We start from the raw sequence: 55,325 nt of genomic DNA on the forward strand, positions 1-55,325 counted from the left end.
GTTGGTTTTGCTTTCTGATCCAGTCCACGCAGGACAGAGGAAACCCCGTCCTTCGCGGCGGGGTTTTTCTTTGCGCAGGATTCGGAGCGCCGGTCCGCAATAAACAGCCTTCATGACACAAGACCAGAAAACCGTATCAAACCGCGCCTGGGCGGAGCTGGCCCTGCTTGCCCTGCTCTGGGGCGGGTCCTTTCTGTCGGTCCGCATTGCGCTGGATGAAATCGGGCCGCTGACATCCGTTCTGCATCGCTGTTTCTGGGCGATGCTGGCGCTTTGGGCTGTGGTGGCGTGGCGCCGCCTGCCCTTGCCCCGGAGCCTGCGCATCGGGGGCGCGTTTCTGGTCATGGGGGCGCTCAATAATGTGATCCCCTTTGGGCTGATGGCCTGGGGCCAGCTTTATATCGAAAGCGGGCTGACCTCGATCTTCAATGCCGCCACGGCGATCTGGGGGGCGCTCATTGCGGCGCTGGTCTTTGCCGATGAGCGGCTGACGCGGCGCAAATTGCTGGGCGTCGGTTTGGGCTTTGCCGGGGTGGTGATGGCCATCGGGGTCGAGAACCTAACCCGCATTGACCTGCGCAGCCTTGCGCAACTGGCGGTGATTGGCGGCACGCTGTCTTATGCGCTGGCCTCCTCATGGGCGCGGTTCAGCCTGTCGGGCCTGCCGCCGCAGGTGGCCGCCGCCGGGATGCTCACCGGATCGACCGTGATCATGGTCCCCCTGGCCCTCATGACTGAAGGCGTGCCCACGCTGGCCCTGCAACCGGCCACCGTCGCCGCCATCGCCTATTACGCGCTGGCCGCCACGGCGCTGGCCTACCTGCTCTATTACCGGGTGCTGGCCATGGTGGGCAGCGGCAACCTGATGCTGGTCACATTGCTGATCCCGCCGGTCGCCATCGCACTTGGCGCATGGGTGCGGGACGAAACGCTGTCACCCAATGCGCTCATGGGCTTCGGTTTGTTGGCGTTGGGCATGGTGGTGCTGGATGGGCGCATGCTGGCCCGGAGAAACCGCACGAGGGTTTGACGCGCGCTTGGCGCATGATAGGCAAGGCCAAACCGGTTTTCAGGACGACCCGCATGCTCTATCCCACTGCCCGCGACTGGCGCGACGCGCCGCGCAAACGCATCCTGTTCTTTGGCATGTCCGGACTGGGCAAGACCTATGTCTCCAACCTGTTGCGCGATGCGGGCGACTGGTTCCATTATTCCATCGACTACCGCATTGGCACGCGCTACATGGGCGAACATATCGCCGACAACGCCAAGGCCGAGGCGATGAAAGTGCCGTTCCTGCGCGATCTGCTCCTGTCGGATTCGATCTATATCGGTTCGAACATCACCTTTGAGAACCTCGCCCCCGTCGCTGCCTATCTGGGCAAGCCCGGCAATCCCGACAAGGGCGGGCTGAGCTACGGCGAATATACCCGCCGCCAGCGGCAATTCCGGCAGGCCGAGATCAATGCGCTCCTGGACACCGGCCATTTCATCCGCCGCGCCGAACGGCTCTATGGCTATCCGCATTTCATCTGTGACACGGGCGGGTCGATCTGTGAATGGGTGGACCCGAACGACCCCAATGACGAGGTGCTGTCGCATCTGGTGAGCCAAACGCTGATGATCTGGATCAAGGGGTCCGAGGATCATACGCAGAAACTGATCCAGCGCTTTCACCGTGCGCCCAAGCCGATGTCGTACCAGCCTGAGTTTCTTGACCGCTGCTGGAATGAGTATCTGGCCGACAAGGGGATCAGCGAAACAGAGGTCGACCCGGATGATTTCATCCGCGCCACCTATGCCGCCGCCCTGGCCCACCGCCAGCCGCTCTACGAGGCGATGGCCGAGAAGTGGGGCGTTACCGTCACGGCGGACGAAATCGGCAGCGTGAAGAGTGATGCGGATTTCACCGAGCTGGTGGCAGAGGCCATTGAACGCCGCAGCAAAGCCGCCTAACTATGGCCTTCCCTGACATCTGACGAGTGCTCCCATGCCGATCAAGATCCCCAATGACCTGCCTGCCTTTGACGTGCTCACGCGCGAGGGCGTCATGGTCATGCGCGAGGATCAGGCCGCGCATCAGGACATTCGCCCCCTGCGCATCGCGCTTTTGAACCTGATGCCCAAGAAGATCGCCACCGAAACGCAATTCGCACGTCTGATCGGTGCGACGCCGTTGCAGGTGGAGTTCGACCTGATCCGCATGTCGGAACATGAGACCAAGACCACCAGCGCCGAACATATGGAAAGCTTTTACCGCCCTTTTCAGGAGGTGAAGACCGAGAAATATGACGGGCTGATCATCACCGGCGCGCCCATTGAGCATCTGCCGTTCAATGAGGTCACCTATTGGGACGAGCTCTGCGAGATTTTCGACTGGACCCAGACCAACGTGCATTCCACCTTTGGCGTCTGCTGGGGCGGCATGGCGATGATCAACCATTTCCATGGCGTGAAAAAGCATATGCTGGATCACAAGGCGTTCGGCTGTTTCCGGCACAAGAACCTTGACCCGGCCTCGCCCTATCTGCGCGGTTTCTCGGATGATTTCGTCATTCCCGTCAGCCGCTGGACCGAGATGAAACAGGCCGAGATCGACGCCGCGCCGGGGCTGAAAACGCTTCTGGGCAGTGACGAGGTCGGCCCCTGTCTGGTCGAGGATCCGGCCCATCGCGCGCTCTATATCTTCAATCACTTTGAGTATGACGACAGCACGCTCAAGGAAGAATATGACCGCGATGTCGCCAATGGCACCGCGATCAACGTGCCGCGCAATTACTATCCTGACGATAATCCCAGCCGCCCGCCGCTGAACCGCTGGCGCAGCCACGCGCATCTTCTTTATGGAAATTGGGTGAGCGAGGTCTACCTGACGACCCCGTTCGACATGAACCTGATCGGCCAGACCAGCACGGACTGGCGCCGCTAGACCCGGAGCCCATATGCTCAAGACCGCCTCTGCCGCGCTTCTTTGCGTCGCTGCACTTGCTGGCTGCGGAGTGGTGGTGGACCGCCGCGCCGACCTGCGCGAGGCCGAGGCCGAGGCGCGCTATGGCCCGGTGGGGCAGATGCTGGAGGTCGACGGCACCACGGTGCATGCGCTGGTCACAGGGCAAGGCCCCGATCTCGTGCTCCTGCATGGCGCATCGGGCAATGTGCGGGACTTTACTTTTGATCTGGTGGACCGGCTCAAGGGCAATTATCGCGTCATTGCCTTTGACCGGCCCGGGATGGGTTGGACCGAACGTTTGCCGGGCTATGGCGGTGCCGGATCGACCAGGGGCGAAACCCCGCGCGAACAGGCAAGATTCCTGCAAAAGGTCGCCGACCGGCTGGGCGTCTCCAACCCGATGGTGCTGGGCCATTCCTATGGCGGCGCAGTGGCGCTGGCCTGGGCGTTGGAGCGTCCCGAGGATACGGCGGCGCTGGTGCTGCTGGCGGCGGTGTCAAACCCATGGCCCGGATCGCTTGATCCGCTTTATCGGATTAATTCCTCTGCGTTGGGCAGTGCCACGGTCGTCCCGATGATCACCGCCTTTGCCGGGGAAGAACGCGTGGACAATGCGCTCACCGCTATCTTTGCCCCGCAGCCGGTGCCAAAGGGCTATGACCGTCATGTGGGGGCGGGCCTGTCGCTGCGTCGTGAAAGCCTGCGGGCCAATGCCCAGCAGGTCAACGGCCTCCGCCCACAAGTGGTTGAAATGTCGCACCATTACGGTGAGCTGACCATGCCCGCCGAGATCCTCCATGGCACAGAGGATACGATCGTTGGCCTGTCAATCCACTCTGAGATTCTGGCCACGCAGATGCCCAACGGCACTCTGCTGCGGATGCAAGGCGTCGGTCACATGCCGCATCATGCGGACCCCGAGGCCGTGGTCGCCGCCGTGCGCCGCGCGGCCCGACGCGCCGGGCTACGTTAAACCCCTTCACATTGCAACACGCGCCCTAAAGGTCCATATTTCAATAAAAATATGCGAGGCCCCATGTTCGATCACCCCAAGCCCTTTGACGGCGCGATCAGCACGTTCTTTGAAACCGCAGCCCCAGACGCGGTGCGCAACGCGATCCGCCGCGCCGACAAGGATGACGTGCTGGCCGAAGGCTACCCCTATTCCGAGCGCATGCCGAACAAGCCCTACAAGAAATGCATGGACGCGTTGCAGATCGAACTGGTCAAGCTTCAGGCTTGGACCCGCGAAACCGGTGCGCGGGTGGCCGTGGTGTTCGAGGGCCGCGATGCGGCGGGTAAAGGCGGCACGATCAAGCGGTTCCGAGAGAACCTCAACCCGCGCGCGGCGCGTGTCGTGGCCCTGCCCAAACCGACCGAGGTCGAGGCCACGCAATGGTATTTCCAGCGCTATATCGACCACCTGCCCGCCGGGGGTGAAATCGTGTTCTATGATCGCTCCTGGTACAATCGCGGCGTGGTCGAACATGTGTTTGACTTCTGCACGCCGAACCAGCGCAAACATTTCTTTACCCAGGTGCCGGATTTCGAAAAAATGCTGGTGGATGAGGGAATTATCCTCATCAAACTCTGGTTGAACGTGGGCCGCGCCGAACAGTTGCGCCGGTTTCTCAGCCGCGAAAGCGACCCGCTCAAGCATTGGAAACTGAGCTGGATCGATGTTGAGGGGCTGAACCGCTGGGACGCCTACTCTGCGGCTATTGGCGAAACGCTGGAGCGCACCCATACCGACACCGCGCCCTGGACCATCGTCCGCTCCGATGACAAGCGCCGCGCCCGGATCAACGCCATCCGCAGCGTGCTCAGCCGGATCGACTATACCGGCAAAGACCCAAAGGCGCTGGGTCAGGTCGATCCGCTGATCGCGGGTGGGCCGGAACTTTGGACCGCACAGGGTCTTGAACGGGCACAGGATGTCTAAACGCGGATACCATCACGGCAATCTGCGCCAGGCCCTGATCGAGGGCGCGCTGCGTCTGATCGAGGAACGCGGGCCGACGGGCTTTACCCTGTCGGAGGCGGCGAAACAGGCCGGTGTGACCCCGGCGGCTGTCTATCGCCATTTTGAAGGGCGTGAGGACCTGATCGCCGAAGCCGCGCTACAGGGCTACGGCATCTTTGCCGATGTGATGGAATATGCCTATGACGATGGCAAACCCTCGGCGCTGGCCGCGTTCGAGGCGACGGGCCGCGCCTATCTGGCCTTTGCCCGCAAATATCCCGGCCACTATATCGCGATGTTCGAAAGCGGCATTTCGGTGAACCGGACGCCGGACCTGGCCGCTGCGTCCGCCCGCGCCAAGGGCGTGCTGGAAAAGGCGGCCGCCGGCCTGTCGCAGCATATCCCGGCGGATCAACGTCCGCCCGCGGCGATGTTCTCGGCCCATATCTGGGCCATGAGCCACGGCGTTGTGGAATTGTTTGTACGCGGCTCCCCGGGATCGCGCAGCCCCTATCCGCCCGAGGATCTTCTGGAAACCGGGATCGGGATTTACCTGCGGGGTCTTGGCCTCATCCCGCCGGACGCATAGACAGGTTGCATGAGCAAGGGCACCTTCATCCTTGGCCTTGGCGGCCAGAAATGCGGCTCCAGCTGGATTCAGGCCTATCTGAACCGGCAGGACGGGTCGGATTTCGGGCGGCTGGGCGAATACCAGATCTGGGAAAGCGACCTTGGTTCGGTGTTCGAACGCTACCGCGTGCCGGAACCTTCGACACTGGAAAAGCTGCGGGTGCAGGCAAAGCTGAAGCTGGGCGGCGCGGAACCCGTGGGGCATCTGCGCTGGCGCATGCAGACCAACCGCGACCGCTATTTCGAATATTTCGCGGACCTGCTGGACAAGCCCGGCATCCGCATGACAGGCGACATCACACCCAGCTATGCCGCCCTGCCCGCACCGCTTCTGCGCAAGATCAAGACCGGGATGCAAGACGCTGAAATCACAACGAAAGTGATCTTTTCCATGCGCGACCCGGTGGCCCGCATCCGCTCGCATTTGCGGATGGACATGGCCAAGGGACGGTTGGAGCAAACCGACGACATCGAGGCCGCCCTGCGCACGTTTTTTCCCACCGCCGAAGCCGCCGCGCGGTCGCGCTATGACCTGACGCTGGACGCGATGGAGGCGGTGTTTGAGCCCAATGATGTGCATATCTGTTTCTTCGAGGAGCTGTTCACCCCCGAGGGCATCGCCGCGCTGGCCCGTTTCGCCCGCGTCCCGGTCGAGGAAGAGGCCGGCAAATCCAAGGTCAATGCGCGCGACACGGGCAGCGCCCCGTCCAAGGGCCTCTCCGAGGCACTCACCGCCGACATTGCCCGCCATTACGCCCCGGTCTACCGCGCCGTGGCGGAACGCTTCCCGCGCGTGGCCACGCTTTGGCCCTCGGCGCGTTACGTCTTGGGATAAGCCATAAGCCCACAGTCGATGAGCTGCTGCGCATCCTCGTAACGCATTGAATTTTCATCCAGAAACGACCCGCCCTGCGCCTGCATCCGGTCCAGAAGCTCGGCGTAGTAGCGGTATTTCGCAGCGCCGTTGGTATGCGCGCCCCATGCGCGCGCTCGGGCAATCTTGTCAGCGAACTGCGCCGTAAAGACGAAATGCGCGATGGTCAGTAGCACCGTGTCACTGGGCGGCAGGTTGGCGTAATGCGACCCGGTCAGACGGCTTTGCGCATTGCGCAGGACAAGGGGTGTCTTGTGCCGGGGGGACTTCTGGAACTGCTGCGCCTTTTTGGCTTTGGACGACATGTAGATGCGCTGCAGCCCCTTACGCTCGACTTTCGGTTCGATGCTGAACGTCTTGAAAAGTCGCGCGGTTTTCGATTTCCCCAAAAGCTCCGGATGATCGCCGGGACGCAAGCGCACAAGCGGCTCCGCCTGAAAATACGGATAGGCCGCCAGCAACGCGTCAAGACTCTGCGGCAGCTCGCCGGACAAACCCGCCACATCATCAGGGAAAAACTCGACCACTGTGGAAATGGCCGATGGCGCGCCCTCTTGTGCGAGGCGCTCCACCACCTCGGCAATGCTGGAGACACCCGGCGGCAGGAACAGGAATTCATCCGCGTCCACATATCCTACATAGGCCCCGTCAAAGAACAAATGCGGCAGCGCGATCTTGAGATAGGTGCCAAAGCGTTCGTCATGCACCACCCGGTCCGGGTCGCGGTAGCGGATGGGATGGCCAAAACTCCAGTCGGCGCGCATCACCACCACATCGGGCTGCGCCTCCAGATAAGCGCCGGTGCCGTCATCCGAGCTATCGTCGAAGATCAGGAACTGCTCAAACCCGATGGAGCGATAATGCGCGAGGAACGCGGGCAGAAACCCCATCTCGTTGCGCATGATGGAAAACAGCGTGAGCCTGGCCGGGTCCACCGCCCCGCTTTCAATCCGTGTCAGATGACACGCGTCTTCCATCCGATACTCAACCATACACGCCCCATCGGCAATCCTGCGCCGTCCGTCAAGCCCCCAACGAAAAAGGCCGCCCACGATGGGGCGGCCTTTTCCAAATCTTTCCAGAAGCTTAACGCTTGGAGAACTGGAACGAACGGCGGGCTTTGCGCTTACCGTATTTCTTACGTTCCACCACGCGGCTGTCGCGGGTCAGGAAGCCAGCGGCTTTCAGTGCGCCACGCAGCGAGGGATCATAAAGCTGCAGCGCTTTGGAAATGCCGTGCTTGACCGCACCGGCCTGACCGGACAGGCCGCCGCCTTTGACGGTCGCCATCACGTCGAACTGGTCCTCGACACCAGCAACGGTAAAGGGCTGACGCAGGATCATTTGCAGCACGGGACGTGCGAAATACTTGTTGATCTCGCGGCCGTTCACGGTGACCTTGCCGGAACCCGGCTTGATCCAGACACGGGCAACCGCGTCTTTCCGCTTGCCGGTGGCATAGGAGCGGCCCAGCTCGTCACGAACGGGCTCACGCGGAGCTTCGACCTCGGCCACAGCCTCGACACCGCCGGTCACGGCGCTCAGGTCTTCCAGAGTGTTCACTTGATCAGCCATTATTTCGCCACCCGGGTGTTTTTCGAGTTCATGTTCTTGACGTCCAGCACTTCAGGGTTCTGGGCCTCATGCGGGTGATCGCCACCGGCGTAAACGCGCAGGTTGGTCATCTGCTTGCGCGACAGGCGGTTGCCCGGCAGCATGCGCTTGACGGCCAGCGTCACGACGCGCTCCGGGTATTTGCCTTCGAGGATCTGCGCCTTGGTGCGCTCCTTGATGCCGCCCGGGTGGCCGGTGTGCCAGTAATGCTTTTCGGCGCGCTTGTTGCCGGTCAGCTGGACTTTGTCGGCGTTCACGATGATGACATTGTCACCGCAATCCATGTGCGGGGTGAACGACGGTTTGTGCTTGCCGCGCAGGCGCGTGGCAACGATCGAGGCGAGACGGCCCAGAACAACGCCCTCGGCGTCGATCACGATCCATTTCTTCTCGATATCTGCAGGGGTCGCAGAAAAGGTTTTCATGGCAGGTTGCCCTTCGGTTCAGTTGCAGGATCCCGCGACACGCGCGGGCCCGATATTCGATGGGCGGGTTATAAAGGGTCGCGTTGCACAGTCAAGGCGCATAAATCCGATTTAAATTCGTTATTTCAACGACTTAAAAAATAGGTAACAATTTACCCCATCAAACTTCCACCGACTCCGGCGGCGCGTGCAGCAAAGCGGCCAGTTTGCGGATGGCCTCGTCGAACATCTCTTCGGGCACGGCGGCATTGAGCGAAATGCGCACCGCGTGTGGCACACGTGCTTCGCGCAGGGCAAAGTCTTCGGCTGATCGCACGCGCACCCCTTCGCCCTCGGCCGCGCGGCAGAAGGCGGCGGTGCGCCATCCCTCGGGCAGGCTCAGCCAGACAAAGGGCACGCCGGACCGCCATTTCAGGTCAAACCCGCCCAGATGGTTCATGGCGATGCGAAGCCGCGCGTCAAAACCATTTGCGACCGCTTCTGCAAACTGCTCGGCGCGGGGATCGGTCAGCAGGGCGGCAGTCAGGTCCGCCAATGGCGTGGCGAGACCAAAGAACCCGTGCTCCGCCGCACGGCGCAGCATGGTCCCCTGCCCCTCGGGCGCGATGGCAAAACCCACGCGCAGCGCCGGGGTCAGGGATTTGGAAATCGACGACACATACCACCCCCGCTCCGGGGCCAGCTGGCGATAGCTGGGAGCCTGCGCATCCTCGAGCCTGTAGCAATCATCCTCCAGAATCTGCAGATTGTGTCGCCTTGCGATCTCTACAATGTCACGCCGACGACTCTCGGGCGTATGGACACAGGTCGGATTGTGTACCTCTGGCGTGGTACAAAGAACCTGCGCATCGCCCCCCGCCACGACGTCCAGCGCTTCGGGACGAATACCATGTTCGTCCATCGCCACCGGCACGACCTCAGCGCGCAAAAGCTCGGCCGCGCGGCGGAACCCCGGATAGGCCAGCTCCTCGACCAGAACGACAGGGCGACGCCCGACAAGGATTGCCTGAAGGATCAAAAGGATCGCATTTTGCCCGCCATGGGACAGCACGATATCGCTTTCATCCAGCACGCCCAAATGGGTGTCGCGCAACCAGTGCTTGACCGCTTCGCGCGCCGGACGGAATGATTCCCGCGTCGGATAATGCATGATGCCAGAGGGCGGGTCAGCGGCAACTTTGGCCAGCAACTCCTTGACGAGAAAAGATTGTCCGGCATTCGGCATGCCCGGCGACATGAGCGAGACCGGATAGACCTGCCCGCCGGAGTCATGCGGGGCGGGATCGCGATTGACGAAGGGATCAGGCAGCAGCCCGGTTTCACGCTCTTCTCCCGCGACGAATGTCCCGCGCCCGACCTCGGCCTTGAGCAGCCGCTCATCGGTCAGGATCGTGTAGGCCCGCGCCGCCGTGCCGGGGGTAATCCCCAATGACCAGGCCAGATCCCGCACCGGCGGAAGCTTGTCCCCTGGCGACAGCGCTCCGGAGCCCACCGCCTCACGAATGGCACCGGCAAGGGCCCGGTATTTCGGCCCGCTGCTCTGCGCCACATAAAGATCCTTAATTGTATCCATCACAATATTTCCATGGACGCGCCAGACCGGGCTTTGTATCAATTAACTACGGCAATTCGCCATATTGTGTCAATACAATTTGAAAGGTTTTCCCATGGCACACATGATCTCTCCGCAAGCGCAGGCTTTGGCTTACCTCGCCAACCGTCCCCTGACCCCGTTTTCTTCGGCGGCGCTCAAGATCGTGGTGACCCTGGTCAAATGGGAACACATGCGCCGCACCCGAAATTCACTTCAACATCTCGATGATCATCTGCTCGATGACATCGGCGTGACGCGCGAGATGGCCGACCATGAGGCCGCTCGTCCGTTCTGGCAGGCGTAGGCGCTCCCGCGGGCGTCTCACCCATCCCTGAACCTGCCAGACCTCTTCCTGGGCCCGGGGCTTAGACCTCGGGCCTTTTTTATGCCCGCTTGGGCGGGATCGAATAGGTCAGGTTGGCCCGCGCCACGGGGGCATCCTCCCCTTCGGAATAAAGCAGGCAATCCACGACGCTCAGCGCGCGACCCAGCTTCAGCATCCGGAAATGCCCGATCACATCCGCGCCCGCGCGCGGCTTGCGCATGAAATCGATGGAGCAATTGGTGGTGACCGCCAGCGCCTCTTTGCCGATGCGCGCCATGGTCGCCACATAGGCCCCCACATCGGCCAGCGAAAACATCGCCGGGCCGGACACGGTGCCGCCGGGACGCAAATGCTGGTCAGAGGCATGCAGGCGCATGACCAGCACATCCTCATCCATGTGGTCGATCGTAAACATGCCCTCGACCTGAGGAAACACCTGCGCAAGAAATTCCGTCATTTCCCCGGCATCAACCACGATTGTCATTCTTTTCTCCCCTGCCTGTTCGCGATAAGCTGCCGCCAAGCCAATGGGAGAGCAAGATGGCACTTTTGGAACGTTGCGACACAAATGCTGTCGCTTATCTGCAAATGAACGCGCCGGAGCGGCTGAATGCGCTGTCCGACGAGATGCTGGCCGCTCTGCAGGAACAGATCGATTCGCTGCGCGAGGACCGATCGATCCGCGCCGTGGTCATTTCCGGCGCGGGCAAGGCGTTCTGCGCGGGCCATGACCTCAAGCAGATGACCGCAGGGCGGCAATCCGAGGATGGCGGCAAGGCCTATTTCGCGGACCTGTTCAACCGCTGTGCCAGCGTCATGAGCGGGTTGACCCGCCTGCCCCAGCCGGTGATCGCACAGGTGCACGGCATCGCCACAGCGGCGGGCTGCCAGATGGTGGCCTCCTGCGACATGGCCGTGGCGGCTGAGGGCACGCGCTTTGGCGTGAACGGGGTAAATATCGGGCTGTTCTGCTCGACGCCAATGGTGGCGCTGAGCCGCAATATCCCGCGCAAGAAAGCCTTTGAGATGCTCACCACCGGCCAATTCATCGAGGCCGATCAGGCCGAGACGCTGGGGCTGATCAACCGCGTCGTGCCGGGCGAAAGCCTTGCCGCCGAAACCATGGCACTGGCCGAACAGGTGGCGGGCAAGCTGGGCGCAGCAGTCAAGATCGGCAAGGAAGCGTTTTACCAACAGATCGAGATGGACCTTGATGCCGCCTATGCCCATACGGGTCAGGTCATGGTCGAGAACATGCTTTATCGCGATACCGAGGAAGGCATCAGCGCCTTTATCGAAAAGCGCCCGCCCAACTGGGAGCAATAGGCGCAATTTGACATGGGCGCAAAAGCACGTATGTGAGCGCCATGACACAAGAGCTTCATATCGTCGGCGGCGGCATGGCCGGGTCCGAAGCGGCCTGGCAGGCCGCGCGCATGGGCGTGAACGTGGTGATCCACGAAATGCGCCCCAAGGTGGAAACCTTTGCCCATCGCACCGGTCATCTGGCCGAGATGGTCTGTTCCAATTCCTTCCGCTCGGATGATGACGAACAGAATGCAGTGGGCCTTTTGCATTGGGAAATGCGCGCCGCCGATGGCCTGATCATGGGGATGGCGGACAAGCATCGCCTGCCTGCGGGCGGGGCCTTGGCGGTGGACCGTGATCCTTTTGCCGAGGATGTGACGGCGGCTTTGACGGCGCTCCCCAATGTGCGGGTGGAGTATGGCGAGATCACCGAATTGCCGCGCGACGGCCATTGGATCATCGCCACCGGCCCGCTGACCTCCGGCTCGCTGGGCGAAGCGATCCGGGCCGAGACCGGTGCCGATGCGCTGGCCTTTTTCGACGCGATCGCGCCCATCGTCTATGCCGAGTCCATCGACATGTCCAAAGCGTGGATGCAGTCGCGCTATGACAAGGGCGAGACGGAAGCCGAGCGCAAGGCCTATCTCAACTGCCCCATGGACCGCGACCAATACGAAGCCTTCATCGACGCGCTGCTGGCCGCCGACAAGACCGAGTTTCACGAGGGCGAAACGGCAGGCTATTTCGATGGCTGCCTGCCCATCGAGGTCATGGCCGAGCGGGGCCGCGAAACCCTGCGCCACGGGCCGATGAAACCGGTGGGTCTGACCAACCCGCATCAGCACGATGTCAAAGCCCATGCCGTGGTGCAATTGCGCCGCGACAACGCGCTTGGGACATTGTTCAACATCGTCGGTTTCCAAACCAAGATGAAATACGGCGCACAGACCGAAGTGCTGCGCATGATCCCCGGGCTGGAAAACGCCCGCTTTGCCCGTCTGGGCGGCATTCATCGCAACACCTTTATCAATTCGCCCACATTGCTTGACGCGCAGATGCGCCTGAAATCCCGCCCGAATATCCGTTTTGCTGGTCAGATCACCGGGGTCGAGGGATATGTGGAAAGCGCCGCCATGGGCCTCTTGGCCGGGCGTCTGGCGGCAGCAGAGATCCTTGGCCGCGACCTGCCGGAGGTGCCGCAGGACAGCGCCATGGGCGCGCTCATCCACCACATCACCGGCGGGGCCGAGGCCAAGACCTTCCAGCCGATGAACGTGAATTTCGGGCTGTTCCGCCCGGTGGACGGGCTCAAGGGCGGGCGGCGCGGCCGCAAGGACCGATACAAGGCCTATACCGACCGGGCCAAGGCCGCATGGACCGACTGGCTGGGCAATACGGCACTGGACGCAGCCTGAGACTTGCGCCTAAGCTTGCCCTATGACGGACAAGTTTCTCGACAAGGTCTATTGCGCCCGAACCCCGGATGAGACGCGTGACATCTATGACGCGTGGTCCAAAAGCTACGAGGCCGAGATCTCGGGAAACGGCTACGCCACGCCGGGCCGCGTGGCCGAAGCCTTGGCGGGCATCGTCAAGGACAAGACGACACCAATCCTGGATTTTGGTTGTGGAACAGGGCTTTCCGGGCTGGCATTGAAGCTGGCGGGCTTTGAGGTGATCGACGGCATGGACCTGTCGTCAGAGATGCTGGCCGAGGCGCGGACCAAAGGCATTTACCGCAACCTGACCCAGGTCGCCACAGATGCGCCACCCCCGATCACGCAAGGGGCCTATCCGATCATCACCGCCATTGGCGTGATTGGCCTGGGTGCCGCGCCGCACGCCTTGTTCGACACGCTGATGAAGGCGCTGGGGCGCGGCGGGCTGTTTGCCTTTTCCTTCAACGATCACACGCTTGAGGACCCGGCCTATGAAGGGCGGCTCAACGAATGGATCGACCCCGGGGCCGCGCGGCTACGCTTTCGCGAATACGGCGCGCACCTGCCCGGGAAAAACATGAAGTCTGTCGTGTATATTGTTGAAAAGAATTGATCTTCAGAACACGTTTCGCCCCCAGCCCAACGGGCCCCCTGCATCTGGGTCACGCCTATTCTGCGCTGCTTGCCCATGACATGGCCGAACGCGCGGGTGGCGTGTTTCACCTGCGCATCGACGATATCGATCAAAGCCGCGCACGGCCCCATTGGGAGGCGCAGATCTACGACGACCTGCATTGGCTGGGCATTGACTGGCCCGCCCCGGTCTGGCGTCAATCCGAACGCGCGGACCGCTATTGCGCGACGCTTCAACGGCTATGGGCGCGCGGCTTGCTCTATCCCTGTACCTGCACCCGCCGCGACATCGCCGCCGCTGCCAATGCTCCGCAGGAAGGCGCGCCGATCCACGGCCCCGATGGGCTGGTCTATCCCGGGACCTGTCGGGAAAAGCCGCTCCCGGCCGTGATGCCCACGGATTGCGCGCTCAGACTAAACATGCGAAACGCGCTGCAAGAGATTGATAAAGCTTCGTTTCAGGAAACCGGCACGCAGCCCGGAACGCACAAGATCCGGGCAGAACAGATGCTGGATCAGATCGGTGACGTTGTCCTTGCCCGGCGCGACATGGCCGCGTCCTATCATCTCTCAATCGTACTGGACGATGCCGATCAGGAGATCACCCATGTGGTACGCGGTGAGGACCTGTTCGAGGCGACCAAAATCCATGTCGTCCTGCAATCCTTGCTGAACCTGCCCACACCAATCTACCACCACCATCGACTGATCCGCGACGATGCGGGCAAACGGCTGGCCAAGCGCGATGACGCCCGCGCCATCGCCACCTATCGCGCCGAGGGCAAGACCCCGCAGGATATCCGCGCCATGGTGGGGCTGTGAGAACGCCCTGATCTTCTTCTGTTTCCAAATACCTCGGGGTGAGCGGGCAAAGCCCGCGAGGGGCAGCGCCCCTCAGCCCCCGTCCAGCGCGCGCCAGGGTTTCGGCATCAGCACCCAGCGATTGTTGACATGCACCAACCCGTCAAAGGCCAGACCGCTGGTTTCGCCCGGGCGCACGAACTTGAAATAGACAACCGGGAAATCCCCCATCATGGCACCGCGCACCTTTTTGTAGCCGCCCGGGAAATCGCGCAGCACCGCATCACCACGCCGCATCTGCGCAGTGGTCGCCCGCACCATCCACAGATCAGTATATTCCGGCTTTGGCTCAAGCTTTACGCCCGGCTGATACATCTGGTTGTAAAGCGCGATCAGCTTGCTGGCCAAAGGATCGGCATAGACGGTGCGGATCTCGGCTTCGGTCGGTTTGAGCGACCATGTCAGCGCCGCCAGATCCGCGCCGGGGACCAGAAACTTGCTCAGCAGGAGCCGGGCATCCGCCTCGCTTCCCGGCGTATCTGCGCCCGGTTTCTTATGGCCGTCCACAAGCTGGCGCATGGTCAGTTGCGGACGTGCCTTGCAGGCATTGATCACATTGCCCAGCACGGCATTGTTGTTGTCAACATCCACCGGTTTGAAATCACCGGTCTTACCCGCGACATAACCAAAGACCCACGCTGCCACCATCGTGGCAGTGTAGCTGTCTGTCTTGGACAGCACCGCGATACAATTGTCATCCGGGTGAAACCCGGCTTGCTGCGCTTGGGCTTCGGCCGCCGCGAGCGCAGGCAAAACAGCGAGCGGTAATGCAAAACGTTTCATGAAAAGGACCCTTTTACGAAATGAACAGGGCCAGATTAGCAAGAAATCGCGATTTCGTCAGGTTTCCGGGGCCATGAGCTCGGTTTCCTGCCCACCCTGAACGCTCGTGTAGAAACACGAGCGCCGGTTCGTGTGACAGGCCGGGCCGGTCTGGTTGACGAGCACCAACAGGCAATCACGGTCGCAATCATATCTGAAATCCACCAGTTCCTGCACATGGCCCGAGCTCTCGCCCTTGACCCAAAAGCTCTGGCGCGAGCGCGACCAATAGGTGACCTTGCCCGTGGCCAACGTGCGCTCAACCGCCTGAACATTCATCCACGCCATCATCAGCACCTCATGGCTGGTGGCATCCTGCGCAATGGCGGGGATCAGGCCCGCCTCGTTATAGACCAAGGTCGCAGGATCAAAGGACATGGCGAAAAACCTTTTGCATGATACGGTTGCGCGCCTATTTATGGGGTTCACACCAGAAGGGAAAGCCGCGATGGCCGAAACCGACCTGATCAAGCTCTATTCCTCGCGCATTCTGGCGCTGGCTGCTGATATCCCGCATGCGGAACGGCTGCCCACGCCCGAGGCCACGGTCAAGAAGCGCTCGCCGCTCTGCGGCTCGACCGTGACGGTGGATGTGGTGATGAAGGATGGCAAGGTGGCCGAGTTCGGACAGGATGTGAAAGCCTGCGCGCTGGGCCAATCCGCGGCGGCGGTGCTGGGCGGCGCGGTGATCGGGCGCACGCCAGACGAGCTCGACCAGTTGCGCGATCAGCTCAAGGCCATGCTGAAAGACGGCGGGCCCGTGCCGGACGCGCCCTTTGACGGGTTCGAGGTGCTGGAACCGGCGCGCGATTACAAGAATCGCCATGCCTCGATCCTGCTGGCCGTTGAGGCCGCAGCGGAAGCGGCGCATCAGGCCGTAGGTGTGACCGTCTGACACCCAACTGAAATCACGACAAAAAAAGACCGCCTTCCGAAGAAGGCGGTCAGGAAAAGCAGTCGCATCCGGCGCGTGGGACAGTTGAGGCAGATCCCGAAACCCCGGGGACAGGGGCAGGCAGGTCGCGCGGATTGGGACAGGCGCGCGGCACCGGAGCGAATGCAGGCAGGTAAATTCAGAACTTGGCAGGTCAGATAAGAGTTGGCAGGTGTAGCGCCCCCACAAGCATGACGACAAGCGACACAGCACCGGCAGCATCCTGCAACAGCGTCACATCGGCGGTGCGGCGGGCTTTGGTCAGTGCTCGGATCATTGCGGTGTCTCCCTGAACGTCTTGTTTCCCCTTTGTTCTCACAAGATTAACCCCGTGTAAAGAACTTTTTAAGAACATTTGAGAACAAAACTGGATGACAGGGACTAACCCACTGAAATCAAACGGATCGCCTCATCCTGCCGCATGAGCCAAAGGAGAACACGTGCCGCCTTGCCCCGCGCGCCTTCCAATTTCGGGTCACTTTGCAAAAGCGCGCGGGCATCGCTTTGCGCGATCGCCATCAAACCGGCCTGTGATTCCATATCCGCCACGCGGAACCTCGGCAGGCCCGATTGCGCGGTGCCAATCACATCCCCCGCGCCACGCATCTCCAGATCGGTTTCGGCAATGACGAAGCCGTCTTCGGTCTCGCGCAGCGTCTCAAGCCGTTTCGCCCCGCCCTCGCTCAGCGGCGGTTGATACATCAACAGGCATGTCGAGGCCTGATCGCCCCGCCCCACCCGGCCACGCAATTGGTGCAGCTGCGCCAGACCGAAAATCTCGGCCCGTTCGATCACCATGATCGTCGCATTGGGCACGTTTACTCCCACCTCGATCACCGTGGTCGCCACGAGGACAGAAGTCTCTCCCGCCTGAAACGCCGCCATGGCCGCGTCTTTTTCCGCCGGTGGCATCTGGCCATGGACCAGCCCCACGCGCCCCTCGCCCAGAGTGGCGCGCAACCGTTTGAATCGCTCCTCGGCGGCGATCAGATCGGAGACCACGCTTTCCTCGACCAGAGGGCAGACCCAGTAGACCTGCCGCCCGTCGTCAGCCGCGGCGCGCACCCGGGCGACCACCTCGTCGATGCGCTCGGTCGATACCATGGCCGTCTTGATCGGTTTGCGCCCGGGCGGCTTTTCATTGAGCACGGACACGTCCATGTCGCCATATTGCGCCAGCGCAAGGCTGCGCGGGATCGGCGTCGCCGTCATGACCAGCACGTCGGCGCGTATCCCCTTGGCCCCCAGCGCCAGCCGTTGCCGCACACCGAACCGGTGCTGTTCGTCGATAATGGCGATGCGCAGATCGGCGAATTCGACATCCTCCTGAAACACTGCGTGGGTGCCTACAAGAATCTGAATGTCGCCGCGTTTGAGCGCCACCAATTTCGCCTTGCGCTCCGCCCCCTTGTCGCGCCCCGTCAGGATCTCAAGCACCACGCCCGCGCTTTCGGCCAGCGGCTGCAGCCCTTCGAGATGCTGGCGCGCAAGAATTTCAGTGGGGGCCATCATCACCCCCTGCCCGCCTGCCTCGACGGCAGTCAACAGCGCCATGAAAGCGACCAGCGTCTTGCCCGCACCCACATCCCCCTGCAACAACCGGTTCATCCGCTTGTCGCTGGCCATGTCTTCGGTGATATCTGCAATGGCGCGGGTCTGCGCGCCGGTGGGCGCATAGGGCAGCGATTTCAGAACCTTATCCTGCAACACCCCTGTTGCCTTACTGGGACGCCCCGGCGATGCGCGGCGGTTTTGCCGGGCCAGCGCAAGTGTCATCTGATGGGCGAAGAACTCGTCATAGGCCAGCCGCCGCCGCGCCGGGTGGGCGGGCGAAATGCCTGCGTGATCCGTGGGCGCATGGGCCTCATGCAAGGCATCCAACCAATCGGGCCAGCCCTCACGGTCCATCTGGCCCGGGTCAATCCACTCTGCCAGATCGGGGGCACGCTCCAGCGCACCCTGGGCCGCGCGGGTCATCTGTTTCTGGGTGACCCCGGCGGTCAGCGGGTAGACCGGCTCGAAATCGGGGATGTCGCCGGCCTCGTTCACCGGAACGATGTGATCGGGATGCACCATCTGCGCGATGCCGTCAAACAGCTCCACCTTGCCCGACACCACGCGGTGTTCCCCGGCGGGCAGGATCTTTTGCAGATAATCGCCGCGCGCATGAAAGAACACCAGTTGAAACGTAGTGTCCGCGTCCTCCACATGCACGCGATACGCGCCCGAACGGTTGCGCGGCGGGTAATGGCGGCCAATCGCAACCTCAACCGTAACCACGCCGGGCAGATCGGCCCCCTGAACACTAGACCGTTTGCGCCGGTCGATGCCGGAATGGGGCAGTGTAAAGAGCAGATCGCGCGGCGCCTCGATCTCCAGCGCCGCCATCGCCTTGGCCGTTTTCGGCCCAACACCGGGCAGGGTGTCGAGCGCCGCAAAGAGCGGAAAGAGCGGCTCCGGTCGCGTGCTCATGACGCGCCGATAAGGTCGAGCCAGCCGTCCTCGTCGATGGTCTCGATACCCAGTTCGGTGGCTTTCTTCGCCTTGGACCCGGCCCCCGGCCCCGCGACGAGCAGATCGGTCTTGGACGATACCGAGCCGGACACCTTGGCCCCGAGCGCCTCGGCCCGTGCCTTGGCCTCGGCGCGGGTCATTTTTTCAAGCGTGCCGGTGAACACCACGGTTTTGCCGGCCACCGGGCTGCCCTCGATCTGCGGTTTCTCGGCGTCCTGAATGCTGAGCTTGGCGGCCAGCCGGTCAATGGCCGCGCTCTCGGCCTCCTGGCCAAAGGCCGCGATGAGCGAGGCCGCCATGACCTGCCCCACACCGTCCACACCCAACAGATCGTCCCAGGCCGGGCCATCCATGCCCTGCGCCTCTTGCATAGCCGTGATGAACGCGTCCCAGGACCCGTAATGCGTGGCCAGGAGGTTCGAGGCCTGTTCACCCACATGCCGAATGCCAAGACCGAAAATCACTCGGGCCAGCGGAATTTTTCGCCTCTCATTGATGGCGTCGAAGAGTTTCTGCGCCGATTTCTCGCCCCAGCCCTCGCGGTTCTTGAGCTGTTGCAGGCCCGAGCCGTAATTGGCCTCCAGCTCAAAAATGTCCGCCGGTTCCGCGATCCAGCAGTCGCGGGCGAATTGTTCCACCTGCTTCGCCCCCAGCCCTTCGATGTCAAAGGCCGCGCGGGAAACGAAATGCTTCAGTTTTTCAATCTGTTGCGCGGGGCAGATCAGCCCGCCGGTGCAGCGGCGCACCGCATCGCCCTCTTCGCGCACCGCATCCGATCCGCATTCCGGGCAGGTTGTTGGAAAGGCATAGGGTTCAGCGTCATCGGCGCGTTTGGACAGATCGACATCGGCCACTTTCGGGATCACATCGCCCGCGCGGTAGACCTGCACCCAATCGCCGATGCGGATATCCTTGCCGTCGCGGATCACCTCGCCCTTGCTGTCGCGCCCGGCGATGTAATCCTCGTTATGCAGCGTTGCATTTGACACCACCACGCCACCCACCGTCACGGGGGTCAGCCGCGCGACGGGGCTCAGCGCGCCGGTGCGGCCCACCTGAATGTCGATCGCCTCCAGCCGGGTCCAGGCCAGCTCGGCAGGAAATTTATGCGCGATCGCCCAGCGCGGCGTGGTCGAGCGGAAGCCCAGGCGCGCCTGCAGATCGAGCCGGTTCACCTTGTAGACCACGCCGTCAATGTCATAGCCCAGCGTGGCGCGCTGCGCCTCGATGGCGCGGTAATGGGCGATCATGTCTTGGGTCGTGTCGCAGAGCCGGGTCAGGTCGTTGGTCTGAAACCCCATATCGCGCAGACGATTGATCGCCTCCATCTGGGTGTCGGCCAGAGGTTCGGACAACTCACCCCAGCTATAGGCGAAAAACGCCAGCGGGCGGGCGCGGGTGATCTCGGGGTTAAGCTGACGCAGGGAGCCGGCGGCGGCGTTGCGCGGGTTGGCAAATGTCTTGCCGCCCTTGGCCTGCTGGCTTTCGTTCAGCGCCTCGAAATCATCGTGGCGCATATAGACCTCGCCGCGCACTTCGAGCACATCAGGCGCGCCGCTGATCTCGGTCGGGATCGTGTCGATGGTGCGGGCATTGGCGGTGACGTTTTCGCCCATCTCGCCATCGCCACGGGTGGCAGCCTGCACCAGCTTGCCATTTTCATAGCGCAGAGACAGCGACAACCCGTCGATCTTGGGTTCCGCGGTATAGGCCAGCGGTTCGTCCCCAGGCCAATTCAGGTAGCGGCGCAGCGAGGCGTCGAAATCTTCTACATCCGTCTCGTCGAACGCATTGCCAAGGCTCATCATGCGCACCGCATGGGTGACCTTGGAAAAGCCCTCAGCCGGAGCTGCACCGACTTGGTCGCTGGGGCTGTCGGGGCGTTTCAGGGACGGAAACCGCGCCTCAATCTCGGCGTTGCGCCGTTTCAGCGCATCATACTCTGCGTCCGATATCTCGGGCGCATCGTCGCGGTGATAGGCGTCATTTGCGGCGGCGAGCGTCTCAGCCAGCGCGGCAAGTTCGGCGCGCGCCTGGTCCTCGGTCAATTCGGAAACCGCGATATCCTGTGTCATTGTGCCCCCCGCTTCCTGAGCAGAAGTGATAGGGCGGGCAGCACACAGCGTCCAGTGGCATTCGGGTCAAAGGCGGCTCAGGCGCCAATAGCGAGCTTTCCGCCATCCATGGCATCCGGCGCGGGATCGCGCAGCACATAGCCCCGGCCCCAGACGGTTTCGATATGGTTGTCACCGCCCGTTGCCGTACTCAGTTTCTTGCGCAACTTGCAGATGAACACGTCAATGATCTTGAGTTCCGGTTCATCCATGCCGCCATAGAGGTGATTGAGAAACATTTCCTTGGTCAGCGTTGTCCCCTTGCGCAGGCTCAGAAGCTCCAGCATCTGGTATTCCTTGCCGGTCAGATGCACGGTCTTGCCGTCCACATCCACCGTCTTGGCATCAAGGTTGACCGAAATCTTGCCGGTCCGGATCACCGATTGGGAATGCCCTTTGGACCGGCGGATGATCGCATGAATGCGCGCCACCAATTCTTCGCGATGAAACGGCTTGGTCAGGTAGTCGTCGGCACCGAACCCGAAGCCCTTGAGCTTGTTTTCCGTGTCATCAGAGCCGGACAGGATCAGGATCGGCGTTTCGATCCGCGCCAGGCGCAGCTGGCGCAATACCTCATGCCCGTGCATATCCGGCAATCCGAGATCGAGCAGGATGAGATCATAGTCATAGAGCTTGGCCAGATCGACGCCCTCTTCCCCCAGATCGGTTGTGTAGACATTGAGATTGGCATGGGTCAGCATCATCTCGATGCTTTTTGCCGTTGTGGGATCATCCTCGACCAGCAACACACGCATTATTTTCTCCGCAGGATCATTCGAACTACACGTCAACCTGAAGAATAAAGGTTAACCAAGCATTACCGTATCAGGGGAAAAATGAGAACACAACTCAAAGTTGTCTATACTTCTGCAAAGCCGTGGCTTTCAAGGCCTCTTCTCCATGCAATGTCACCGCGCGCAGCCATTCCTGAAACTCATCCTCGGAAATCGCGTAACGGTCTTGCGCCTCGTCCTGCGTGATCAGCCCATAGATCACCCCGCGCACCACCAGCGCCTTGCGCGAAGCCACCCAGCGGCGCGTATCGGGCGGCGGCAGATCGGCCCGCGACATGACGCTGCCATCCGGGAGGGTCACCGCCCTTGGTCCATCAACCTTTTTCAGATACATGTCAGCCTCGTCTCAAAACCTCGGATCAAGCATTGCGAATGGTGCTTAACGGGCGGTGAAACCGGGACTTGAGAGTAGTTAGGATTTTCCTATATTCTCGCGGACTTCGATCAGGAGATTCCCATGGCGCTGGATAGTGCGGACAAACTGAATTCACTGGGCTTTGCCAAGCCGCCCTCGGAAACCCGGGTGGTGGTGGCCATGTCCGGTGGCGTGGACAGTTCCGTTGTGGCCGCCGAACTGGCGCGCGAAGGCTATGACGTGGTGGGGATCACGCTGCAGCTTTATGACCACGGCGCGGCGCTGGCCAAGAAAGGTGCGTGCTGCGCGGGCCGCGACATCCATGATGCGCGCCGCGTGGCCGAGGAGATGGGCTTTCCGCATTACGTTTTGGATTATGAAAACGTGTTCCGTGACGCGGTGATTGACGAGTTCGCCGAAAGCTATCTGGGCGGGGCGACGCCGGTCCCCTGCATCCGATGCAACGAGCGGGTAAAGTTCAAGGACCTGCTTGAAACCGCGCGCGATCTGGACGCCGATTGCATGGCCACGGGGCATTATATCCAGCGCAAAATGGGCGCGGACCGGGCCGAGCTACATTGCGCCGCTGATGCTTCGCGCGATCAGAGCTATTTCCTGTTTTCCACCACGCAGGAACAGCTCGACTATCTGCGCTTCCCGCTGGGGCACCTGCCGTCCAAGGATGACACCCGCGCGCTGGCGGCCAAACATGGCCTGCCGGTGGCGGACAAGCCCGACAGCCAGGACATCTGTTTCGTTCCGGACGGCAACTACGCGTCGGTGATCGAAAAGCTGCGTCCCGGTGCTGCCGAACCGGGCGAGATCGTGCATGCGGATGGCCGGGTTCTGGGGACGCATAAGGGCGTGATCCACTACACGATCGGCCAGCGCCGGGGTCTGGGCATCGGGGGCTTGAGCGAGCCGCTTTACGTGGTCAAGCTGGACGTGGAGGCCAAGCGCGTGATCGTCGGGCCGAAAGAGCTGCTCTCGACCCGCACCGTGCCGGTGCGCGAGGTGAACTGGCTGGGCGATGGTGGCTTCACTGACGTGGCGGAGCGCGAAATCTCGGTCAAGGTGCGCTCCACGCGCCCACCGCGCGAGGCGATCCTGCGGCCCTTGTCGGAGACCGAAGCGGAGGTGGAATTGCTGACACCCGAAGAAGGGGTGTCGCCCGGTCAGGCCTGTGTGTTCTACGAGACCGCAGGCACCAGGGTTCTGGGCGGCGGCTGGATCTGGCGCGGGCGCTAAGGAACCGAAATTTTTAAAAAATTTCGGACCGATTTCTTCCAAAGAAATCGGATCAGACGGCAACCACATAGGTGTGGATCGAAAACACCACGGCGTTGGACTGCGGCAGGCGCAGAATACATTGCCGCTCCGAGCGCATGAATTTTTCTTCACCGGTCTTCGGCTGGTCGCGCCGGTCATGGATCGACCGCGGTTGAAACAGCGCCGCATCTGCGTAACGCAAAGCGTTGAACCGCCAGAGCGGGCGGCCGGCCTGCACCCCGTCAAAGAGCCGCTGCACGCGCTTTTCAATGCCCGTGTCATATGCGTCGACCGTGTGGTGGATATGGCTCAATGGGCGCATGAATTTCTCGTCCAGCCGCCAGCTTGCCGGGAAACACAAAAGCGCGCCGGTCAGAATATGTTCATCCCCCTGTTTTTGCAGGATGCAGATATCCTCCTGGATCAGATGGGCCAGCATATGCAAAGGCCGCGCCGCATCTCGGGTCACGGTCCGGCCATCAGGGGTAGTCACACCGCCAGCCCCGACGCAGAAGCCGGCATGATGCGCCGCGAGGTTTTCACACACCATGTCCAGCACTTCGCGCGCAGGGGGCAGCGCCTCGGGCGCGCATTGCAGCACCTCGTCTTCACGCGTCTCCAGCAGGCGGATACGTTCGGCCATCTGGGCGGCATAGGCGTCATCCACATCCAGCCACGCCGCCGGATCAAAGGGTGAAATCCCCGGCAGGTCGCGGGGGCTGACGTCATAGGGGATGTGCGATTGCAGGATCATCGCACAGGCTTAGCGCGCGATCCGATGCCTTGAAAAGCGCCTCTACAAAAACGCTGCGTCAAAGCCCTGTGCCGGTCTCAGACCTCGACAAGGTCGTAATGGGCGATCCGGCGATGCGCCACCAACTCAGCCTCTTCCGGCGCGATATGCGCGTCGGTGTAATCCTCTCCGACAAAGGCCTTGAGCGCGTCAAGATCGCGCCAGAGCATCACCATGCTGAATTCGCGCGGGCTCTCTTCGCGGGCTTTGCCGGGAAAGATATCGACAATGCCGTCAGTGGATTTCATCAAGGGGATCGCAACCTCGTGGAAGAATTTGCTGAACTCGGCTTCCTTGCCGGGCTGGGTCTGAACCTGAAAGATACGCATGATCATGGGGCTGGCCTCCTCGTGCCATAGACCCGGTCCAGTATAGCACGGATCGCCAAAAAATGCGCCGGATGCCGAAAAACGACGCAAAAACCGGTCGCAACCCGGCATGACGGGGGCGGAAATGCCCGCCACGCTCAGGGGTAAGAGGAGACCCCGATGAACACCCACTACCGCGACACCCGCAAGATCGATCCCACCAAGGGCGCTGTTCTGGGCGACAACACCCCCAATGATGCGGACCGGATCGAGATCGGGCCAACGCAGCTGGCCTTTGACGAATGGGCGCACGCGGGGCTGGAGCTGCCCGATCTGCAGGCGATGCGGCGCTATCGCTGGGAGCGGCTTACACGCCATATCGTGGAGCGCGACTATGCCGGGCTGTTGATGTTCGACCCGCTGAATATTCGCTACGCCACCGACAGCACCAATATGCAGCTTTGGAACACCCATAACCCGTTCCGCGCGGTGCTGCTCTGTGCCGATGGCTATATGGTGATCTGGGATTACAAGAACTCGCCCTTCCTGTCGTCCTTCAACCCGCTGGTACGCGAAGCCCGTTCCGGCGCGGACCTGTTCTATTTTGATCGTGGCGACAAGGTCGACGTGGCCGCCGATGTGTTCTCGAACGAGGTGCGCGTGCTGTTGGAAGAACACGCGCCGGGCCACAAACGCCTTGCCGTGGACAAGGTCATGCTGCACGGGCTGCGCGCGCTTGAGGCGCAGGGGTTGGACATCATGGAAGGCGAGGAAGTCACCGAGAAATCCCGCAGCGTGAAAGGCCCCGACGAGATCAAAGCCATGCGCTGCGCCTCGCATTCCTGCGAAGTGGCCGTGCGTGCCATGGAGGATTTTGCGCGGGCCAATGTAGGTGACGGCAAAACCTGCGAAGACGATATCTGGGCGGTGCTGCATGCGGAGAATATCCGCCGTGGCGGCGAATGGATCGAAACGCGTCTCCTTGCTTCCGGCCCCCGCTCGAACCCGTGGTTTCAGGAATGCGGGCCACGTGTGTGCCAGACGAACGAGATCATCTCTTTCGACACCGACCTGATCGGTGCCTATGGCATCTGCATCGACATCTCGCGCAGCTGGTGGGTCGGCGACCGCGCCCCGCGCCCGGACATGATCTATGCCATGCGACACGGGGTCGAACATATCAAGACCAATATGGAGATGCTGCGCCCCGGCGTGAACATTCAGGATCTCAGCCGCAACACCCATGTGCTGGATGACAAATACCAGGCGCAGAAATACGGCTGCCTGATGCATGGGGTGGGCCTGTGCGATGAATGGCCTCTGGTCGCATACCCTGACAAGATGGTCGAAGGCGCGTTCGACTACGAGCTGGAGCCGGGCATGACGCTCTGCGTCGAGGCATTGGTCGGCGAGGTCGGCGGCGATTTCTCGATCAAGCTGGAAGATCAGGTGCTGATCACCGAGGACGGGTATGAGAACCTGACGAAATACCCGTTTGATGAGGCTTTGATGGGAGGCTAAGCGCCGATATGGGCGCAGCCCGGCAACGGTTGCAGCAGAACGAATGAAGCGCGAAGAAACGGTGCCCGGCCATTTCCGCCACCAGAGACCGCGGATAAACACCTTCCGGAAATCGAATGTCTTTGACACAGGTCAAGGCACACCCCTGCCCCAAACGCGCAGGCTGAACCCGGGTGCAGGAAGACCAGTTAGCGCACCCGCAACTCAACAGATCGGGAGGCGACCATGAAACAGATCATGGCACGAACCGCTGTTGCGGCACTGTTTACAGGGTTTTCATTTATCGGTGCCGCATCGGCTGATGACGCGGGCAAGGGCGAATACATGGCCTATTGCGCAACATGTCATGGCGAGGCCGGATTGGGCGATGGTCCAATGGCGGAATTCATGTCTCTCCGGGTTCCGGACCTGACGACTATTACTCAGGCCAATGACGGTGTTTTCCCCTTCCTGCAGGTGGTCCATGCCATCGACGGACGTTCCGGCGTCATGGCCCATGGTCGGGAAATGCCCGTCTGGGGCAACCGGTTCATGACCGAGGCAGGAGACGCAATGGCCGGAGATTACAGCCATGTCTACGAGGTGCGCGGACGCATCCTGTCACTGGCCTATTACATCGAGTCGCTTCAGAAATGAGCGGTGCCTTTTCGGCGGGCCACTCTACCCGCCGAAAAGAAAACCGATCGCTTCGGAGCATCTCCGGGCCGGACCTTCAGCACCAGCCCATTATGATCCGACCCCGCCCTGGGCATGGTCCTGACCGCATGGGCCCAAGCGCGCGGCGCCAGCATATGATCAATCGTCACCGGCAGGCCGATGCGCGGCAGGGTAAAGGTCGCCGCCGCGCTGCGGGCGCGCGTCGTGTCTGTCGCCCGCGCCACGCGGCGCAGCGCATGGCTCCACGCCATGGCGTTGAAATCACCGCCGATCAGAACCGGCCCGTCCAGCGCCTCAAGCACCGGGATCAGGCGGTCCAGCTGCGCGGCCTGCCGATAGGGCCAGGGCCAGTGCAGATGCAGCGAGACAATCCAAACCGGCCCCTCTGGCGTGGCCACCTGCATCGCAGCCAGCCCGTCCCCCTCGGCGCAAAGTCTCTGATCCTCGATCGCGGGAAAGCGCGACAAGACCGCCACGCCGCCCACCGTCGCGAAATCGCAATAGTGTTGATGGGGATGGGTGTCTGCGAACCGGGCAAGAATACTACGGTTGCGCCCCGAAACTTCCTGTAATGTGATCAGATCGGGCGCGGTTCCATTCACCAGCTCCAGCCATTCGTCATGGCCGCCCCGATTGAACCGCAGGTTCTGATGATAGAGAACGAGGCCACCGTCATCGGGCAAACCGGGCGGAAACAGCCGGTCAAGGGCCTGCGGTGCCATAACAGCCATGGCCAGCCCGGCCAGCGGCCAGCGCAGGCGCCGGGGCCAGGGGGCCCAGATCACCACCAGCGCAAAGACAATCACCAAAGGCAGGCGAAATACCGCGAGGCTGTCCCCCGCCGGGTGAAGCGCGCCGAGATATCCCAGGCCAATGAGCAGGCCCAGCATGCCTGATACGCCAATCACCAAAACCCGCATCTGCCTCACCTTGTCGTGACATGCCCGACACATGGCTTGAGAAGCGGCGTCGCGGCCCACAGACTTGAACCCAACACAGCCAAAAGGTACAGCCCCGGGAAGGATCGAACATGCCCACCGAACGCCTCACTTTTCCAGGCCATAACGGCGACACGCTGGCGGCACGGCTGGATCTTCCGGATGGGCCGCATCTGGCCACGGCGCTGTTTGCCCATTGTTTCACCTGTTCCAAGGATATCCACGCCGCGCGCCGCATTGCCGGGAGGCTGGCGGCGATGGGCATCGCGGTGCTGCGCTTTGATTTCACCGGGCTGGGCCATTCCGAGGGCGAGTTTTGCAACACCACCTTTACCTCGAACGTGCATGACCTGCGTGCCGCCTGCGCCGCGCTGAGCGGACGCGGAATGCCGCCATCGCTGCTGATCGGGCATAGCCTTGGCGGGGCGGCGGTGCTGCGGGCGGGCGCAGAGATGGATGTCAAAGGCATCGTCACCTTGGGCGCGCCCTTTGATCCGGGCCATGTAACCCATAATTTTGCCGATGCGCTGGACGACATTGCCCGCGACGGATCGGCCAAGGTGCAGCTTGGCGGGCGCGAGATCGAGATCGGCCAAGGCTTTGTCGAAGATGTCTCGGCCGAAAAGCTGGGAGAGGCCATTGCCGGTCTGCGTGCCGCGCTTTTGGTCATGCATGCGCCGCGCGACGAGATCGTCAGCATCGACAACGCCGCCAATATCTTTACCGCCGCCAAACATCCCAAAAGCTTCGTGACACTCGACGATGCCGATCACTTGATCAGCCGGGCCGAGGATGCGGAATATGCCGCCGAGGTCATCGCCGCCTGGGCCGGGCGCTATCTTGACCTGAAACCCCCTGCCCCGCCGCCTGGCGCGCCCGAAGGCATCCTGCGGGTCTCAGAGGCTGACGCGGACGGTTTTCTGCAGGATATCAACAACGGCCCGTATCATCACGTTCTGGCCGATGAACCCGAAGCCTATGGCGGCACCAATCGCGGGTTGTCGCCTTATGGGTTTTTGTCCGCCGGGCTGGGGGCCTGCACCTCGATGACAATCCGCATGTATGCGCGGCGCAAGGGCTGGCCGCTCAAACATGTGAGCGTCGACATCTGCCATGACAAGGTCCATGCTCAGGACGCGGACACGCGCTCAGACACCAAGGTGGACAAGTTTCAACGCCGCATCCGGCTTGAGGGCGCGCTCAGCGCCGAGCAGCGCGCCAAACTGCTGGAGATTGCCGACAAATGCCCGGTGCACCGCACGCTGGAGCGCAGTTCCCACGTGGTGACGGAATTGGTGGACTGACAGCCGCGTGGCAGGGTCAGGGCATCCCGGCGCGGATCATGGCCTCCATCCATCGCTCTGGCGTACCCTCGGGCTTCCAGTCTGTCGGCACATCCTGAGCCTCGTTCGCGCGCGTATAGCCGGGATTGGCAGCAAGATAGTCCGCCATCGCGTTCTGCGCCTCGGGCAAGCGGTCAAGACAGACAAGCAGCGCGGCCAGCGTCTTGTTCGAGGCGCTCGGCGGCGAGGACATGCTTTGCATCGCTTCCAGCCCCTTGTCGCACTGATTTTTCTGCCAATAGGCCCAGCCAAGCTGCCAGCGCAGCCAGTCGCCATGCAGCGGATCGACCTCGGCCGCCTTTTGCAGCGCCTCGATCGCTGCATCCGTCTGGCCGGAATAGAGCAGCGGCACCGACATGCCGATCAGGATGATGGAATCCGACGGGTTCAGCCTGGCCGCACGCTGGAAATGCAGGATGGATTCCGCATTCTCACTGCGCCGCGACAACACCCGCGCCAGCGCGAAATGCGACATGTAGTTTTCCGGATCGAGCCGTAGCGCGGTCTTGGCCAGTTCGACGGACTCGTCAAGTACCGCCTCGCGCGGGGTCATCCAGCCCAACCGCGCCGCTGCCCCCAACATCAGCGATTTGCCGATATAGCCCCAGGCGGACCCAGGCTCTTCGCGGATTGAGGTCTCTTCCAGCGCCAGCGCCTTTTGCCAGTTCTCATAGGTCAGCTGGGTCATGATCCTGCGCGCCTGCAACCCGCGCAGCCGTGAATCCACGTCTTTGGGCAGGGCGCGCTGCGGCATATCGCTGAGCACCTCCTGCCCGACCACCGATGCCACCTGTCGCACGATCTGGTCCTGAACCGCGAAAAAATCGTCCAACTCACGCTCGTATTTATCGGCAAACAGATGCGCGCCGGTTGCCGTTTCGACAAGCTGGACAGTGACCTTCAGCCTCTGCCCGTCAAATTGCTGGCTGCCTTCCATCACGTAGCCCGCCCCAAGTTTCCCGCCGATCTCTCGCACATCTGTGGGCGAGGCGCGGAACTGAAAGCTCGAGTTGCGGGCCACCACGCGGAACTGCGGGAAGCGCGCCAGTTCGGTGATGATGCCCTCGCTCAGCGCGTCATTGAGAACCCCCTGATGTTCGGCCGGGCTCAGATCATCCAGCGGCAGGACCGCCACGACCGGCGCGCGCTCATGCCCCCGGTCCGGCATGCCAAAGACCCACCCGATGACCACGACAAGCAGCACAGCAACCGCCACAAGCGCCGCGATCCTTGGCGAGATTCCGGGTCTGACAGGCGGAACGGGCGGGACGAACCGATAGCCTTTTCTGGGCAGTGTCTGGATGATCTCGCGGTCGGTGTCGCCCAGCGCCGCGCGGATCTCGGCAATACATTGCACGAGACTGTCCTCGCTCACCTGCCTGCCCTCCCAGACCGCTGAAACGAAGTCTTCCTTGCTCACCGTCTGGTTCGGGGAGCGGACAAGCAGGGCCAGCACCTGACGCGTTTGCGGGCGCAGATCGACAGCCTCGCCGTTGGCTTCACGGACGCCGCCATCGCTGTCGACAACACGCCCCGTTTCTGTGATTTCGTAAATTTTCACCGGTTTTCGTTCGCCAGAACGGCCCTCCAGCCTGTTTCCTTTACCATACGTCAGAAAGGCAGTCGCACCAAATGAAGACCCCACAACCCAGTCTGGCATTTGAAAAATTCATATATACAAGAGGACACATCATGACACGCAGCTTGATCCTTACCCTTGTTCTGACCGCCAGCGCGGCCATGGCACATGAACCGTTGGAGTGGAACGGATCAAAAATCCAGGTCCTGCTCGACAAGGAGGAAACCGGCGGCGACATGGGCATGTTCACCACCCAGGCCATGGCTCCGGGCGGCCCGCCGCGCCACGTGCATCAGGACGCCGGCGAGGCCTTTGTCGTACTCGAAGGCGCGGCGACCATTCTTGTCGATGGGGAAACCGTGATGCTGGAACAGGGTCAGGCGGCCTTTGCCCCAAAGGGGGCCGATCACACTTTTCGGATCCCGGAAGCGGGTGGCAAGCTGTTGGTCATCGTAACGCCGGGCGGGTTCGAAGGCTTCTTCGAGGCCACGAAACATCTCAAGCTGCCTGATGAGCTGGACGCTTTCACCAAAATCTCCGCCGAATACGGGCAGATCTTTACCGGCCCACCGCTGGACGCGGAATAACCACTGCGCAGACAGGCGGCGTTTCTCCCGTTTCGCCGTCAGCGGCCGGACCGGGCTGCGAAATCGGTCAGGCCCGGCCGTATTGCGACACCATCAAATAATCCTTGCGCGGGCCAGTCACATCCCAGCGCGCCGTCCAGCGCGGCCACCCCCCGAAATCATAGAGCACGCGGTAAATATCCGGCGGGCAATCATGCAGGTCGCGCGCCTGAGCCTCGCCCAGCGCGATGCGATGAAACGGGCGGCCATCGTCAAAAAAGGTCAGGATCGCGTCGCCATCCGCCCGCCACAGGTAGCGGCGCGTCGCGTGAAACGGCGCCGCCGCACCAAGCCGCAATTGCCCGGTTTCGGTGTAAATCAGCCCCTCGGGATCGGGCGTGAGTTCCGCCACCCCCGCGAACCGACCCTCCGGACCGCCGGTGCGGTCAGTGATGACGCGGCTGACGGTCCATGCCCCGGCAAAATCCTCAAGTCTCTGCGGCAGGCTCATTCCGCGCCCCGCCCGTCCGTGACAGGACCGATGCCGCTTTCGGACGCGCTGCCAATCAACAGGGCAATAGTGGCAAATCCCATGATCAGGGTGCGGGCATATGGCATGGCGGGTCTCCTCATGTCCCGGCATTCAAGACATGGCCCGCGCGTCTTAGCAAGCGATGGGGATCATTCCCAGACGGTCTTGGAGCCGTAGCTGCGGAACAGGGCGCGCACCTTCGGCGTAAAGAAGCCTTTGCCGCTGGCATATTGCGGCAGCGTAAATGACGAGCCGGCATTCACCTCGATCACCACGGGGCCGTCATCGGTCAGGGCGATATCGGTGCTCTGGTACTTCAGCGGCGCATGCAGCCGGGCGACGCGCTCGTTGACCTCGCGCAACCGCTCCCAATGGGGCAGCTTTTGGCCAATGACTTCGCCGCCGGTTTCGGGGTGGCGGTCCAGATGCTCAAGCTCCGGCCCCTTGGCGCGGACAAGCGTGCGGATCTCGCCGGTCTCGGGGTCGATGTCGCACAGCATGTTGCCATCGCGCCAGAAATTATCCGCCGGGTTGCGGTTGAGCGGAAGTTTCAGCACCGCAGAGGGCACATAAACGCCATCGCCGTCGATCATGTTGACCACGCGGATTGTCGCGGTGGTGTCGGTGAATTCCCGCAGCATGGCGCAGTTCCAGACAAATTTCTGCAACAGGAAGCGAAAGCCGCAGATCACATCGTCAAAAAACGCCTGATAGCTCATCCGCCCGAGATCGCGCAGGATCACGCCCTCTTCATCCGCGGCGGTGATGACAAAGACCCCCATGGAGCCAAGCCCGCGCAGGTTCTTGCCAAAGAGCGGCATCTCCATCCCCTGCCCGATCAGCGCGCGCAGCGCCTCGGGGCCGTCAATCGCCGCCGTGCCGTGATACGCGCGTGTCCCGGTCGCGTCGATCACGCCCAGCGTGTCGGGCACCGGCAGGCCATCGGCCTCAAGCATCTTGGAGGACAGCCATTTGTCCTCGGTCACGCCGAACCAGATCAGGTCATTGACCTCGTTGATGATCGGGTTGTGCAAGAGCCACGAGGCAAATTCACCGCGTTCCTCTGCGCTATGCGCCTGCATGTCGTAGAGCCGGAAACGGACATATTCATCCAGCTCCAGCGCCTGCCGCCCCTTGCGCAGTTTGCGTGCCTCCAGCCCAAGCTGGATCACCCCACGCCCGGACGCCTTGGCCGCGTGGCTGAGAAGCTCGGTCGGGTTGAACTTGTGCTTTTCGTGATAGGTCTTGCGGTCCGCTTCGACCACGGTGCCGGCATTCAGGCTTGCATCGGACATGGAAAAGGTCCTTTGAGGTTGCGCTTGATTGATTTCAATCGCGCAACAATTGGGCGAAAGTTTGGCCCGGTGTCGCAAATTTGCGGAAAGTCTTTCCGGTCCCTAGGCCGCTCTGCTGATCAGGGCGGCCCGCCAGATCGTCCCACCCTGTGCGCTGCACCTTGCTCCCCCTGCCCCATGGGCGTAAACCCGCGCCAAATCCGCAAGACATCAAGGACGCTGCCCATGATCCCCCGCTATTCCCGCCCCGATATGGTTGCCATCTGGGAACCCCAGACCAAATTCCGCATCTGGTACGAGATCGAGGCCCATGCCTGTGACGCCATGGCCGATCTGGGCGTGATCCCGCGCGAGAACGCAGATGCCGTGTGGAAGGCCAAGGACGTGGAGTTCGACGTCGCCCGGATTGATGAGATCGAGGCCGAGACCAAGCATGACGTGATCGCCTTTCTCACCCACCTGGCCGAACATGTTGGCTCGGAAGAGGCGCGTTTCGTGCATCAGGGCATGACCAGCTCGGACGTGCTGGACACCTGTTTCAACGTGCAGCTGGTGCGTGCCGCCGATATCCTGATCGAAGATATGAAGGGGCTGCTGGCCGCGCTGAAGACCCGCGCAATGGAGCACAAGGACACGATCCGCATTGGCCGCTCGCACGGTATCCATGCCGAACCTACCACCATGGGTCTGACCTTCGCCCGCTTCTATGCAGAAATGGACCGCAACCTCGCGCGTTTGAAAACCGCGCGCGACGAGATCGCCACCGGTGCCATTTCCGGCGCGGTCGGCACCTTTGCCAATATCGATCCGCGCGTTGAGGAACATGTCTGCGCCCAGCTCGGTCTGAAGGCAGAACCGATCAGCACACAGGTCATTCCGCGCGACCGTCATGCGGCGTTTTTTGCAGCGCTTGGCGTTGTGGCCTCCTCGGTCGAAAACGTCGCCGTGGAAATCCGCCACATGCAGCGCACCGAGGTGCTGGAAGCGGCGGAGTTTTTCTCGATGGGGCAAAAAGGCTCGTCCGCCATGCCGCACAAGAAAAACCCGGTCCTGACCGAGAACCTCACCGGTCTGGCGCGGCTGGTGCGTATGACCGTGATCCCGGCGATGGAAAACGTGGCGCTCTGGCACGAGCGCGACATTTCGCATTCCTCCGTCGAGCGCAATATCGGCCCCGACGCGACGATCACGCTCGATTTCGCCCTGGCGCGGCTGACCTCCGTGATCGAGAAGCTGCTGGTTTATCCCGATAACATGCTGGCCAATATGAACAAATTCCCGGGCCTGGTGATGTCGCAACGGGTGTTGCTGGCGCTGACACAGGCCGGGGTGAGCCGCGAGGACGCCTATCGTCTGGTGCAGCGCAACGCGCTCAAGGTCTGGGAGACGGGATGCGACTTCAAGACCGAACTGCTGAACGATGACGAGGTGACGGCGGCCCTGTCGCGCGGGGAGATCGAAGAAAAATTCGACCTTGGCTATCACACCAAACATGTCGATACGATCTTTGCCCGGGTGTTCGGCGAAAGCTGAGCCCGCCCTGATCCAAGAGGGGATTTTGACCGAATCCCCTCTCGTGCTACCTTGGACACTGGGCCGGTATGTCCCGGCCCGTTCGCCAAGGGAGTGCCCCAAATGATCAAGACGCTTCTTGTCGCCGCCGCTCTGGCCATTGTTCCGGCTCTGGGTTTTGCCGCCTGTTCCGGCTCGCATCAGGCCATGTCCTGTGCCGAAGGAACGGTCTGGGATGCCGATAGCGGCACCTGCGTGAGCCAGATCTCAAGTTAAGCGAACCTGTTTCAGCATTTGTTCATTCCTGACAGCTAGGCTCTGACCCAAAGAGCCGGAGTTTTCAGGGATGAACCAACTTGCGACCATTGCCCCCGCGCCGCAGGTGCCGGGGCAGCTTGGCGAGGCGGGCAGCAGACCGTCACGCGCCGCACAGCTGACACGCAAACAAAAGGCCGCGATTATCGTGCGGCTGTTGTTGAATGAGGGGGCGGATGTCCCCCTGTCTGACCTGCCCGAAAGCCTTCAGGAAGACCTCACCACCCAGATGGGCACCATGCGCTACGTGGATCAGGCCACGTTGCGCGACGTGGTCGAGGAATTCGCCGACGAGCTTGAATCCATCGGCCTGCATTTCCCGAGCGGCATTGCCGGGGCCTTGTCGGCGCTGGACGGCAAGATCAGCCCGCAAACCGCCGCCCGCCTCCGCAAGGAGGCCGGTGTCCGGCAAAGCGGTGATCCCTGGACCCGCATCCGCGAGTTACCGGTAGAGCGTTTGCTGGAGTTCGTCGATCGCGAGAGCACCGAAATCTCGGCCGTGCTGCTGTCCAAACTTGGCACCGAAAAGGCCGCGGCGCTTCTGTCCCGCCTGCCCGGCCCTCAGGCGCGCCGCATCACCTATGCGGTCTCCCTCACCGCCAATGTCACGCCCGAGGCCGTGGACCGCATCGGGCTCAGCCTCGCCAGCCAGCTGGACCGTGACCCGGTGCGCGCCTTTACCGCCGAACCCGAGGCGCGGCTGGGTGCGATCCTCAACTCATCCCCCGCCGCCACCCGCGACGAATTGCTGACCGGGCTGGAGGAAGAGGATGAAAGCTTTGCCGGACAGGTGCGCAAGGCGATCTTTACCTTTGAAAACATTATCGACCGGGTGCGGGCAACCGATGTTCCCGCCATCACCCGCGCGGTCGAACAGACGGATCTGGTGCGCGCGCTCGCAGCGGCGGAAACCGCAGGCCATGGGGAGGTGGTCGAGTTTATCCTTGCCAACATGTCCAGACGCATGGCCGACAACCTGCGCGAGGAAATGGCAGACGCGGGCCAGATCAAACCCAAGGATGGCGAAGCTGCCATGAGCGCCGTGGTGGCCGCGATCCGCGCGGCCGCCGACGCGGGCGAAATCACCCTCGTCACCCCGGACGACGAGGAGGAGTGAACCACCGGCAGGCTTCGGCACAAGAACAGCCCATGGACAGCCCGACGCCCAGCGCATAAGGCAGCTCCATGACACCCATCCATGCCCCGACAGACGCCACGCGTGGCATCCTTCTTATGATCGGCGCGATCTTTTGTTTCACGCTGATGGACGCCACAGCCAAGGAGTTGAGCGGGCGGGTTGGCGTGATGACAACGCTCTGGGCGCGCTATGCGGGGCAGGCTGTGCTTGTCTTTCTGCTGGTGTTGCCGCGCTTGTCCGTAGCGCTGCGCACGCGCTACCCTGGGATGCAACTGGCGCGCTCGGTTGTGCTTCTGATGGCGACGCTATGCTTTTTCACCGGACTCAGCCGCATCGGCATGGCCGAGGCCACCGCGATCATGGATGTGAACCCGGTGCTTATCACGCTGGGGGCTGCGCTGTTTCTGGGCGAAAAGATCGGGTTGCGCCGCGCACTTGGGATCGCGGCTGCCCTTATCGGTGCGCTGATCGTGATCCGTCCCGGAACGGATGTATTCAGCCCCTTTGCCATCTTTCCGCTGATGGCGGCGGTGTTCTATTCGGCCTATGCGCTGATCACCCGCTTTGTCGGCAGGGACGAGGATGCCTGGACATCGCTGCTGTATACGGCGGCCTTCGGGGCTATCGTGCTCACCGCCGGTTTGCCGGTCTTCGGCCAGATGCCCACGGATTGGGTCGGCCTTGCGCTGATGGTTGTCATTGGTGGGATCGGTACGGTTGGACAGCTCTTGCTGATCCGCGCATTACAGGCCGGAGAAGCCGGACTTCTGGCCCCCTTTGCCTATGCCGCGCTGATCTTTGCGCCAATCTGGGGCATCGTGTTTTTCGACGAATGGCCCGATGGCCCCACGCTCATTGGCGCGGCGATCATTGCGCTGTCGGGCATCTATGTCTGGTATCGCGAAACCCGCCAGAATTGACGACAGAGTTACGGGATGCTCTGCGCCGCCAGGATTGCGCCAAACCCGGCCTCCTGAATCAGGACAACCGCAGGCGGGCTCAGGTCGACCCGGGTTTGCCACTCACCCGTGCCATCCCATTCCCCAAGATCGTGCCATTTCCGCACGATGTTGGAATAGCTCAGCACCCGCCCGGCATTTTCGCCGCGCGTGATGTCCACATTGGCTTCGGGCTCATACTGAACCAGCGTCACATCCAGCGTCGCCTGAATCCCGGCGAGTGGGCGCGCCGTGATGCTCACCCCCTGCCCGGAGCGCTCCACGCGCAAATCCACAGTGACATCGCGGTCCTCGTGCAGCGCGATCAGTTCCGACACATCCATCGGATGCGTGCCGACCACGTGATCGGTGCCGTTGATGATCATCTGGGGGGTATAGATCATGCGACGCCCGGCCACGCGGGCATAGCCCTTTTGCCGATCCGTATGGCCGGGCAAGGCGAACTGATCCTTCCAGCCAATGTAGTCCCAGTAATCCACATGCAGCGCCAATGCGATCACGTCGTCGCGCCGGGACAGTTTGTGCAGCAATTCATCCGCCGGCGGACAGGAGGAACAGCCCTGCGAGGTGAAAAGCTCCACCACGACCGGAGATGTGGCATCCCCAGCCGCTCCGGTCTGGGCCAATGCTGCCAATCCAAGCGTGAGCGCGCCGAGCAGGCTGCGATATGTCATGCGTGATCCCCGATTTGTCGCTCCCTCAGTCCTAGTTCGAGAAACCTGTAATAACCAATCAAGGTTTTGCGATATCCGGTGAAATCCGCACGCGCGATGATTTCCCGCCACGCCCCTAAACCGGCCTCTACCTCTTGAACCGATCCCCCCCGCATGCCTAGTTTTCATAACAGAGTCCAAACCTTGGCATCACAGGAAGGGAGCCATTCCATGCCCATCACAGTTGGCCACGATAGCTCGAAGACCCGCAAGTCGATCACGGCAGGCGGCAAGACCCTGTCATTCTATTCCATCCGGGCCGCGCAGGACGCCGGTCTGGGCGATTTTTCCCGCCTGCCCGCTGCGCTTAGCGTGGTTCTGGAGAACATGCTGCGCTTTGAAGACGGCAAGACCGTCAGCGTGGACGATATCAAGGCCTTTGGCGACTGGGCGGCAAAGGGCGGGAAGAACCCGCGCGAGATCGCCTATCGCCCGGCCCGCGTGCTGATGCAGGATTTCACCGGTGTACCCGCGGTTGTGGACCTTGCCGCGATGCGCGATGGCATCGTGGCGCTGGGCGGGGATCCGGAAAAGATCAACCCGCTGAACCCGGTGGATCTGGTGATCGACCATTCGGTGATGATTGACGTTTTTGGCAATCCGCGCGCGTTCCAGATGAATGTGGACCGCGAATATGAACGCAACATGGAGCGTTACACTTTCCTCAAATGGGGCCAGCAGGCGTTCAACAATTTCCGCGTCGTGCCCCCCGGCACCGGCATCTGCCATCAGGTGAACCTGGAATACCTCGCCCAGACCGTCTGGAGCGATGTCGACCAGAACGGCGAAGAGGTGGCCTATCCCGACACGTTGGTGGGCACCGACAGCCACACGACAATGGTCAACGGCGCGGCCGTTCTGGGCTGGGGCGTCGGCGGGATCGAGGCCGAAGCCGCCATGCTGGGTCAGCCGATCTCCATGCTGATCCCCGAGGTGGTGGGCTTCAAGCTGACCGGCGAGATGATGGAAGGCACCACAGGCACCGACCTTGTGCTCAAGGTGGTGGAAATGCTGCGCGCCAAGGGCGTGGTGGGCAAGTTCGTGGAATTCTACGGGCCGGGGCTCGACACTCTGCCGCTGGCCGATCGGGCAACCATTGCCAATATGGCCCCGGAATATGGCGCCACCTGTGGTTTCTTTCCGATTGACGGCGAAACCCTGCGCTACCTGCGCAATACCGGGCGCGACGAGGCGCGCGTCGAACTGGTCGAAGCCTATGCCAAGGAAAACGGGCTGTGGCGCGGGCCGGACTATGACCCGATCTATACCGACACGCTGGAGCTGGACATGGGCACCATCGTGCCCGCCATCTCCGGCCCCAAGCGGCCACAGGATTACACCCCGCTCGACAGGGCGTCGGACGCGTTTTTCAAGGTCGTGGCCGAGTATCGCGGGGCCGATGAAAGCGCAGCGGCCAATGACATGGCCGATGAAGGCCCTGCCCCCGACCCGGTCATCGACCCGCGCAAAACGGTCACGGTCGAGGGCGAGGAGTATGAATTGCGCGACGGCTCGGTTGTGATCGCCTCGATCACCTCCTGCACCAACACGTCGAACCCTTACGTGATGATCGGCGCGGGGCTGGTGGCCCGCAAGGCGCGCGCACTGGGGCTCAATCGCAAACCCTGGGTCAAGACCTCGCTTGCGCCGGGGTCGCAGGTGGTCTCGCATTATCTTGAGGCCGCGGGGCTTCAGGAGGACCTTGACGCCATCGGCTTCAACCTCGTGGGCTATGGCTGCACCACCTGTATCGGCAATTCGGGACCCATCCAGAAAGAGCTGTCCGAGGCGATTGCCAAGGGCGATCTGGTGGCCACCTCGGTCCTGTCGGGCAACCGCAACTTCGAGGGACGGATCAGCCCGGATGTGCGCGCCAATTACCTCGCCTCGCCGCCGCTGGTGGTGGCCTATGCGCTGGCCGGCGACATGAACGTGAACCTTGCCACGGACCCGCTGGGACAGGACAAGGACGGCAATGACGTCTTCCTGAAGGACATCTGGCCCAGCCAGTCCGAGATCGCAGAATTGGTCGAAAAGACCGTCACGCGCGAGGCGTTCCAGTCGAAATATGCCGACGTGTTCAAGGGCGACGAGAAATGGCGCAGCGTCGAAACCACAGACCAGAAAACCTATGACTGGCCGCCGCAGAGCACCTATGTGCAGAACCCGCCCTATTTCCAGGGCATCACGATGGAGACCAAATCCATAGAGAATATCGAAGGCGCGCGTGTTCTGGCGCTTCTGGGGGATATGGTGACCACCGACCACATTTCGCCCGCCGGATCGTTCCGCGACACCACCCCGGCCGGTCAATACCTGATCGAACGGCAGGTGCCCGTGCGCGAGTTCAACTCCTATGGCTCACGCCGGGGCAACCATGAGGTGATGATGCGCGGCACCTTCGCCAATATCCGCATAAGGAACGAGATGCTGGACGGGGTCGAGGGCGGCTACACCAAGGGGCCGGACGGGCAGCAGACCTCGATTTTTGACGCCGCCATGGCCTATCAGGAACAGGGCACGCCGCTGGTCATCTTTGGTGGTGAGCAATATGGCGCAGGGTCCAGCCGCGACTGGGCCGCCAAGGGAACCGCACTTCTGGGCGTCAAGGCGGTGATTGCCGAAAGCTTCGAGCGCATCCACCGCTCCAACCTTGTGGGCATGGGCGTGATCCCCTTCGAGTTCACCGGCGGCGACACGCGCAAGACGCTGGGGTTGACCGGGGAGGAGACCGTATCGATCAAGGGGCTGGATGCGATCACGCCGCTGGCCGAGGTGCCTTGTGAGATCACGATGGCGGACGGGTCGGTCAAGACGATCACGCTCAAGTGCCGGATCGATACAGGGGTCGAGATCGATTATATCGAAAATGGCGGCGTGCTGCATTACGTGCTGCGCAACCTGGCGAAAACGGCCTGAAAACGGGAAATTGCGTTTCTCAATTAATTGAACTGGAAATGAAATAAATAGCGGCGGCATAGGTTAATTCATGCCGCCGCGAACACGGCCTCGGCGCACCCATTTGCGCCCCCTAGGGAGTGGCATTTGTCAATCATCCTACCCAGGCCAATAAATCTCGGATGAATGACGAAAATATCGTTGAAATGGCCTCTCTTGTGTACGGCAGGCTGGATATGCGGTTTGGTAGCCATCGCAGTTCACCCTACGTAGCACGCACGACGCGGGCGAGCGAAAAGCCAACGCCCCGAATCGCGACAGGACACTGAGTCCCTGCCTCAAAGCCCCTCCCGATAAAGCTGCAGCCCCCAGCGGCCGCACCCGAAATGCGGGAAAAATAAAATTTAAATAATGGCTTAGAGCATGGTAAATTTGCAACAAAACATTCAAAAAAACATATTTTGGTTGAATCAATATCTGCTCGGAACTCCCGCTGCGCGAGCTGACGCAAGGTAAACCTAGCTCTGGATTCCCAACAAAGGTTAATTTTCCGTTAAGACAACAAAGAATTTTACTTGGCCCCCTTAGAGGCCGCGAAGGCCCCTTGTTCTGGATCGTCTAATTGAGGCACCCGGCCCCCAATACCAACGATTACGACAACTCGAATGGCAGGAGATTAATTAATGGCGAGTTTTTCCTATTCATCTGTTGCGACCTACATGCGGAATGGTGGATCCGAAAACTATTCACTGGATCTGGCCTCTGTGTCAGACACAAGTGGAACAATCACTGATGTCGATGGCGACGCCTTTTTCGAAAATGGCGAACCGCTGAACGCGCCAGAAAGCGGCACGTTCCACGGCACCACGACAGACTCCAACGGAAACCTCGTTATGATCGTCGACAATGGCGACGGCACGATCTCGGTCTATGCTCAGGACACGTCTGCAAATATCGATTTTTCGGGCATGTCCCCGATCCATATGACCAATGATGCGAATACCTCGGATTTGCAGTGCTTTGCCAAGGGGACGCTGATTGCCACGCCAAATGGCGAACGTCCTGTCGAAGAGCTGACGATCGGCGATACGCTGACCTGCGCAGATGGTGGTGTTACAACCGTGCTGTGGGTTGGTCGCCAGCGCGTGAACAAGCTGTTCCTTGGGGCGCGCATGCAACCGGTCCGCATTCGCGCGGGCGCTTTGGGTGATGGCCTGCCGCACACGGATCTTACAGTTACGGCCGATCACGGCATGATCATGGACGGGGTGGTGGTCAATGCCTCCGTTATGGTGAATGGCGACACAGTTGAGTTTGTCCCGGCACGGGAACTGGAAGACACCTTTACGGTGTATCACATAGAAACCGAAAACCATGATGTGATCCTGGCAAATGGTGCCCATGCGGAAAGCTTTATCGACTATGTCGGGCGGCAGGCGTTCGAGAATTACCGTGAGTACGAAGCGCTCTACGGCTCGGAACGGATCATTCCGGAAATGACACTCCCGCGGGTTTCGTCGCTCCGCACCCTGCCGTCGGAAATCCGCGCACGGATGGGGATGACTGACCTAGTCCACGATTTGGACGACATCCTGTCGGCCTAAACACAGCGGACGTCCGCCCGCGCGCCGTCAGTAAAACCCGCAATAAACGAAACACCCCGGAGCAGCCCTCCGGGGTTTCTCACATCTGCTTCTCTTGGTCAGGCAAACAGGGCACGATAAACACAACGCCCAGATTTTCGCCGATATGCAAAGGCTTTGTGCAATTCCCCGCCCATCGCGCTTTCGTGAGGCGACTTTGCTGACTTTCCCCGTTTATTTGCCCTTACCCCGCGACCAGATGGGGATGAGGCAGAACAAGGAACAAACAGATGAAAATGGCATTGGTGATACTTCAGGCGGCTGCGCTGGTGCTTCTGGCGGTGATTGGCGCACATGGCGAAGATACGGAGCGCGCCTCCTGTCCGTCCAACGTGACCGGCGCTTACTGCGACCGCTGAGACTTCGCGCGCGCCTCGACCTCGTCAAGCTCGGCGCGGATTTTGCGCGCTCGGGCCACGCTGGCCCAGATCAGCAGGGCCAGCAACACGAAACTGACCGCATAGGCCGACAGCACCGCGTCGGCATATTTCCCAAGATCTGGCATCATTGCATCCGCTCCCGCGCCAAAAGCGCCCGCATGCGGCGGGCGCGGATTTCCGTCTGGGTGCGGGTCAGGACCAGAACGATGAACAGAAGCACGAAGCCCGCGATGCAGACCAGCGCCGGATACCAGAAGATGTCTGCCACGTTCTCTTCCTTGTCGAGCGACAGCGACGCGCCTTGGTGCAGCCCCTGGTTCCAGAAATTCACCGCGTAGCGTGACAGAACGGCAAAGACCGATCCCACGAGGCAGAGCACTGCGGTCAGGTCAGCGGCGGTGTCGTCGTTTTCAATGGCTTCCCAGAGCGCGATATAGCCGAGGTAGAACAGGAACAGGATCAGGAACGAGGTCAGCCGCGGGTCCCAGGCCCAGTAGGTGCCCCACATCGGCTGGCCCCAGATTGCCCCGGTAAAGAGCGCGATCAGCGTCATGACCATGCCCACGGGCGCGGCGGCGCGCGCGGCCAGAGCCGAAACATGATGACGGCGGATGATCCAGATCAGCGAGGCCACCAGCATCATGAACCACGCGTTGATCGCCATCAGCGCGGCAGGCACATGCAGGTAGAAAATCTTGACGGTCGAGCCCTGCCGGAAATCATCCGGCGTAAAGAAAAAGCCCCAGACCAGCCCGCCCGCGAGGCTGGCAATGGTCAGCACCCACAGGACTGGGATCACCTTGTTCGAGGTGTCGATGAACTTTTTCGGGTTCGCATATTCCCAGATCGAAGCCATGACAGATACCTATTCGTGAATACGTTGGGTTTCCAGCGCGATTTTGGTCGCGGGCGCATTCATTGCGCAGCTCACCTCAGGTTCACCCGCAACACTGCCGCAGAGGCAAAGGGCAAGAGCGCAATGACCGCCAGCGAAATCCCCGCCAGCATCAGAAGCGGCGTTTCCACCGCCATCCCGACAGCCCCGCGCCGCGCGACTTCAGCGCCAAAGATCAGCGTCGGCACGTAAAGCGGCAAGACCAGCAGCGAAAGAAGCAATCCGCCGCGTTTCAGCCCCACGGTCAGCGCCGCACCAAAGGTGCCAATCACCGACAACGCAGGCGTGCCGATGGCCAGCGAGATGACCAGCCACAGAAACCCGCCCTCGGGCAGGTTCAGCAGAATGCCCAGCACCGGTGCCGCCAGCACCAGCGGCAAACCGGTGGTCAGCCAATGGGCCAGCGCCTTGATCGACACGATCCCCTCCATCGGAAGGGGCGCGGTCGCCAGAAGGTCAAGAGAGCCGTCCTCCCAGTCCAGCGCGAGGATACGGTCCAGCGACAAAAGACAGGCCAGCAAGGACCCGAGCCACAGGATGCCCGGTGCGATCCGCGCCAACAGCTCCGATTGCGGCCCTACGCCAAAGGGCACCAGCGTCACCACGATCAGGAAGAACGCAAGGCCAAGGCCGAACCCGCCCCCGGCCCGGATCGACAGCGCAAGGTCGCGTTTCAGCAGCGCGATCACAGGAACACCTCGTCGAAATCATCCGCCGATTGCGGCTTGGCGCGGAACTGTCCCACATCCAGCACATCCGCATCCAGCCCAAGGTCGATATGCGTAGCAATCAGCGCCGATCCCCCCTGCCCCAGATGTGCGCGCACCGCGCCTGCGAACATCGCTACCGCCTCCACATCCAGCGACACGGTCGGTTCGTCCAGCACCCAGACAGGCCGCCCGGTGACCATCAGCCGCGCAAGGCCAAGGCGGCGTTTCTGCCCCGCCGAGAGGGCGCCCGCGGGGCGGTTTTGCAGCGGCTCCAGATGATAGGCCGCAAGCGCCGCGGCAATATCCCCGGTGCCAAAGACAGAGGCCCAGAAAGTCAGGTTCTCGGTCACGCTGAGCGTTGTCTTGAGCCCGTCAGCATGGGCGGCATAGGCCACGTTGTCTCCCGCGCCGCTGAGCGTCCCGGCATAGGGCGGTTGCAGCCCCGCGACGGTGCGCAGGAGCGTTGTCTTGCCAATCCCGTTGGGACCGCGCAGGACAAGCGCGCGACCCGGCGCAAGCGCAAAGCTCACAGCCTCAAGCACGGGAATGCCGCCACGGGTCACGGTCAGATTGTCTGCACTCAGGGTCATGGCCAAGCCGTATCGGAATTCCACAGTCTCAGAAAGGGTTTGGCCGCCCAAGCGTCATTCTGCCGCCGCGCCGACTGCGAGCGCGGCCAGCGCGATGCGACGTCCCTCGGACAAGAGCACGTTATAGGTACGGCAGGCCGCAGGCGTGGCCATGGTCTCGACCCCGATCCCGGCCTCTTCCAACTGGTGTCGCAGTATGGTGGGGATATGGGCGATCTCGGCGCCTGTGCCGATAAACAGTACGTCAATCTCATCGGCCAGCGCCAGAAGCGGTGCGGCATCCTCCAACCCGCCCCAGACTTGCGTGCCGGTGGGCGCACAAATCATGTGGCCGGGATGGACCTGCCCGCCAATGCGGAACCCTTCAGAGCCATAGCCCTCAACCGGTTGGGCGTCGGTATAGGTAACTTCGTTCAATCTCATGGGAGGGGATATAGCGTGACTGGCGGGGATGGGGAATGCCAAGTTGTGCCATCAGTCCCACAGCGGCACACCGGACACCACCGCCACCGCAATCACCGCATAAGCCGCCCAGCGATAGGTTTTCTCATATCGCGGATCAAACAGGTGCTGCCCGATCAATGACGTGATGAAGTAAGGCACCGCCAACAGCCCTGCGACCACCACCATCTGCCAGTTCGACACGCCTGCAATTAGCAGGTTGGCAAAGACCACCACATCCAGCATCGCAAGATAGAGGATCGTATTGGCGCGCACAGTCTGCGCCGCCTTGAGCCCGGCCAGATAGAACAGGATCACCACCGGCCCGGTCAGCCCGGTCATACCACCCGCCAGGCCGGCCCCCAGCCCGATCGCTACCAGCCCCGGGCGGGTCACCATCCCGCGATAGCGCCATCCGGTGACAAGCGACACCAACGTGACCCCGGCAATCCCCGTCACGATCCAGCGGATCGTGTCCTGTGGCAGCGATGTCATCGCCCAGACGCCCAGTGGCACGGTGAGCATGGCCGCAACCGCCATCAGCGCGACCTCGCCCCGGTCCGCATACCCCCAGGCACGGGGCAAAAGCGCCGAGGTGGAGGCAATGCCCGTGAGGGTGATCACGATGATCACGTCGGCGGGTGGCAGGTATCGCCCCGCCACCGGCACAAAGATCAGCGCGGTGCCAAAACCAGTGAAGCCGCGGACAATGCCCGCGCACCCGATCGTCAACGCCATCCAGCCCAGCCCCGGCACGGCAAGTGCCGAGACGAGCCAGTCAGGCATCCACATTCCCGAACTGGTTGCCGGTGTTTTCCGGGTCGGTCTTGGACCAGTCGCGTTTCACGCCGAGTACCAGAAGCACGGTCGAGGCCACGAAGATCGACGAATAGGTGCCCACGATCACGCCCCAGATCATCGCAAATACGAAGCCACGGATCACGTCCCCGCCCAGCACGAAAAGCGCGATCAGAGCCAATAGCGTGGTGACAGAGGTCATGAAGGTCCGGCTCAGCGTTTCGTTGATCGACAGGTTCAGAACCTCGCGCAGCGGCCGTTTCTTGAACTTCATCAGGTTCTCGCGCACCCGGTCGAACACGACCACCGTATCGTTGAGCGAATAGCCAACGATGGTCAGCAGCGCCGCGATAATCGCCAGGTCGAACTTGATCTGGAGCTCGGAAAAGATGCCGATGGTCAGGATCACGTCATGCACAAGTGCCGCCACCGCGCCCAGCGCGAACTGCCATTCAAAGCGCAGCCAGATATAGATCAGCACCGCGCCGATGGCGAGCACCACGGCAATGGCCGCGGTCTGGATCAATTCACCCGACACTTTCGGCCCGACCGATTCCACCGAGACGAACTTGATATCCGGTGTGACGGTTTTCAGCGCTTCCTGCACTGCCGCGATCACATCGGCGGTCACGCTTTCCTGGCCATCTTGCGCCTGAATGCGGATCATGGCGACGTTCTGGTCTTCGTCAAAGGTGGGGTCGAACACCTCGGAAATCACCACATCGCCCAGCTCAAGCGGTGCCAGAGCATCGCGGTACTGGCCCACGTCGATAGTCTGTGCGCTTTCCGTGCGGATCGTCGTACCGCCACGAAAGTCGATGCCGTAATTCAGCCCCTGCAACATGAAGCTGACAAAGGCCGCCACCATCAGCGCGGCGGAAATCCCCAGCCACAGCTTGGGCCGGGAAAAGAAATCCCAGTTGGTGCCCTGAGGTACAAGTTTCAGTCGCATCGCTTACACCTCAATCGTTTTGGGACGGCGGCGTTCAAACCAGATGACAATCATCAGCCGCGTGACAAAGATCGCCGTGAAGACCGAGGTGAGAATGCCCAGCCCCAGCGTGATGGCAAAGCCGCGCACCGGGCCGGAGCCCATGGCAAACAGGATCACGGCGGTGATGAAGGTGGTGATATTGGCGTCCACAATGGCGCTCAGCGCCTTTTCATAGCCCAGCTCAATCGCCCTCGCCGGGCCCTTGGCGGTGCGCAGCTCTTCGCGGATCCGCTCAAACACCAGCACATTGGCGTCCACGGCCATACCCACAGTCAGGACGATCCCTGCAATCCCCGGCAAGGTTAGCGTACCGCCGATTGCAGACAAGAGACCGAAGATCAGGCAGATATTGATGATCAGCGCCACATTCGCAAACAGACCAAAGAGCCCGTAGCTCAGCCCCATAAAGACCAGAACCGCAGCAAAAGCCACTATCGTGGCCACTTTGCCCGCGTCGATGCTGTCCTGGCCCAATTCCGGCCCGATGGTGCGTTCCTCAAGGAAATTTAGCCCCGCAGGCAGCGCACCGGCGCGCAACAACACGGCCAGGTTGGTGGATTCCTCGACCGTGAAATTGCCGGTGATAATGCCCGATCCGCCCGGAATATGGGATTGGATCACAGGGGCGGAAATCACCTCGCTATCAAGCACGATGGCAAAGGGATTGCCGATATTCTCCGCCGTATAGTCGCCGAACTTGCGCGCGCCCGACGGGTTAAAGCGGAAATTCACCGCTGGCCGCCCGTTCTGGTCAAAGGCAGGCTGCGCATCGACAAGTTCCTCACCGGTCACCACGGGGGTTTCCTCAAGAATGTAGTAGAGCCCCTCTTCGTCAAGCGACGGCAGCACTTCATTGCCGATCCCCGGCTCGGCATTTTCGTCCGAGGTCCGGCTCACCACCGGCTGGAAGGTCAGCTGCGCGGTTGTCCCGATGATGTCCTTGAGTTCCTGCGCCGAGCCAAGACCCGGCACCTGGATGAGAATACGGTCAGCACCCTGACGCTGGATCGTGGGTTCGCGGGTGCCCACCTCGTCAATCCGGCGACGAATGATCTCAAGGCTTTGCTGCACGGTGCGGTCATCCGTGGCGCGGCGTTCGGCCTCGGAAAGCGTGACGATCAGAGTGTCGCCCTCTGCGCTCACGTCCAGGTCCTGTTCGCCTGCGGAAGTGACAGAGACCACCGGCTGCGCCAGACCGCGCACCACTTCGATGGCGCGCGCCATGTTCTCCGGGTTGGAAATTTTCACATGTAGCTCATCGGCAGGCGATGGTTGGCGGCGGATCGTGCCGACCGTGTCCCGCTCGGGGCGCAGCACGTCGCGCACATCGGGCCAGAGCGCCTTGATCCGGCTTTCATAGACATCCTCGACCTGTACCTCGGCCAGAAGATGCGCGCCACCCCGCAGGTCGAGCCCAAGGTTGACCAGAGACGAGGGCAGGAAAGACGGCCATTGCCCGGCCTGTTCGGTCAGCTCGGGCGTTTCGCCCCGCACTTCAATCGCGGCGACAGCGTCATTGGCACCCTCAACGCGCGTGTAAAACGCATTCGGCAGGGCCATGACAAGCCCCGCCGCACAGAGCACCCAGATGAGCACCCGTTTCCAGAGATCAATCTGCAGCATCCGCCGCTCCCGTCAGTTGGGGTCAGGACTTGGCAGGCTCGGTCTTGTTGAGCACCTGAGCGATGGTCGACTGCACAACGCGCACGCGGACGCCGTCGGCAATCTCGACCTCAAGCTCATTGTCTTCCTTGACCTTGACGACCTTGCCAATGAGCCCGCCCTGGGTCACGACCTGATCGCCCTTGCGCAATGCGTTCACCATGTTCTGGTGCTCTTTCATCTTTTTCTGCTGCGGGCGGATCAGCAGGAAATACATGATCGCGAAGATCAGGATCAGCGGAATGAATTGCGCAATCGCATTGCCTTCCATCGGGGAGGTCCTTTCGAAAAATGGGGTCGTGCGGGGGCCTCCCGCAGAGTTTGCGCGAACCTATGCGCGCAAGGGGCGGTTTGCAAGGCGCTGCGGGGCCGGAAATGGGCTGTATCGTGATTAACCGCTGCTCGGTTTACCGAATCTCCACAGGTTTCCCCGAGATGCGCTGTACGCGCCGTCGCGGCCCTACCCTTGCCCAAAGCTTTGGTGCATAACGCGCGCGCGACTCATTCAAACCAGAGGACAAAAAGATGCACGACATCCGCGCAATCCGCGAGAACCCTGCCGCTTTCGACGCCGCCATGGCGCGCCGTGGAGTGGAACGCGCGTCCTCTGATATCCTCGAACTGGACGAGGCCCGCCGCGTCGCGATCCATGCGGCTGAGACCGCGCAGGCAGATCAGAAGAAAGCCGCCAAAGAAGTAGGTGCCGCCAAGGCGAGCGGCGACGAGGCCGAGTTTGAACGGCTGCGCGCGCTGGTCGGCGAGAAAAAGACAGAAGTGGCCGAGATGCAGGCCAAGGCCAAAGAGCTGGACCAGCAACTGACCGATATGCTCATGGGCCTGCCCAACGTGATGCATGCGGATGTGCCCGATGGTGCGGATGAGGATGACAATGTCCAGATCCGCGACTGGGGCACACCGCGCGTGTTCGATTTCACGCCCGTTGAGCATTTTGAACTGGCGGGCGTGAAACCCGGCATGGATTTCGAAGTGGCGGCCAAGCTGAGCGGCTCGCGCTTTGTCGTCATGTCCGGCGGCGTGGCGCGCATTCACCGGGCATTGGCGCAGTTCATGCTGGATACGCATATCGAGGAAAACGGTCTGACCGAGACCTGGACCCCGGTGCTGGTGCGCGAAGAGATGATGTATGGCACAGGTCAGTTGCCGAAATTCGGCGATGACAGCTACCAGACCACCAATGGCTGGTGGCTGGTGCCCACGGCAGAGGTCACGTTGACCAATATCGTCAATGGCTTGACGGTGGACGAAAGCTACCTGCCCCGTCGCTATGTGGCGCATACCCAATGCTTCCGCTCGGAGGCGGGCAGCGCGGGCAAGGACACGTCGGGCATGCTGCGCCAGCACCAGTTCGAAAAGGTCGAAATGGTCTCGGTCGTGCATCCCGACACGTCGATGGATGAGCATGACCGCATGACCCGGTGCGCCGAAGGCATTCTTGAGAAACTGGGCCTGCCCTACCGCACGGTGGTGCTGTGCTCGGGTGACATGGGCTTTGGCATGATCAAGACCCATGACATCGAGGTCTGGCTGCCCGGTCAGAACAAATACCGCGAGATCAGCTCTGTTTCGGTCGCGGGCGATTTTCAGGCGCGGCGCATGAATGCCCGGTTCAGACCAAAGGATGGCGGCAAACCGGACTATGTGCACACGCTCAACGGCTCCGGCCTTGCGGTGGGCCGCGCGCTGATTGCAGTGCTGGAAAATGGCCAACAGGCGGACGGCTCGGTCAATCTTCCGCCTGTCCTGCACCCCTACCTGCGCGGCAAAACCCGGCTGCAGGCGGATGGCACACTGGCATAATCCGCGAAACAGCCTAAGTGAAAGCGTATGACACGTGCGCTTTCCATTTTACTCCTCGTCGCCGCGCTGGCCTTTGCCATCGGGCCGCTCGCCACGCCCGGCTTCAACGGCTTTACCGCCGACCAGTTCCCTATTCCGCAGATCGACCCGCCTGCGCAGCCCGCAGGCTATGCTTTTGCGATCTGGGGGGTGATCTATCTCTGGCTTATCGTCGGAGCCGGTTTCCAGCTTCTGATGCGCCATGACGCTCCGGACTGGGCGCCGATGCGCGTGCCGCTGATCGTGTCGCTCGTTCTGGGCGCAGCCTGGCTGGGCGTGGCGCAGATGTCACCCTTCTGGGCCACGGTGCTGATCTGGCTGATGTGGGGCGGCGCGGTTCTGGCGTTGATGCGCGCGCCGCGCCGGGATTGCTGGTTCGGGCATGGCCCCATCGGGCTCTATGCCGGATGGCTGACGGCAGCCTCAAGTGTCGCGCTGGCGCTGATGCTGGCGGGCCATGGGATCATGGGCGCGCGGCTTGCCGCGATCGTCGTGCTGCTTCTGGCGCTTGGGTTGGCCGTGACCATCACCCGCGCGCGCCCCGATGCGCAAAGCTTCCCGGCGGGCGTGGTCTGGGCGCTGATCGGCGTGATCGTGGCGAATGCACAGGGCGGATCGACCCTTGTCCTGCTCCTCGCCGCTTTCGGCGCGGCGGGCCTCAGCTGGCTCACCCTCACCCATGCGCGCAGGACGTGAGTCCTGCCCCTGAGCCGCTTCGCAGCAGAATTCCCCGCCCCGCGCCAGATGCGCCAACGCCAAAAGTAGTGTGTCGCTTCTCAACCTGTTGAGCAAAAGCGCGCGGCAGCGCTCATTTTGAAAACCCAACCTCACAAAGGCAGCGCAATCGTCGATTTGATCTCTTCCATCGACAAAAGCGCGGTCACGTTATGCACCTTCACCTCTGAAATTAGCGCCTGATAAAACGTGTCATAGGCGCGGGCGTTTTTCACCCGCACCTTCAGAATATAGTCTATATCCCCCGCCAATCTGTGCGCCTCCTGCACCTCGGCGCGTTTCATGAGCGCGTTCAGAAACGCCTCCTGCCAGGCCTTGTCATGCTCGGAGGTGCGGATCAGCACAAAGAAACAGGCCTCAAATCCCAGCTTGTCGGCATCCAGCTGCACGACCTGGTTTCCGATGATCCCGGCCTCGCGCATCTTGCGGATGCGATTCCAGACCGGCGTCTTGGATGAGCCGACTTCCTTGGCGATTTCATCCAGCGAGCGCCCTGCATCCGTTTGCAATGCGCCAAGAATTTTCCGGTCGATGTCGTCAAGACGCGCCATGGTTTTGCTTTCCCTCTGCTTTACGAAACATTCGCATTCCACGCAGCCACTCATAGAACAGGTGTTCTTGTTTTTGCAAGCATCTAGCGATTGGGTGGGAAAATTTCCTATATCTACCGCATAACCCAATGGCCGGAGCGATGCCCCATGCAACATTTTCCGATCTTTGTCAGCCTTGCCGGACGTCGCGTGGTTGTGTCCGGTGGTGGTGATGCGGCCTTGGCGAAACTGCGCCTTCTGCTCAAGACCAAAGCGCAGATCACCGTTTTCGCGCCACATCCCACGCCCGAGATTGCAGATTGGGCCAAGGCGGGCCGCTTGACATTGATCCGGCGCGCGCTTGCCCCTGGCGATGCGACCTGCGCGGTGCTGTTCTATGCCGCGGACGAAGACGCGCAAGAAGACGCCCGCACCGCCGCGCTGGCCCGTGCGGACGGGGCGCTGGTCAATATCGTCGATAATCTGGGCGACAGCCAGTTCATCACTCCCGCCATCGTGGATCGCGACCCGGTCACCGTGGCCATCGGCACCGAGGGCGCCGCCCCGGTTCTGGCCCGCGCGATCAAGGCCGATCTTGAGGCACGGCTTCCCACGCGCCTTGGCCCGCTTGCCCGGATCGGCAAAGCTTTCCGCAAGATGGCGGATGCCCTGCCCATGGGCCGCGCGCGCCGCGATTTCTGGTCTGACTATTATTTCCGCGCAGGCCCCCGCGCTTTTGACGAGTCGGGCGAAAACGGGGCCAAGGCCGCGCTGGACGATCTGCTGAACGCCCATCTGACACGCCAGTCCCGCCCCCCCGGCCACGTGGCCTTTGTCGGCGCAGGTCCCGGCGATCCGGAATTGCTCACGCTCAAGGCGCGCCGCGCGCTGGACGAGGCCGATGTGGTGATCCATGACCGGCTGATCACGCCCGAGATTCTCGAACTCGCCCGCCGCGAAGCGGTGCTGATCGACATGGGCAAAGAGGGTTTTGGCCCTTCGGCCAGGCAGGAAGACATCAACGCGGCTCTGATCGAACACGCGCAAAACGGCGCACAGGTCGTCCGGTTGAAATCCGGCGACAGCACCGTTTTCGGCCGTCTCGATGAGGAGATCGAGGCCGTGGAAGAGGCTGGCATCGGCTGGCATATCGTGCCGGGCATCACCAGCGCTTCGGCCGCCGTGGCCAGCATCGGCCAGAGCCTGACGCGCCGGGGCCGCAATGCCTCGGTCCGGTTCCTGACCGGCCATGACACCAAGGGTTTTGCCGATCACGACTGGCGCACGCTGGCGCGGCCCGGCGAGGTGGCGGCGATCTATATGGGCAAGAAATCCGCCCGCTTCATTCAGGGCCGTCTGATGATGCATGGCGCCGATCCCGCAACGCCGGTCACCATTGTCGAGAACGCCTCGCGTGCCGATCAGCGCATCATCGAGGCACGGCTGTCTGACCTGCCCGACACATTGGCCGCCGCCCGCGTCGATGGTCCGGCACTGACCTTCTACGGGCTTGCGCCCCGCGCTGCGGCGCTTGCGGCCCAACACGATTTCAACCTGACACAGGAGCTTGCCTGATGCCCCGCCAATTCACCCCCAAGGTCGTGACCGCCAATGCCCTGATCGAAGGTGACGTGGTCTACCTCACCTCGCGCGACGATTGGACCCGCCTCTTGCACGAGGCCGAAGTGCTCACCGACGAGGCCCATGCCGAACTGCGCCTGCTGGAGGCCAGCGCGCGCCATCACGAGGCGGTGGGCGTCTATCTCGCAGATGTGAAACTCGAGGCGGGCATTCCCCAACCTACCCATTTCCGCGAGGATTTCCGCCGCACCGGCCCCTCCAACTATTTCCACGGCAAACAGGCAGAGAGCCGAAATTCCTGAACAGGAATTTGGCCCGGCCCAGACACCAAGGACCCAGACATGTACCAATATACCGACTTTGACCGCGCCTTCCTTGCCGAGCGCAACGCCCAGTTCCGCCAGCAAGTCGAACGCCGAATCTCCGGTGCGCTGACCGAAGACGAGTTCAAGCCGCTGCGCCTGATGAATGGCGTCTATCTGCAACTGCACGCCTATATGCTGCGTGTGGCGGTCCCCTATGGCACGCTGAATTCGGCGCAGATGCGCAAGCTGGCCGAGCTGGCCGAACGCTGGGACAAGGGCTATGGCCATTTCACCACGCGCCAGAACATCCAGTATAACTGGCCCAAGCTCAGCGACATTCCCGACATGCTGGACGCGCTTGCCGAGGTCAACCTGCACGCGATCCAGACCAGCGGAAACACGATCCGCAACGTGACCGCCGATCATTTCGCCGGTGCCGCCGCCGATGAAATCGCCGATCCGCGCCCGGTGGCCGAGCTGATCCGCCAATGGTCCACCGACCACCCGGAGTTTCAGTTCCTGCCGCGCAAGTTCAAGATCGCCGTGACCGGCTCCCCCAATGACCGCGCCGTGACGAAGGCCCATGACATCGGGCTGCGCATGGTGGAACGCGACGGTGAAGCCGGGTTCGAGGTGATCGTGGGCGGCGGGCTTGGCCGTACGCCGATGATTGGCAAAGTGGTGCGGGATTTCCTGCCCCGCGCGGACCTCTTGCCCTATCTCGAAGCGATCGTCAGCGTCTACAACCTGCTGGGGCGGCGCGATAACAAATACAAGGCGCGGATCAAGATCACCGTGCATGAGAACGGGCTGGAAAAGATCCGGTCGCTGGTCGAAGAGCGCTTTGCCACGCTGCGCGCGCAGTTCGGCGGCGTCGATCAGGAGATGCTCAAGGGGATTGAGGCACAATTCGCTCCGCCCGCTTTCCATGCATCCGACAGCGACGATTTCCAGGCGGCATATGACAGCGATCCGGTGTTCCGCTCCTGGGTCGACACCAACGTGACCGCACATCGCCGCGATGATCACGCCATTGTCTCGATCTCGCTCAAGGCGCATGGCAAGACCCCGGGCGACGCAACGGCGGCGCAGATGCGCGTGATGGCGGACCTCGCAAAAGAACACGCCTATGACGAGCTGCGCATCAGCCACGAGCAGAACGTGATCCTGCCGCATGTGCCGCGCGCCGCCCTGCCCCGGCTTCATGCGGCCCTGAAAACCGCCGGTCTCGGCACCGCCAATATCGGGCTGGTCAGCGATATCATCGCCTGCCCAGGCATGGATTACTGCGCGCTGGCCACGGCCCGCTCGATCCCGATTGCACAGGAGATTTCCGAACGCTTCGACGCGCTCAAGCTGGAGCATGAAATCGGCGACCTGAAGATCAAGATCTCGGGCTGCATCAATGCCTGCGGCCATCACCATGTGGGCCATATCGGCATTCTTGGCCTCGACCGCGCGGGCGTGGAGAACTACCAGATCACTCTGGGTGGCGATGGCACCGAAACCGCCGAGATCGGCCAGCGCGCCGGCCCGGGTTTCTCGGCTGACGAGATCGTGCCCGCCGTCGAGCGGCTGGTTCTGGGCTATCTCGACCTTCGCGCGAGCGCCGACGAGACCTTTCTGCAGGCCTACCGCCGTTTGGGGCCTGCGCCCTTCAAGGCGCTGCTCTACCCCGAAGCCCGGGAAAAAGCGGCCTGATCTTCTTCTCTTTCACAA

At 61.9% G+C, this 55,325-nt stretch carries 60 protein-coding genes (1 of these 60 running past the window's edge); 31 read left to right on the forward strand and 29 right to left on the reverse strand.

Going from position 1 to position 55,325, the window contains the following annotated elements:
- From PGB28_RS00870 to PGB28_RS00905, 8 genes are all read left to right on the forward strand, one after another.
- A protein-coding gene (locus PGB28_RS00870; RefSeq protein WP_271419577.1) for an OmpP1/FadL family transporter crosses the window boundary here: on the forward strand, positions 1-18 show its 3' end. The gene continues 1,173 nt to the left of window position 1, outside the view; only the last 18 of its 1,191 coding nucleotides appear in the window; the start codon falls outside the window, past its left edge; it ends in the stop codon at positions 16-18.
- A gap of 94 nt (positions 19-112) precedes the next feature.
- Positions 113-1,030, forward strand: a complete 918-nt coding sequence (locus tag PGB28_RS00875; protein ID WP_271419578.1) for a DMT family transporter — start codon at positions 113-115, stop codon at positions 1,028-1,030.
- A gap of 53 nt (positions 1,031-1,083) precedes the next feature.
- The gene (locus PGB28_RS00880) at positions 1,084-1,956 is read left to right on the forward strand and encodes an ATPase (protein ID WP_271419579.1); all 873 of its coding nucleotides are present in this window, start codon (positions 1,084-1,086) and stop codon (positions 1,954-1,956) included.
- Between the two features lie 34 nt (positions 1,957-1,990).
- Positions 1,991-2,929 carry a homoserine O-acetyltransferase MetA gene (metA, locus tag PGB28_RS00885; protein ID WP_271419580.1) on the forward strand — a complete coding sequence of 313 codons (939 nt, stop codon included), beginning with the start codon at positions 1,991-1,993 and terminating at the stop codon, positions 2,927-2,929.
- Positions 2,930-2,942: 13 nt separating this feature from the next.
- Positions 2,943-3,923 (forward strand): alpha/beta fold hydrolase, encoded by a 981-nt coding sequence (locus tag PGB28_RS00890; protein ID WP_271419581.1) that lies wholly within the window; start codon positions 2,943-2,945, stop codon positions 3,921-3,923.
- Between the two features lie 63 nt (positions 3,924-3,986).
- Complete coding sequence (gene ppk2, locus PGB28_RS00895; protein WP_271419582.1) at positions 3,987-4,892, forward strand: polyphosphate kinase 2; 906 nt, start codon at positions 3,987-3,989, stop codon at positions 4,890-4,892.
- Positions 4,885-5,502 carry a TetR/AcrR family transcriptional regulator gene (locus tag PGB28_RS00900; protein WP_271419583.1) on the forward strand — a complete coding sequence of 206 codons (618 nt, stop codon included), beginning with the start codon at positions 4,885-4,887 and terminating at the stop codon, positions 5,500-5,502. Before ppk2 ends, PGB28_RS00900 begins: the two co-directional genes overlap by 8 nt.
- Positions 5,503-5,511: 9 nt before the next feature.
- Positions 5,512-6,378, forward strand: a complete 867-nt coding sequence (locus PGB28_RS00905; protein ID WP_271419584.1) for a sulfotransferase family protein — start codon at positions 5,512-5,514, stop codon at positions 6,376-6,378.
- Here the strand turns inward: PGB28_RS00905 and PGB28_RS00910 are convergent.
- The 4 genes from PGB28_RS00910 to PGB28_RS00925 all read right to left on the reverse strand — a co-directional run bounded on the left by PGB28_RS00910 (position 6,363) and on the right by PGB28_RS00925 (position 10,029).
- The gene (locus tag PGB28_RS00910; protein WP_271419585.1) at positions 6,363-7,409 is read right to left on the reverse strand and encodes a glycosyltransferase family 2 protein; all 1,047 of its coding nucleotides are present in this window, start codon (positions 7,407-7,409) and stop codon (positions 6,363-6,365) included. The genes PGB28_RS00905 and PGB28_RS00910 overlap by 16 nt on opposite strands.
- Positions 7,410-7,503: 94 nt before the next feature.
- Complete coding sequence (gene rpsI, locus PGB28_RS00915) at positions 7,504-7,992, reverse strand: 30S ribosomal protein S9 (RefSeq protein ID WP_271419586.1); 489 nt, start codon at positions 7,990-7,992, stop codon at positions 7,504-7,506.
- Complete coding sequence (gene rplM, locus PGB28_RS00920) at positions 7,992-8,456, reverse strand: 50S ribosomal protein L13 (protein ID WP_271419587.1); 465 nt, start codon at positions 8,454-8,456, stop codon at positions 7,992-7,994. Before rplM ends, rpsI begins: the two co-directional genes overlap by 1 nt.
- A 160-nt stretch (positions 8,457-8,616) precedes the next feature.
- Positions 8,617-10,029: an aminotransferase-like domain-containing protein gene (locus tag PGB28_RS00925; RefSeq protein WP_271419588.1), complete on the reverse strand. Its 1,413-nt coding sequence runs from the start codon at positions 10,027-10,029 to the stop codon at positions 8,617-8,619.
- A gap of 94 nt (positions 10,030-10,123) precedes the next feature.
- Between PGB28_RS00925 and PGB28_RS00930 the strand changes: the two genes are divergently transcribed.
- On the forward strand, positions 10,124-10,354 hold the full coding sequence (locus PGB28_RS00930) for a DUF1127 domain-containing protein (RefSeq protein WP_271419589.1): 231 nt from the start codon (positions 10,124-10,126) through the stop codon (positions 10,352-10,354).
- 79 nt (positions 10,355-10,433) lie between these two features.
- Here the strand turns inward: PGB28_RS00930 and PGB28_RS00935 are convergent, their stop codons facing one another.
- Entirely contained in the window at positions 10,434-10,859 is a 426-nt protein-coding gene (locus tag PGB28_RS00935; protein WP_271419590.1) for a PaaI family thioesterase, read from the reverse strand.
- Between the two features lie 56 nt (positions 10,860-10,915).
- Between PGB28_RS00935 and PGB28_RS00940 the strand changes: the two genes are divergently transcribed.
- Genes PGB28_RS00940 through gluQRS form a run of 4 tightly spaced genes read left to right on the forward strand, consistent with a single transcriptional unit; the run spans position 10,916 to position 14,577 of the window.
- Positions 10,916-11,701: an enoyl-CoA hydratase gene (locus tag PGB28_RS00940; protein WP_271419591.1), complete on the forward strand. Its 786-nt coding sequence runs from the start codon at positions 10,916-10,918 to the stop codon at positions 11,699-11,701.
- 41 nt (positions 11,702-11,742) lie between these two features.
- Positions 11,743-13,098: a methylenetetrahydrofolate--tRNA-(uracil(54)-C(5))-methyltransferase (FADH(2)-oxidizing) TrmFO gene (gene trmFO, locus PGB28_RS00945; protein WP_271419592.1), complete on the forward strand. Its 1,356-nt coding sequence runs from the start codon at positions 11,743-11,745 to the stop codon at positions 13,096-13,098.
- Positions 13,099-13,120: 22 nt separating this feature from the next.
- Positions 13,121-13,735: a class I SAM-dependent DNA methyltransferase gene (locus tag PGB28_RS00950; protein WP_271419593.1), complete on the forward strand. Its 615-nt coding sequence runs from the start codon at positions 13,121-13,123 to the stop codon at positions 13,733-13,735.
- Positions 13,732-14,577 carry a tRNA glutamyl-Q(34) synthetase GluQRS gene (gene gluQRS / locus PGB28_RS00955; RefSeq protein ID WP_271419594.1) on the forward strand — a complete coding sequence of 282 codons (846 nt, stop codon included), beginning with the start codon at positions 13,732-13,734 and terminating at the stop codon, positions 14,575-14,577. Before PGB28_RS00950 ends, gluQRS begins: the two co-directional genes overlap by 4 nt.
- Positions 14,578-14,649: 72 nt before the next feature.
- On the opposite strand, the gene PGB28_RS00960 is transcribed toward gluQRS, so the two are convergent.
- Together PGB28_RS00960 and hisI are read right to left on the reverse strand one after the other, a co-directional pair.
- A complete protein-coding gene (locus PGB28_RS00960) occupies positions 14,650-15,399 on the reverse strand; it encodes a hypothetical protein (protein WP_271419595.1) in 750 nt (249 codons plus the stop codon).
- A gap of 57 nt (positions 15,400-15,456) precedes the next feature.
- A complete protein-coding gene (gene hisI / locus PGB28_RS00965; RefSeq protein WP_271419596.1) occupies positions 15,457-15,816 on the reverse strand; it encodes a phosphoribosyl-AMP cyclohydrolase in 360 nt (119 codons plus the stop codon).
- A 40-nt stretch (positions 15,817-15,856) separates the two neighbouring features.
- Here hisI and PGB28_RS00970 point away from each other — a divergent pair, with 40 nt between their 5' ends.
- Positions 15,857-16,333 carry an iron-sulfur cluster assembly scaffold protein gene (locus PGB28_RS00970; protein WP_271419597.1) on the forward strand — a complete coding sequence of 159 codons (477 nt, stop codon included), beginning with the start codon at positions 15,857-15,859 and terminating at the stop codon, positions 16,331-16,333.
- 193 nt (positions 16,334-16,526) lie between these two features.
- Here PGB28_RS00970 and PGB28_RS00975 read toward each other — a convergent pair whose 3' ends face one another.
- From PGB28_RS00975 to sciP, 5 genes are all read right to left on the reverse strand, one after another.
- Positions 16,527-16,649 carry a hypothetical protein gene (locus PGB28_RS00975; RefSeq protein ID WP_271419598.1) on the reverse strand — a complete coding sequence of 41 codons (123 nt, stop codon included), beginning with the start codon at positions 16,647-16,649 and terminating at the stop codon, positions 16,527-16,529.
- A 104-nt stretch (positions 16,650-16,753) separates the two neighbouring features.
- Complete coding sequence (recG, locus tag PGB28_RS00980; RefSeq protein WP_271419599.1) at positions 16,754-18,844, reverse strand: ATP-dependent DNA helicase RecG; 2,091 nt, start codon at positions 18,842-18,844, stop codon at positions 16,754-16,756.
- Complete coding sequence (gene ligA, locus PGB28_RS00985; protein WP_271419600.1) at positions 18,841-20,961, reverse strand: NAD-dependent DNA ligase LigA; 2,121 nt, start codon at positions 20,959-20,961, stop codon at positions 18,841-18,843. Before ligA ends, recG begins: the two co-directional genes overlap by 4 nt.
- 77 nt (positions 20,962-21,038) lie before the next feature.
- Positions 21,039-21,755, reverse strand: a complete 717-nt coding sequence (ctrA, locus tag PGB28_RS00990) for a response regulator transcription factor CtrA (RefSeq protein ID WP_271419601.1) — start codon at positions 21,753-21,755, stop codon at positions 21,039-21,041.
- A 94-nt stretch (positions 21,756-21,849) separates the two neighbouring features.
- Entirely contained in the window at positions 21,850-22,128 is a 279-nt protein-coding gene (gene sciP, locus PGB28_RS00995) for a CtrA inhibitor SciP (RefSeq protein ID WP_271419602.1), read from the reverse strand.
- A 123-nt stretch (positions 22,129-22,251) separates the two neighbouring features.
- Here sciP and mnmA point away from each other — a divergent pair, with 123 nt between their 5' ends.
- Positions 22,252-23,397, forward strand: a complete 1,146-nt coding sequence (gene mnmA / locus PGB28_RS01000) for a tRNA 2-thiouridine(34) synthase MnmA (protein ID WP_271419603.1) — start codon at positions 22,252-22,254, stop codon at positions 23,395-23,397.
- Between the two features lie 52 nt (positions 23,398-23,449).
- Here mnmA and PGB28_RS01005 read toward each other — a convergent pair whose 3' ends face one another.
- Positions 23,450-24,172, reverse strand: coding sequence for a heme-dependent oxidative N-demethylase family protein (locus PGB28_RS01005; RefSeq protein ID WP_271419604.1), 723 nt, complete (start codon positions 24,170-24,172; stop codon positions 23,450-23,452).
- A 77-nt stretch (positions 24,173-24,249) separates the two neighbouring features.
- On the reverse strand, positions 24,250-24,546 hold the full coding sequence (locus PGB28_RS01010) for an antibiotic biosynthesis monooxygenase family protein (RefSeq protein ID WP_271419605.1): 297 nt from the start codon (positions 24,544-24,546) through the stop codon (positions 24,250-24,252).
- A 153-nt stretch (positions 24,547-24,699) separates the two neighbouring features.
- Here PGB28_RS01010 and dddP point away from each other — a divergent pair, with 153 nt between their 5' ends.
- Positions 24,700-26,040, forward strand: a complete 1,341-nt coding sequence (dddP, locus tag PGB28_RS01015) for a dimethylsulfonioproprionate lyase DddP (RefSeq protein ID WP_271419606.1) — start codon at positions 24,700-24,702, stop codon at positions 26,038-26,040.
- Between the two features lie 225 nt (positions 26,041-26,265).
- Positions 26,266-26,676, forward strand: a complete 411-nt coding sequence (locus PGB28_RS01020) for a c-type cytochrome (protein WP_271419607.1) — start codon at positions 26,266-26,268, stop codon at positions 26,674-26,676.
- On the opposite strand, the gene PGB28_RS01025 is transcribed toward PGB28_RS01020, so the two are convergent.
- A complete protein-coding gene (locus PGB28_RS01025; RefSeq protein ID WP_271419608.1) occupies positions 26,667-27,617 on the reverse strand; it encodes an endonuclease/exonuclease/phosphatase family protein in 951 nt (316 codons plus the stop codon). The genes PGB28_RS01020 and PGB28_RS01025 overlap by 10 nt on opposite strands.
- A 110-nt stretch (positions 27,618-27,727) precedes the next feature.
- Here PGB28_RS01025 and PGB28_RS01030 point away from each other — a divergent pair, with 110 nt between their 5' ends.
- Positions 27,728-28,939: a bifunctional alpha/beta hydrolase/OsmC family protein gene (locus tag PGB28_RS01030; RefSeq protein ID WP_271419609.1), complete on the forward strand. Its 1,212-nt coding sequence runs from the start codon at positions 27,728-27,730 to the stop codon at positions 28,937-28,939.
- Between the two features lie 16 nt (positions 28,940-28,955).
- Here PGB28_RS01030 and PGB28_RS01035 read toward each other — a convergent pair whose 3' ends face one another.
- Complete coding sequence (locus tag PGB28_RS01035) at positions 28,956-30,539, reverse strand: winged helix-turn-helix domain-containing tetratricopeptide repeat protein (RefSeq protein ID WP_271419610.1); 1,584 nt, start codon at positions 30,537-30,539, stop codon at positions 28,956-28,958.
- A 131-nt stretch (positions 30,540-30,670) separates the two neighbouring features.
- Between PGB28_RS01035 and PGB28_RS01040 the strand changes: the two genes are divergently transcribed.
- Entirely contained in the window at positions 30,671-31,144 is a 474-nt protein-coding gene (locus tag PGB28_RS01040; protein ID WP_271419611.1) for a cupin domain-containing protein, read from the forward strand.
- A gap of 67 nt (positions 31,145-31,211) precedes the next feature.
- Here PGB28_RS01040 and PGB28_RS01045 read toward each other — a convergent pair whose 3' ends face one another.
- Both PGB28_RS01045 and PGB28_RS01050 read right to left on the reverse strand, forming a co-directional pair.
- Entirely contained in the window at positions 31,212-31,634 is a 423-nt protein-coding gene (locus PGB28_RS01045; RefSeq protein WP_271419612.1) for a DUF6314 family protein, read from the reverse strand.
- A gap of 170 nt (positions 31,635-31,804) precedes the next feature.
- The gene (locus PGB28_RS01050; protein ID WP_271419613.1) at positions 31,805-32,950 is read right to left on the reverse strand and encodes a sugar-transfer associated ATP-grasp domain-containing protein; all 1,146 of its coding nucleotides are present in this window, start codon (positions 32,948-32,950) and stop codon (positions 31,805-31,807) included.
- 225 nt (positions 32,951-33,175) lie between these two features.
- On the opposite strand from PGB28_RS01050, the gene purB reads away from it, so the two are divergent.
- From purB to PGB28_RS01070, 4 genes are all read left to right on the forward strand, one after another.
- Positions 33,176-34,483 carry an adenylosuccinate lyase gene (purB, locus tag PGB28_RS01055; RefSeq protein ID WP_271419614.1) on the forward strand — a complete coding sequence of 436 codons (1,308 nt, stop codon included), beginning with the start codon at positions 33,176-33,178 and terminating at the stop codon, positions 34,481-34,483.
- Between the two features lie 102 nt (positions 34,484-34,585).
- On the forward strand, positions 34,586-34,738 hold the full coding sequence (locus PGB28_RS01060) for a carbohydrate-binding module family 14 protein (RefSeq protein ID WP_271419615.1): 153 nt from the start codon (positions 34,586-34,588) through the stop codon (positions 34,736-34,738).
- 70 nt (positions 34,739-34,808) lie between these two features.
- Entirely contained in the window at positions 34,809-35,894 is a 1,086-nt protein-coding gene (locus PGB28_RS01065) for a flagellar motor switch protein FliG (protein WP_271419616.1), read from the forward strand.
- A gap of 68 nt (positions 35,895-35,962) precedes the next feature.
- Positions 35,963-36,835 carry a DMT family transporter gene (locus PGB28_RS01070; protein WP_271419617.1) on the forward strand — a complete coding sequence of 291 codons (873 nt, stop codon included), beginning with the start codon at positions 35,963-35,965 and terminating at the stop codon, positions 36,833-36,835.
- An 8-nt stretch (positions 36,836-36,843) separates the two neighbouring features.
- On the opposite strand, the gene PGB28_RS01075 is transcribed toward PGB28_RS01070, so the two are convergent.
- Positions 36,844-37,548: a DUF1223 domain-containing protein gene (locus PGB28_RS01075; protein ID WP_271419618.1), complete on the reverse strand. Its 705-nt coding sequence runs from the start codon at positions 37,546-37,548 to the stop codon at positions 36,844-36,846.
- Positions 37,549-37,758: 210 nt separating this feature from the next.
- On the opposite strand from PGB28_RS01075, the gene acnA reads away from it, so the two are divergent.
- From acnA to PGB28_RS01090, 3 genes are all read left to right on the forward strand, one after another.
- Complete coding sequence (gene acnA, locus PGB28_RS01080; RefSeq protein WP_271419619.1) at positions 37,759-40,506, forward strand: aconitate hydratase AcnA; 2,748 nt, start codon at positions 37,759-37,761, stop codon at positions 40,504-40,506.
- A gap of 662 nt (positions 40,507-41,168) precedes the next feature.
- The gene (locus tag PGB28_RS01085; protein WP_271419620.1) at positions 41,169-42,089 is read left to right on the forward strand and encodes a Hint domain-containing protein; all 921 of its coding nucleotides are present in this window, start codon (positions 41,169-41,171) and stop codon (positions 42,087-42,089) included.
- A 269-nt stretch (positions 42,090-42,358) separates the two neighbouring features.
- The gene (locus PGB28_RS01090) at positions 42,359-42,487 is read left to right on the forward strand and encodes a hypothetical protein (RefSeq protein WP_271419621.1); all 129 of its coding nucleotides are present in this window, start codon (positions 42,359-42,361) and stop codon (positions 42,485-42,487) included.
- Here the strand turns inward: PGB28_RS01090 and ccmD are convergent.
- The 9 genes from ccmD to yajC form a co-directional block, all read right to left on the reverse strand.
- Positions 42,472-42,636 (reverse strand): heme exporter protein CcmD, encoded by a 165-nt coding sequence (gene ccmD, locus PGB28_RS01095; RefSeq protein WP_271419622.1) that lies wholly within the window; start codon positions 42,634-42,636, stop codon positions 42,472-42,474. The two genes, PGB28_RS01090 and ccmD, sit on opposite strands and share 16 nt — an antisense overlap.
- Complete coding sequence (locus tag PGB28_RS01100; protein ID WP_271419623.1) at positions 42,633-43,364, reverse strand: heme ABC transporter permease; 732 nt, start codon at positions 43,362-43,364, stop codon at positions 42,633-42,635. Before PGB28_RS01100 ends, ccmD begins: the two co-directional genes overlap by 4 nt.
- Before the next feature lie 71 nt (positions 43,365-43,435).
- A complete protein-coding gene (ccmB, locus tag PGB28_RS01105; RefSeq protein WP_271419624.1) occupies positions 43,436-44,092 on the reverse strand; it encodes a heme exporter protein CcmB in 657 nt (218 codons plus the stop codon).
- The gene (ccmA, locus tag PGB28_RS01110; RefSeq protein WP_271419625.1) at positions 44,089-44,703 is read right to left on the reverse strand and encodes a heme ABC exporter ATP-binding protein CcmA; all 615 of its coding nucleotides are present in this window, start codon (positions 44,701-44,703) and stop codon (positions 44,089-44,091) included. The genes ccmB and ccmA overlap by 4 nt, the downstream gene beginning before the upstream one ends.
- A 54-nt stretch (positions 44,704-44,757) precedes the next feature.
- On the reverse strand, positions 44,758-45,126 hold the full coding sequence (locus tag PGB28_RS01115) for an Mth938-like domain-containing protein (protein WP_271419626.1): 369 nt from the start codon (positions 45,124-45,126) through the stop codon (positions 44,758-44,760).
- A 51-nt stretch (positions 45,127-45,177) separates the two neighbouring features.
- Positions 45,178-45,930: a sulfite exporter TauE/SafE family protein gene (locus PGB28_RS01120; protein ID WP_271419627.1), complete on the reverse strand. Its 753-nt coding sequence runs from the start codon at positions 45,928-45,930 to the stop codon at positions 45,178-45,180.
- A complete protein-coding gene (secF, locus tag PGB28_RS01125) occupies positions 45,923-46,894 on the reverse strand; it encodes a protein translocase subunit SecF (protein WP_271419628.1) in 972 nt (323 codons plus the stop codon). Before secF ends, PGB28_RS01120 begins: the two co-directional genes overlap by 8 nt.
- 3 nt (positions 46,895-46,897) lie before the next feature.
- Complete coding sequence (gene secD, locus PGB28_RS01130; RefSeq protein ID WP_271419629.1) at positions 46,898-48,559, reverse strand: protein translocase subunit SecD; 1,662 nt, start codon at positions 48,557-48,559, stop codon at positions 46,898-46,900.
- Positions 48,560-48,581: 22 nt separating this feature from the next.
- Positions 48,582-48,869 (reverse strand): preprotein translocase subunit YajC, encoded by a 288-nt coding sequence (gene yajC / locus PGB28_RS01135; RefSeq protein WP_271419630.1) that lies wholly within the window; start codon positions 48,867-48,869, stop codon positions 48,582-48,584.
- 254 nt (positions 48,870-49,123) lie between these two features.
- Here yajC and serS point away from each other — a divergent pair, with 254 nt between their 5' ends.
- Both serS and PGB28_RS01145 read left to right on the forward strand, forming a co-directional pair.
- Positions 49,124-50,416, forward strand: a complete 1,293-nt coding sequence (gene serS / locus PGB28_RS01140) for a serine--tRNA ligase (protein WP_271419631.1) — start codon at positions 49,124-49,126, stop codon at positions 50,414-50,416.
- A 27-nt stretch (positions 50,417-50,443) separates the two neighbouring features.
- A complete protein-coding gene (locus PGB28_RS01145) occupies positions 50,444-51,151 on the forward strand; it encodes a hypothetical protein (protein ID WP_271419632.1) in 708 nt (235 codons plus the stop codon).
- 131 nt (positions 51,152-51,282) lie between these two features.
- Here PGB28_RS01145 and PGB28_RS01150 read toward each other — a convergent pair whose 3' ends face one another.
- Positions 51,283-51,741, reverse strand: a complete 459-nt coding sequence (locus PGB28_RS01150) for an Lrp/AsnC family transcriptional regulator (protein WP_271419633.1) — start codon at positions 51,739-51,741, stop codon at positions 51,283-51,285.
- A gap of 147 nt (positions 51,742-51,888) precedes the next feature.
- Between PGB28_RS01150 and cysG the strand changes: the two genes are divergently transcribed.
- From cysG to PGB28_RS01165, 3 genes are read left to right on the forward strand one after another with little or no spacing between them, the layout of a single operon-like run.
- On the forward strand, positions 51,889-53,295 hold the full coding sequence (gene cysG, locus PGB28_RS01155) for a siroheme synthase CysG (RefSeq protein ID WP_271419634.1): 1,407 nt from the start codon (positions 51,889-51,891) through the stop codon (positions 53,293-53,295).
- Positions 53,295-53,603, forward strand: a complete 309-nt coding sequence (locus PGB28_RS01160; protein ID WP_271419635.1) for a DUF2849 domain-containing protein — start codon at positions 53,295-53,297, stop codon at positions 53,601-53,603. Before cysG ends, PGB28_RS01160 begins: the two co-directional genes overlap by 1 nt.
- Positions 53,604-53,642: 39 nt before the next feature.
- Complete coding sequence (locus PGB28_RS01165; protein ID WP_271419636.1) at positions 53,643-55,307, forward strand: nitrite/sulfite reductase; 1,665 nt, start codon at positions 53,643-53,645, stop codon at positions 55,305-55,307.
- Positions 55,308-55,325: the final 18 nt, after the last annotated feature.

This window comes from Primorskyibacter aestuariivivens (assembly GCF_028023675.1).
Classification (GTDB): Bacteria; Pseudomonadota; Alphaproteobacteria; order Rhodobacterales; family Rhodobacteraceae; genus Marinovum; species Marinovum aestuariivivens.

Coding starts and splice junctions, on each gene's coding strand:
- PGB28_RS00900 (WP_271419583.1), top strand. CDS start 4,885: ATGTCTAAACGCGGATACCATCACGGCAATCTGCGCCAGGCCCTGATC.
- ligA (WP_271419600.1), bottom strand. CDS start 20,961: ATGACACAGGATATCGCGGTTTCCGAATTGACCGAGGACCAGGCGCGC.
- PGB28_RS00910 (WP_271419585.1), bottom strand. CDS start 7,409: ATGGTTGAGTATCGGATGGAAGACGCGTGTCATCTGACACGGATTGAA.
- secF (WP_271419628.1), bottom strand. CDS start 46,894: ATGCGACTGAAACTTGTACCTCAGGGCACCAACTGGGATTTCTTTTCC.
- ccmD (WP_271419622.1), bottom strand. CDS start 42,636: ATGATGCCAGATCTTGGGAAATATGCCGACGCGGTGCTGTCGGCCTAT.
- PGB28_RS00890 (WP_271419581.1), top strand. CDS start 2,943: ATGCTCAAGACCGCCTCTGCCGCGCTTCTTTGCGTCGCTGCACTTGCT.
- hisI (WP_271419596.1), bottom strand. CDS start 15,816: ATGTCCTTTGATCCTGCGACCTTGGTCTATAACGAGGCGGGCCTGATC.
- acnA (WP_271419619.1), top strand. CDS start 37,759: ATGCCCATCACAGTTGGCCACGATAGCTCGAAGACCCGCAAGTCGATC.
- mnmA (WP_271419603.1), top strand. CDS start 22,252: ATGGCGCTGGATAGTGCGGACAAACTGAATTCACTGGGCTTTGCCAAG.
- PGB28_RS00970 (WP_271419597.1), top strand. CDS start 15,857: ATGGGGTTCACACCAGAAGGGAAAGCCGCGATGGCCGAAACCGACCTG.
- PGB28_RS01145 (WP_271419632.1), top strand. CDS start 50,444: ATGACACGTGCGCTTTCCATTTTACTCCTCGTCGCCGCGCTGGCCTTT.
- sciP (WP_271419602.1), bottom strand. CDS start 22,128: ATGTATCTGAAAAAGGTTGATGGACCAAGGGCGGTGACCCTCCCGGAT.
- PGB28_RS01120 (WP_271419627.1), bottom strand. CDS start 45,930: ATGCCTGACTGGCTCGTCTCGGCACTTGCCGTGCCGGGGCTGGGCTGG.
- PGB28_RS01005 (WP_271419604.1), bottom strand. CDS start 24,172: ATGATCCTGCAATCGCACATCCCCTATGACGTCAGCCCCCGCGACCTG.
- PGB28_RS01090 (WP_271419621.1), top strand. CDS start 42,359: ATGAAAATGGCATTGGTGATACTTCAGGCGGCTGCGCTGGTGCTTCTG.
- PGB28_RS01020 (WP_271419607.1), top strand. CDS start 26,266: ATGAAACAGATCATGGCACGAACCGCTGTTGCGGCACTGTTTACAGGG.
- cysG (WP_271419634.1), top strand. CDS start 51,889: ATGCAACATTTTCCGATCTTTGTCAGCCTTGCCGGACGTCGCGTGGTT.
- purB (WP_271419614.1), top strand. CDS start 33,176: ATGATCCCCCGCTATTCCCGCCCCGATATGGTTGCCATCTGGGAACCC.
- PGB28_RS01065 (WP_271419616.1), top strand. CDS start 34,809: ATGAACCAACTTGCGACCATTGCCCCCGCGCCGCAGGTGCCGGGGCAG.
- PGB28_RS00930 (WP_271419589.1), top strand. CDS start 10,124: ATGGCACACATGATCTCTCCGCAAGCGCAGGCTTTGGCTTACCTCGCC.
- PGB28_RS01030 (WP_271419609.1), top strand. CDS start 27,728: ATGCCCACCGAACGCCTCACTTTTCCAGGCCATAACGGCGACACGCTG.
- yajC (WP_271419630.1), bottom strand. CDS start 48,869: ATGGAAGGCAATGCGATTGCGCAATTCATTCCGCTGATCCTGATCTTC.
- PGB28_RS01045 (WP_271419612.1), bottom strand. CDS start 31,634: ATGAGCCTGCCGCAGAGACTTGAGGATTTTGCCGGGGCATGGACCGTC.
- PGB28_RS01100 (WP_271419623.1), bottom strand. CDS start 43,364: ATGGCTTCGATCTGGGAATATGCGAACCCGAAAAAGTTCATCGACACC.
- trmFO (WP_271419592.1), top strand. CDS start 11,743: ATGACACAAGAGCTTCATATCGTCGGCGGCGGCATGGCCGGGTCCGAA.
- rpsI (WP_271419586.1), bottom strand. CDS start 7,992: ATGGCTGATCAAGTGAACACTCTGGAAGACCTGAGCGCCGTGACCGGC.
- serS (WP_271419631.1), top strand. CDS start 49,124: ATGCACGACATCCGCGCAATCCGCGAGAACCCTGCCGCTTTCGACGCC.
- PGB28_RS00940 (WP_271419591.1), top strand. CDS start 10,916: ATGGCACTTTTGGAACGTTGCGACACAAATGCTGTCGCTTATCTGCAA.
- PGB28_RS00880 (WP_271419579.1), top strand. CDS start 1,084: ATGCTCTATCCCACTGCCCGCGACTGGCGCGACGCGCCGCGCAAACGC.
- recG (WP_271419599.1), bottom strand. CDS start 18,844: ATGAGCACGCGACCGGAGCCGCTCTTTCCGCTCTTTGCGGCGCTCGAC.
- PGB28_RS01050 (WP_271419613.1), bottom strand. CDS start 32,950: ATGTCCGATGCAAGCCTGAATGCCGGCACCGTGGTCGAAGCGGACCGC.
- PGB28_RS00935 (WP_271419590.1), bottom strand. CDS start 10,859: ATGACAATCGTGGTTGATGCCGGGGAAATGACGGAATTTCTTGCGCAG.
- PGB28_RS01115 (WP_271419626.1), bottom strand. CDS start 45,126: ATGAGATTGAACGAAGTTACCTATACCGACGCCCAACCGGTTGAGGGC.
- PGB28_RS00950 (WP_271419593.1), top strand. CDS start 13,121: ATGACGGACAAGTTTCTCGACAAGGTCTATTGCGCCCGAACCCCGGAT.
- PGB28_RS00975 (WP_271419598.1), bottom strand. CDS start 16,649: ATGATCCGAGCACTGACCAAAGCCCGCCGCACCGCCGATGTGACGCTG.
- ctrA (WP_271419601.1), bottom strand. CDS start 21,755: ATGCGTGTGTTGCTGGTCGAGGATGATCCCACAACGGCAAAAAGCATC.
- PGB28_RS01165 (WP_271419636.1), top strand. CDS start 53,643: ATGTACCAATATACCGACTTTGACCGCGCCTTCCTTGCCGAGCGCAAC.
- PGB28_RS01025 (WP_271419608.1), bottom strand. CDS start 27,617: ATGCGGGTTTTGGTGATTGGCGTATCAGGCATGCTGGGCCTGCTCATT.
- PGB28_RS01150 (WP_271419633.1), bottom strand. CDS start 51,741: ATGGCGCGTCTTGACGACATCGACCGGAAAATTCTTGGCGCATTGCAA.
- PGB28_RS00960 (WP_271419595.1), bottom strand. CDS start 15,399: ATGAAACGTTTTGCATTACCGCTCGCTGTTTTGCCTGCGCTCGCGGCG.
- ppk2 (WP_271419582.1), top strand. CDS start 3,987: ATGTTCGATCACCCCAAGCCCTTTGACGGCGCGATCAGCACGTTCTTT.
- secD (WP_271419629.1), bottom strand. CDS start 48,559: ATGCTGCAGATTGATCTCTGGAAACGGGTGCTCATCTGGGTGCTCTGT.
- PGB28_RS01085 (WP_271419620.1), top strand. CDS start 41,169: ATGGCGAGTTTTTCCTATTCATCTGTTGCGACCTACATGCGGAATGGT.
- PGB28_RS01010 (WP_271419605.1), bottom strand. CDS start 24,546: ATGATCATGCGTATCTTTCAGGTTCAGACCCAGCCCGGCAAGGAAGCC.
- dddP (WP_271419606.1), top strand. CDS start 24,700: ATGAACACCCACTACCGCGACACCCGCAAGATCGATCCCACCAAGGGC.
- PGB28_RS00875 (WP_271419578.1), top strand. CDS start 113: ATGACACAAGACCAGAAAACCGTATCAAACCGCGCCTGGGCGGAGCTG.
- PGB28_RS01040 (WP_271419611.1), top strand. CDS start 30,671: ATGACACGCAGCTTGATCCTTACCCTTGTTCTGACCGCCAGCGCGGCC.
- PGB28_RS00905 (WP_271419584.1), top strand. CDS start 5,512: ATGAGCAAGGGCACCTTCATCCTTGGCCTTGGCGGCCAGAAATGCGGC.
- PGB28_RS01075 (WP_271419618.1), bottom strand. CDS start 37,548: ATGACATATCGCAGCCTGCTCGGCGCGCTCACGCTTGGATTGGCAGCA.
- PGB28_RS00925 (WP_271419588.1), bottom strand. CDS start 10,029: ATGGATACAATTAAGGATCTTTATGTGGCGCAGAGCAGCGGGCCGAAA.
- PGB28_RS01060 (WP_271419615.1), top strand. CDS start 34,586: ATGATCAAGACGCTTCTTGTCGCCGCCGCTCTGGCCATTGTTCCGGCT.
- PGB28_RS01070 (WP_271419617.1), top strand. CDS start 35,963: ATGACACCCATCCATGCCCCGACAGACGCCACGCGTGGCATCCTTCTT.
- PGB28_RS01160 (WP_271419635.1), top strand. CDS start 53,295: ATGCCCCGCCAATTCACCCCCAAGGTCGTGACCGCCAATGCCCTGATC.
- ccmA (WP_271419625.1), bottom strand. CDS start 44,703: ATGACCCTGAGTGCAGACAATCTGACCGTGACCCGTGGCGGCATTCCC.
- metA (WP_271419580.1), top strand. CDS start 1,991: ATGCCGATCAAGATCCCCAATGACCTGCCTGCCTTTGACGTGCTCACG.
- rplM (WP_271419587.1), bottom strand. CDS start 8,456: ATGAAAACCTTTTCTGCGACCCCTGCAGATATCGAGAAGAAATGGATC.